Source organism: Corallococcus sp. AB030 (assembly GCF_003668965.1).
GTDB classification, from domain to species: Bacteria; Myxococcota; Myxococcia; order Myxococcales; family Myxococcaceae; genus Corallococcus; species Corallococcus exiguus.
Genome location: NZ_RAWQ01000068.1, coordinates 1 through 41,901 on the forward strand (window position 1 = coordinate 1; position 41,901 = coordinate 41,901).

Below are 41,901 nucleotides of genomic sequence, written 5' to 3' on the forward strand. Positions count from 1 at the left end.
GGTGGAGGGAAGCCCGGGATGCGCCGATTGTTCGGCTTCCATCCGCCCGGAGTACGTCCGCGCGGATCCCTGGCCTTTCTGGAGCCCCCTTGATTCCCTATTGGCACGCCCCCTCGTTCAAGCTGGGGCCCCTGGAACTGAACCCCTTCAACGTCTTCGTGGCGGCGGGCATCCTCCTGGCTGCCCGGCTGCTGACGAAGCAGGCGGAGCGCGAGGGGCTGGACCCGAACCCGCTGGCGGACTTCGCGATGTGGGGGGTGGCGGCCGGCATGCTCTTCGGCCACTGGGTGCACCTGTTCTTCTACCACCCGGAGGAGATGTCCAAGAGCCCGTTCCAGATCTTCCGGTTCTGGGATGGCCTGTCGTCCTTCGGCGGCCTGTTGGGCGGCATCCTGGCGGCGGTGGTGTTCTTCCGGGTGAAGAAGCTGCGCTTCAACGACTACGCGGACAGCTTCGCGCTGGGCGTGGCGCCGGGCTGGGCGGTGGCGCGGCTGGGGTGCTTCGCGGTGCACGACCACCCGGGCAAGCTGACGGACTTCTTCCTGGCGGTGCAGTTCCCCAACGGCAACCGGCACGACCTGGGCTTCTACGACGCCATCGTGCTCTTCGCGATCACCGGCCTGCTGTACGCGCTGCGCGACATGCCGAAGATGAAGGGGCGGCTGTTGCCGCTGCTGGCGCTCCTGTACGCGGCGTCCCGCTTCAGCCTGGACTTCCTGCGGGCCACGGACCTGTCGTACGTGGACGCACGCTACTTCGGCCTGACGCCGGCGCAGTACGGCAGCCTGCTGCTGGTGGCGTACGGACTGTGGGGCCTGTTGCGCAAGCAGGCGCCGAGCGCATCCTCGCAGAAGCCGCCCGCGCCGCAGGGCCGGGTGGAGACAGCGCGGTAGCGCGTCCACGTTTCGCATCGTCTCGCAGCAGGGGGGGTACCGCGTGAAGGCACTGGCGTACGACGCGTTGATGGCGCCGCTGGGCTGGGTGGGCTTGAACGCCGCCCGGCGGCAGCTGGTGGAAGGGCTGTCCGGCAAGGTGCTGGAGGTGGGCGCGGGCACGGGACTGGCGCTGCCGGGCTACCCGGACTCGGTGACGTCGGTGACCGCGGTGGACGTGGACCTGGGCGCGCTGGTGCGCGCGCGGGCACGGCGCAGCGGCGTGGCGCTGCTCCAGGCGGATGCGCAGGCGCTGCCGTTCACGGACGGCTCGTTCGACGCGGTGGTGTCCAGCCTGGTGTTCTGCTGCGTGGACGCGCCGGGCACGGCGCTCTCGGAGGTGATGCGGGTGCTCAAGCCGGGCGGCGAGCTGCGCCTGCTGGAGCACGTGCGGGCGCCGAATCTGGCCGTGGCCACCGCGCAGGACCTGCTGACGCCCGCGTGGCGCAAGCTGACCGGCGGCTGCCGCCTCAACCGCGACACCTTCCGCCTGGTGGAGACCACGGGCTTCCACATCCTCCGGCGCGAGCAGCGCCTGGGCGGTGTGGGCGAGTTCATCTTCGCACGGCGGCCCTGAGCAGGGTTTGACGCGGCTGGAACCGCCAGCCCAGACTTTCATGGAAACCTATCCAGCGCCCCGTGGGCGAGGAGTGTCTCCATGAAGTGGATGGCATGGGTGTCGTGCGTGGTCGTGGCCCTGGGCGTGCTGGTTCCCGTGGTGGCCTGGGCCACGGGGTGGGAACCGGGCCCTTGCGATGTGGAGATCGTCTGCGGTGACGGCAGCACGCTCGCCTGTCATGGAGAGGTCGCCTGCATCTATCGCGGCGGAGTCAACGGCTTCGTGGACTGCGACGGCTTCCGGGGCGACTGTCCGTAGCTCGGGACAAGGGGCTCTTGCGACCCTCCCTGGCAGGTCACTTCCGACCTGCCAGGATGGATTCACACAAGGGATGTCAGAGGTCACTTTAGGATGGCGTGAATCCTCGCGGCGGACCTACCCGCCGCGTCCCATCCCGTGAGGCCCTGACGCATGTTGCGCGCCCTTCGCCCCCTCCTCGCAGTGCTGCTGTTCGCTGGCTGTGGACCCGATGTCGCGTCGGATTCCGCACCCGACCTCGTGAGTGCTCCGGCCGCCCTGGAGGACTCCAGCCGCCATTCGCGTGAGGGTTCCGTGCGGCTGTCCACCGGCGTCACGCTCCGCTACGTGGAGCAGGGCCGCCAGGACGGGCCCGTCGTCGTCCTGCTGCACGGCTATACGGACTCGCATCACACCTGGGACCTGGACCTGCCGCGCTTCTCGCGCGACCTCCACATCTACGCGCTGGACCAGCGCGGTCATGGCGACTCGTCCCGCCCGGCGTGTTGCTACACGCAGCAGGCCTTCGCGAAGGACGTGGTGGCGTTCCTGGACGCGAAGCGCGTGTCGCGCGCCGTGCTCGTGGGCCACTCCATGGGCAGCTTCATCGCGCAGCAGGTGGCGCTGGACTTCCCCAACCGCGTGAAGGGGCTGGTGCTCGTGGGCTCCGCGCCCACCGTGGCGGGCAATGAAGTGGCCCTGGGCCTCAAGGAGATCGTGGACACGCTGACCGACCCCGTGGATCCCGCCTTCATCCATGAGTTCCAGGCCAGCACCTTCTACGCGCCCATTCCGGCGTCGTACCTGAACACGCTCGTCTCGGAGAGCTCCAAGCTGCCCGCGCGCGTGTGGCAGGACGCGCTGGATGGGCTCATCGCGGAGGACCACTCCTCGCGCCTGGACCGCATCCGCGTGCCCACGCTGATCATCGGCGGGGACCACGACGGCTTCTTCTCCGTGGCGGAGCAGCGCGCCCTGGCCCGCGCCATCCGCGGCGCCAAGTACCTGCTCTACCCGGAGACCGGCCACGCGCCGCACGCCGAGCGCCCGCAGCGCTTCGTGAACGACGTGCAGCAGTTCCTCGAGTGCCTGTAGCCGCTCGCGCGACTCAGGCTCCGGCCGTCCCGGGTTCCGCCGGGCGGCTGGAGTCGCTCCGGGCCAGCACCACCACCGCCACCAGGATGAGCAGGCCTCCCAGGCCCTGCCGCACGGACAGGCGCTCGCCCAGGAAGATGGCGCCCAGCACCACCGCCATCACCGGCTCCAGCGTGGACAGGAGCGACGTGTTCACCGGGCCAATGCGCTTGAGGCCCGCGAAGAACGTCAGCATGGCCACCACCGTGGACAGCAGCGCCAGTCCCGCCACCGCGGCCCAGCCTCCCGGCGTCTGGGGAAAGGACGGGCCCTTCACCAGCATCAGCGCCCCGAAGGCAGCCCCCGCCGACAGCGGGACGACGGTGCTCGCCGCGAGCGGCCCCGCCGGCCCCGCGATCCGCGCGCTGGACAAGACGTAGAGCGCGTAGATGACCGCCGACAGCACGCCCAGCCCGATGCCCAACGGCTTCGCGTCCGGGCCGGGGTCCACCGTGAGCGCCGTCCCGCACAGGGCCAGCCCCACCGCCAACCAGCGGCGGCGGCTCAGGTGCTCGCGTCCCAGGGCCACCTGGATGAGGGCCACCAGCGCGGGGAAGAGGTAGAGCAGCAGCGCCACCAGCCCGGCGGACGCGTGCTGGAGCGCGATGAAGTAGACGCTGCCTTCCGTGAAGTAGCCCACCGCGCCCAGCGCCACCAGGCCCCACAGGAGGCGGCCCCGGGGCCACCTTCCGCCCTTCGCGACCATCACGCCCGCGAGCACCAGGCCCGCCAGCGTGAAGCGCAGGAAGAGCAGCGTGGGCATGTCCGTGCCCGCCGCGTAGGCCAGGCGCGCGAACAGGCCCAACGCGCCAAAGGAGGCGCCGGACAGGGCGACGAGGAGGAAGCCGACGGTGCGGGTCTGCATGGCGCTTTGAGCGCGCACGCTGACTGAAGACCCGGCCTGCTGTCACGCGGGCCGGGGACTTGGGCCTACCCGTTCGGCCTACCAGTTCTTCACGGAGCCCAGGTCGAACACGTCCGGGAAGCCACCCTTGCGCAGGAGCTCCGCGGCCACCGCGCTGCGGCCTCCCGCCGCGCAGTACACCACCACGGGCGTGCCCACCGGGCCGACCTCGGAGAGGCGCTGGGCCAGCACCTGCACGGGGATGTTGCGGGCGGCGTCCGGGTGTCCCTGCTGGAACTCCTCCGGGGTGCGCACATCCAGCAGCACCGCGCCCTGGGCGACGAGTTCGTGGGCCTTCTGAGAACGTTCCTGAGGCGTCATGCGCCCCATTCAACCAAAGCCCGGGGCCCCGTCGGGCTGAAAACTGGAGGCCGCCGCACCGGGCGCTACAGTCCTGTATCGATACCCATGCGACTCGACAAGCTCACCCTGCTCCAGCAACTGTCCGAGCGACTCCAACAGAGCGACCGGCTGGCCCACCGCGCGGAGGCCGATGCCCGCGAGGCCGCCCGCAGCCTCGCCACGGAGTCCGAGAAGAAGGAGGACGGCCGCGCCGCCATCGAGTACGGCAGCCTCGCCACCGGCCAGGCCCAGCGCGCCCGCCGCCTCCAAGAAGAGCTCCAGGCCCTCACCGCCTTCGGCCAGAAGGAGCTGCCCCGCTTCTCGCGCCAGGGGCCCGTGGGCCTGGGCGCCCTGGTGGACTGCAGCACCGAGGACGAGGACGGCTTCGCCGAGCGCACCTTCTTCGTGCTCCCCGCTGGCGCGGGCACCGAGCTCACCGGCCCTGGCGGCGACGGCTTCCTCTCCGTCATCACGCCCAGCTCCCCCGTGGGCCGCGCGCTCCTGGGCAAGAAGGCTGGCGACACCGTGGAGGTGACGCTCGCGGGCGAGGTGCGCGAGTGGACGGTGCTGGAGGTCGCCTGAGCTGAAAGTGACGCGGGCCTACCCGGCGCCTACCCGCCTTGGGTGGGCCCCGGCGCCGCGTGCGCGACGAGCCACTCCTCCGGGATGTCGCCCCGGGGCAGCTCCAGGAGGAACGTGGCCCCCTCCCCCGGCGTGCTCACGGCGCTCACCTTGCCGCCGAACGCTTCGACAATCTGGCGCGTGATGTAGAGCCCCAGGCCCAGACCGCCGTAGTGCCGGTCGCTCACCGCGCGCTCGAAGCGCTCGAAGATGCGCGCCAGGTCGTCCGGCGCGATGCCGATGCCGTGGTCCTTCACGGCGAGCCGCGCCAGCGTGCCTTGCGCCTCCACGCTCACGATGACGGGCTGGCCCGCTCCGTACTTGAGCGCGTTGGACACCAGGTTCGTCACCACCTGCTCCAGGCGCAGCCGGTCCCACCGGCCCACCACCGGCACCGGCGCCTCCAGGCCCAGCTCCGTGCCGGCCTGCGCCGCCGCGGCGGAGAAGCGGTAGAGGATTTCGGCGGCCACGCTCGCCAGGTCCATTTCCTCCAGCTCCAGCCGCAGCCGGCCCGCGGTGATGCGCGACACGTCCAGCAGGTTGTCCACCAGGCCCGACAGCCGGCGCACCTGGCGCTGCACCACGTCCAGCGCGTCCGCGACGCGGTCGGTGGGCACGTCCTTGCCCTCGCGCGCCAGCACCACCACCTGCTTCTGCAGCAGCTGCACCTTGAGACTCAGCGGCGTGAGCGGCGTCTTCAGCTCGTGGCTCGCGATGCCCAGGAACTCGTCGCGCTGGCGCACCGCTTCGCGCGCCTCGCGGTACAGCCGCGCGTTCTCCAGATGGAGCGCGGTGCGGTGGGCCAGCTCCGTGAGGAAGTGCTCCTCCTCCGCGCCAAAGGACCGCAGCACGTTGGAGCGCAGCACCATCAACGCGCCCAGCACGTTGCCGCGCGCGCCCAGCGGCACGCTCAGGCAGCCGTGCGGCCCCACCTCGCGCAGGAGCCGCGCGTGCTCCGCGTCCCGCGCGATGGCCACCACGTGCTCCTCGGACAGGATGGGCAGACGCCCCACCGCCCCGGACGTGAACACCTGGGGCAGCCCGCCCGGCACGGAGGGGTCCGGCGGATAGCGCGTGAGCAGGTCTCGCAACAGCGCGTGCCTTCCTGAGTCCGCGTGCAGTGACGCCGCCACGCGCAGGACTTCATCGCCCACGGCGCCCGGCGTCCGGAGGACGAGCAGGGCCCCCTCTCCCAGCGCGGGCACCAGCAGCTTGAGCAGCGGCTCCAGCTGCGCCTCCGCGGCCACCGACGTACCCAGGAGCGCCCCGGCCTCCGCCAGCAGGCGCGACACATCCAACAGGGACTCGGGCACCGCCTCCACGGCATGCGTGCGCAGGAGCGCCGCGGCCACCTGCCCGTCCCCGCCCCGCACCGGCACCGCGTTGCAGCGCAGCACGGCGCGCGTCCCATCCGGACGGAGCACGTGCCACAAGGACGCGTCCACCGGCTCGCCCGCCAGCGCTCGCGCCAGCGGTGAGTCGCCCGGCGGCAGCGGTGTGCCGTCGTCCCGCACCCATTCGCACCCAGGCAGGCGGGCGTGCTCGATGTGGAGGGGGACCGGAATGCCGAAGTGCGCCGCGGCTTGTGAGTTGAAAACAGTCACACGGCCCGTGCATTCAACGAGCACAACGCCTTCGGCGTCCATGACGCGCGTTGACAGGGGCGAGCCATCCCCATCCGTCACGCGGGCCTCCGAGGCTGGAGTGGTGATGCCGGACATGCCAAGGCTTTCCGCACGCATCATGGTGTCATCTCCGCCTCCCGGGAAGAAAGGAAGACAGGACCCGCAGCCCACTCCATCCTCAAGGACAGGGAATGCTTCCCATCCTCACGCTCTTCCCGCGGGCCCCCTTGCCTGCATGACGGCGATCCTCAATCGTTCGACTGTCTACGTGCGCGTCGCGGATGTTCCGCCCGCACGGCCAAGTTCTTCCACCGTGAGTCCTCCGCATGCAGATGCCGTTCACCCGGCCTGACGGCACCACCCCCACCGAGCGCCGCTTCCGTCAGGTCATCGACACGCTCCAGGAGGTCGTGTTCCAGACGGACACGGCGCGCACGTGGGTCTTCCTCAATCCCGCGTGGACCGAGGTGACAGGCTTTCCCGTGGAGGAGAGCCTGGGCCGCTCCGCGCTGGACTTCGTGCACCCGGACGACCGGGAGCGCACGCTGGAGGTGTGCAAGACCCTGCTCACGCGCGAGCGCGAGTTCGTCCAGCACGAGGTGCGCTACCTCACGCGCGACGGCGGCTTCCGCTGGGTGGACGTCTTCGCGCGGGTGACGGTCGACGAGGACGGCACGCTGCTGGGCATGGCGGGCACGCTCAACGACATCACCGAGCGCAAGCGCACGAGCGACGCGCTCGCCCGGCGCGAGCGCTACCTCACCGCCCTGGTGGACATGCAGCAGCGCCTGCTGTCGGTGCCGGAGGGCGGCGACCTGTACAGCCCGGCGCTCGCACCGCTGGGACAGGCCTCCGGCGCCAGCCGCGTCTACGTCTTCGAGACGTACACCAACGCGCAGGGCACCCTCATGTGCAGTCAGCGCGCCGAGTGGTGCGCGCCCGGTGTCACGGCGGAGATCGACAACCCGATGCTCCAGGACCTGCCCATGCGGCCCATCCTGGGGCGCTGGGCGACCGTGCTGGAGCGCGGCGAGGTCGTCACCGGCCGCGTGGCCACCTTCCCCTCCGTCGAGCGGGACCTCCTGGAGCCGCAGGGCATCCTCACGCTGCTGGTGCTGCCCCTGCGCGTGCAGGGCCGGTTGGTGGGCTTCGTGGGCTTCGACAACTGCTTCGAGGCGCGCGAGTGGGACCGCCTGGAGGTGGACCTGCTGTCCGCGGCCAGCGGCGCCATCTCCGTGTCGCTGGAGCGCCGCGCGTCCGAACGGGCGCTGCGCGAGCACGAGCACCGCTTCCGCCAACTCGCGGAGAACGCGTCCGACGTGCTGTACCTGTACCGGAGGGAAGCGCCGCGCGGCTTCGCGTACGTCAGCCGCGTGGCGCACGCCAAGCTGGGCCTGGGGCCGGAGGCGCACTACACGGATCCGGAGCTGTGGTACCGGCAGGTGCACCCGGATGACCGGGCCGCGCTGGAGCGCGTGCTGGAGTCGCCCCAGTCCCTGGACGGCGGGACGGTGGAGCTGCGCTTCCTGCGCCCTGACGGCAGCCTCCTGTGGCTGGAGCACGTGGTGGCGCCGGTGACGGACACCGCGGGCCGCGTGGTGGCGGTGGAGGGCCTGGCGCGCGACATCACGGAGCGGCGGGAGGTGGAGGAGGCGCTGAAGCGCTCCGAGGCCAGCCTGCGCGCGCTGATGGAGGGCTTCCCCGACCCGGCGGCCATCGAGCGCGACGGCCACATCGTCTACGCCAACGCGGTGCTCGTCACCACGCTGGGCTTCGCGCGCGCGGAGGAGCTGGTGGGCCGCCGGCTGTCGGAGTTCCTGGCGGACGTGCCGGGCACCGGCGTGGCGTCCGTGGACAGCACGCCGCTCACCAGCGAGCGGCGCCTGGTGCTGCGCGACGGGCGCACGCGCGTGGTGGAGCTGGCCTCGCTGCCCCTGCGCTTCGACGGTCAGCCCGCGGTGGTGTCCATCGCGCGCGACGTGACGGAGCAGCGCCAGTTGAAGGCGCGGCTGACGCTGGCGGACCGGCTGGCGTCGGTGGGCACGCTCGCGGCGGGCATCGCGCACGAAATCAACAACCCGCTGGCCTTCGTGGTCTCCAACCTGGGCTTCCTGTCGGACGAGTTCCGCCACCACCTGTCCCCCGGACCCGGCGTGCGCGGCGTGCGCCCGCCGGACGTGGCGGAGTGGCAGGAGGTGCTGGGCGAGGCGTGCGAGGGCGCCGAGCGCGTGCGCCAGATTGTCCGCCAGCTGAAGACGTTCTCGCGGCCGGATGAAGAGCGCATGACTCCGGTGGACGTGCACGCGGTGCTGGACTCGGTGGTGATGATGGCCGCCAATGAAATCCGGCACCGCGCGCGGCTGCGCCGGGAGTACGGCACCGTGCCGGAGGTGATGGGCAACGAGGGCCGCCTCTGCCAGGTGTTCCTCAACCTGGTGGTGAACGCGGCGCAGGCGATTCCGGAGGGCTCCGCGCATGAACACGAGGTGGTGCTCGCCACGCGCGTGTCCGGCGGGCAGGTGGTGGTGGAGGTGCGCGACACGGGCATCGGCATCCCGCCGGAGGTAATGGGGCGCATCTTCGATCCGTTCTTCACCACCAAGCCCGTGGGCGTGGGCACCGGCCTGGGGCTGTCCATCTGCCACGGCATCATCACGGGGCTGGGCGGCGACATCCAGGTGGACTCCACCGTGGGCAAGGGCAGCACGTTCCGCGTGGTGCTGCCCGCGCCCCGGCCCGAACCGGTCGTCCGTCCGCCGGAAGCCCCGCTGCCCGCCGCGCCCGTGGTGCCGCGAGGCCGCGTGCTGGTGGTGGACGACGAGCCCGCGGTGGGCCGCGTGCTGCAGCGGCTGTTGCGCGGCCATGACGTGGAGGTGGCCACGAGCGGCCGCCAGGCGCTGGAGCGCATGTCGCAGGCGCCGGGCTTCGACGCGGTGCTGTGCGACGTGATGATGCCGGACCTCGCCGGCCGCGACGTGTACGAAGCCGTGCGGCGCGACCACCCGGGCCTGGAGCGCCGCTTCGTCTTCGTGTCCGGCGGCGCCTTCACCGCGGGCGCGCGCGATTTCCTGGAGCACATCCCCAACCCGCTCCTGGAGAAGCCCTTCGACGAGGCGCGCGTGCGAGGCGCCGTTGAGGAGCTGGTGCGCCACGGGCCGCCTGACGCGGCCTGACGCCGGGGAACGCCGACACGGGGCCCCATCGGTCATCGGGAGGAGGGTCCTCCCACTGACCGATGCGCCCGCGTGACGGGTCTGCGAGCGTGTGCTCGTCCGCTCGCACCCCTTGGGGGAAGGTCCGCCGCGCATGAACCGCACCAAACTGTTGCTGACTCTCGCTGGCCTGCTGTTCGTGGGCGCGCTCGCGCTCGACGCGCGCTCGTTCTTCGCGAAGACCTCCTCGCACCCGCCGGTCGTCGAAGAGCGGCTCCCCAACGGACACCTGCGCCGGACCCCGCTCCGCTCCCCGACCGTGGCCACCAGCCCCGTGGACCAGACCCACACCGTGATTCAGCCGGATGAGGCGCCCATCCAGGGCGTGCTGCCCGTCGTCCTGGGCCAGCCCGCGTCCGGCAAGGCCGGTCCGGTGGAGCTCACGGGCAAGCTGTCCGGCGCGTACGTGAAGACGGGCCCGGGTGAGGCCTTCGCCGTGTTCGAGCTGTCGGCGCGCATGCCGGAGAAGGTCCAGCGCGTGCCGGTGAACCTGTCGCTGGTGGTGGACCGCTCCGGCTCCATGGATGGCGCCAAGCTGACGGACGCGAAGCGCGCCGCGCAGGAGCTGGTGCGGCAGCTGCGCGACGGGGACCGGTTGGCGCTGGTGCACTACGGCTCCGACGTGAAGGTGGTGCCCAGCGTGGAGATCAACAACACCACGCGCCGCGAGCTGTTGAGCACCATCGACGCCATCCAGGTGAATGGCGGCACGCACATGAGCGGCGGACTGGTGGCGGGCGCGGAAGCGGTGCGTGCGTACGCCAGGCAGTACCGGGTGACGCGCACCATCCTGCTGAGCGACGGCGAGCCCACCGAGGGCGTGACGTCCAACGCGGGCCTCTTCTCCGAGGTGGGCAAGCTGCGCGATACGGGCATCACCGTGAGCGCGCTGGGCGTGGGCAGCGGCTTCAACGACACGCTGATGCGCGGCATGGCCGAGCGCGGCGGCGGCTTCTCCGGCTTCGTCAGCGACTCCTCGGAGCTGGCCGCCATCTTCACCCGTGAGCTGGAGCAGGCCGCCAGCACCGTCGCGCGCAACGTGAGCATGACGCTGACCCTGCCGCCCGGCGTGAGCGGCGTGGAGGTGATGGGCCTGCCGTCCACCCGCGAAGGAAACCTCGTGCGCATCCCCCTCTACGATTTGACGGGCGGCCAGTCCGCGCGCGTGGTGGTGAAGCTGACGCTGGACGCGCCGTCGAACGCGGCGGACATGAACGTGCTGGACGCCTCCGTGTCGTACGTGGACGTGGCGGCGGACCTGCCGTCGCAGGTGACGGTGGCCCTGGGCGCGAAGGTGACGAACGACGTCCAGGTGGTGCACGCGAACCTGGACCGCGATGTGCGCGTCCATGCCATCCGTGCGTTGGGTACCCAGCAGCTCCAGGCGGCCGCGGAGCAGATGCAGAGCGGCAACCGGGAGAGCGCGCTCAGCTTCCTGACCAACGCGCGTAAACTGTTCGGCGCTTCGGCGTCCGCGCTCGCAGGAGAGCTTGCGGACGTGGACAAGACCCAGGCAGCCTATGGCAGTGCCCAGAGTGACTCCGACGTCCGCCGCGAGGCGCTCGACCTCAAGAAGAAGACGATGAAGAACTTCGGGCAGAGCAACAGCTACTAGTCCCCCCGTCGTACGGAGCCCGGTGCGCCATGTCCCTCTCCATCCAACTCATCCGGCGGGAGGACTTCGAGTCGCGCTGCCTCTACGCGCTCGTGGGCGCCGGGGCCATGGCGCTGGTGGCCGGCGTGGCGCGGCAGGTGCTGCGCGTGCCGGTGGAGCCGGGCTACTTCGCGCTGATGGCGGCGGCCATCACCGCGGTGAAGCCGAAGGCGGCGGAGAACCTCCTGGTGCGCGCGGGGATGGTTCTGCTGCCCGCCGTGCCCTATGTGCTGGGGCTCGGGTCGCCCTGGACACACGCGGTGGCGGGAGCCATCGCCGCGGGGCTGCTGGCGTGGCGAGGCAACGGGCGCGACAGCCTGGGCACGCCGCTCCAGGTCGCGCTGTGCGCCGGGGCCGCGGCCGTCACCACCGCGCTGGGCCTGTACGTGCACCAGGTGCTCGACGCGCGCTTCCTCCCGGCGTGGGGCTACTTCCCGCTGATGGTGGACTACGCCGTGGTGGCGCTGTTCTGGAGCATCGGCACGCTGCCGGCGAACCTGGCCATGGACCTGGACGCGGTGGCCACCCGGGGCATGCGCCTGGAGGCCACGCTCTCCGGTGAGGTGCGCGGACTGGTGGCCCGGGCGCTCACGCTCTACCGTCAGTGCCAGGACGAGGCGCACAAGCTGGCCCGGGGCCCGGGGCTGGAGAAGCTCCAGGCCGTGCTCGGAAAGCTGGCCCGGGACGTCTTCACCCTGGCCGAGTCCCACACCGAATTGGAGACGCAGCTGTCCTCCGCGTCCCAGGGGAGCGTGGACTCGCAGGTGCAGGAGTTGAAGAAGCGCGCCCAGGACGCGCAGGACGGCGTGGCCCGGCGCCAGTTGGAGCGCGCCGCCGCGTCGCTGGGTGAGGAGCTCAACCACCTGGACGCGCTGTCGCGCAGACAGGAGCGCCTCTTCGCGCAGCTGCACGCACAGGTGGCCCTGCTGGAGCGGGCCCGCGTGTGCTTCATCGGTGCGCGCGCCGCGTCCCCCCTGGACGGCGGCGGCGACCGGGTCCAGGCGCTGGCGGAGAAGCTCTCCGCGCTGGACCTGGAGTCCTCCGGCCCGGAGGGAGCGGCGCAGCCCGCGCGGGCTCCGGCGCTCCGCTCCTGAAGACCGGGCCTTGGGGGCCTGTGGGGCCGCGCCCTACTTCGCCGACGCGCGCGTGGAGGCGCGGGTGCGCTTGCGAGCCGGTGCGGCGGCCTTCTTCGCGGCGACGCGGGGCGCGTGCAGCTCGCTGGCGATGCGCTCCTCAATCTCCTCGCGCGTGCGGCGGCTGACCTCCAGCGCGGCGTTGATGCGCTCGCGCACGATTTCGGCCTGAGCCTCCGCGGCGGCCCGGTACTCCGCGACGTCGCGGCGCAGCTCCAGGCGGCCCTCGCTGGGGGCGCCGCCCGCCGTCTTCCGGGTGGCCGTCTTCCGCCGCGCGGGGCGTTCCCCCGCCTGGGTCCCACTGCCCTGTTGTCCCTGTGCCTTGCGCGCCATCTGTCTGCCCCCTCGCGCGATCGCTCGCGCCTGTGGGCGGAAAGGTGGGGTGTGGACTTCCCGCACGGAAGTCCGCCTCCGGGTCGGATGAGGGGCGGGCAGCCAGACATTGTGCGGGCGCGGCAACAGTGGAACTTCTCAACGCCTCCAGGAAGGCGCTAAGAGAGCCCTCACCGTTCCTGGGCCAAGGGGTCTCTTGACTGATAGCTCAGGAACCACCGCATCACTCCCAAGGGCCGGGATGCGAGCAAGCCTTCGCGCCACGCGCACCCGGCAACCCGGGACTCGCGGCGGAGCGGATAGTGAGGGAATCCCCGTGGCGGTCTCTTTCCTGAACCGGAAGCACAACCTGGACCGGATGTCGCTGCGCGACCTGGTCTACTCGTTCTTCACCTACTACGCCGTCGTCGCCTACATCCTCATCGGCATCACCTGCATCGTGCTGTCGGTGAAGTGGTTCGACGCGCCGGTGCGCATGGGCGCGGCGGTGTTGCTGGCCACGGTGGCGTACCCGTTCGGCTGGTACCTCATCCACCGGTACATCCTGCACGGCCGCTTTCTCTACAAGTCCGCGGCGACGGCGGTGACCTGGAAGCGCATCCACTTCGACCACCACCAGGACCCGCACGACCTGCGCGTGCTCTTCGGCGCGCTGCACACCACGCTGCCCACCATCGCGCTGGTGCTCACGCCCATCGGCTACCTCATCGGCGGCCGGTCCGGCGCGGCGGCGGCGCTGGGCTGGGGCATGGTGACCACGTGCTTCTACGAGTTCTGCCACTGCATCCAGCACCTCAACTACGCCCCGCAGCAGAAGTGGCTGAAGGACATCAAGCGCCTGCACATGTCCCACCACTTCCACAATGAGCAGGGCAACTACGGCATCACGAACTACTTCTGGGACCGCGTGTTCGGCACGCTGTACGAGAAGGCCTCCGACAAGCCCAAGAGCGCCACCGTCTTCAACCTGGGCTACACGGCCGAAGAGGCTGTGAAGTACCCCTGGGTGGACAAGCTCTCCGGCGGCACCCGTGGCGACGGTCACCCGCGCCGCTTCCAGCAGGCCGAAGGGCTGAGCGCGCCGGAAGTCACCAGCGAACAGTCCTGAGGCTTCCTCCCCGCTTCACCCCGGACCTCCCCGCGCGCTTCGTCGCCCGGGGAGGTCTTCGTTTTGGCGCAGGTCACGCGGAGAGCTGCTGGGCCAGGTCCTGCTCCTGCTCCTCGCGAAAGCGCCGGGCGGACAGGGGCGGCAGGGTGTGCACGCGCGCCACGAGGCACGCCGCGCTGCCGCCGGCCAGGTGGAACTGATCCAACCGCACGCTGACGGGCCGGCGCCCCAGGCCGCGCAGCACCGCCTCCACGCGAGGCACGCGCGCGCCGACGATGACGGTGTTGCCCACCTCCACCAGATTGAGCCCGAACGCGAGCGCGTCCTCCCGCGCGATGGGAATCACCTGCTGGATGCCCTCCGCGCGCTCCAGCATGCGCAGCGACTCCGGCGTGAAGGCCTCCGGACACACCAGCGCGGTGCCATCGGACAGGACGGTGAGCGCGGTGTCCAGGTGGTAGAGGTACGGGTCGCACAGCTCCAGCGGCGTGACGGGCGCGGAGAGGAACGCCTCCAGCACGCCCGCGGCGCGCTGCGTGGAGCGCATGCCCCAGCCCAGGAGGGCACCCCGGCCCACGGGCAGCATGGCCACATCACCCCCTTCGATGTGCACGCGCGGCGGCTCGATGACGTCGAAGCCGCGCGCGGACAGCCACCGGGCCCGTGCGAGTTGTTCACCACGGCGCTGACCGTGGCGCATGGTGGCCAGGAGGGCCCGCAGCTCGCCTTCCTGGGAGACGAGCACCGCGTTGTCCTTGGCGAACACGGAGTCGAACGCGCCGTGGACGAAGGGCAGTTCGAAGAAGCCCGCGCCTGCTTCACGCAGGGCACGCAGGAACTCGCGGTGCTGCGTGCACGCGCGCCGCAATGCGACGGCGCCGGGCTTCATATGCGGATTGATGTTCCATGCGACCTGATACGCGCAGTCGCGCGAGCGGACGTGGTCTTTCTCGCAACGCACCTGACTGACGGCGAAGGTGGCGGGAGCGATGTGGCCGGTGTGCAAGGTCATCCCCATACATGTGACCGGAAGGCACTCCCGCCTTCCGGTATGTGTAGAGAGGGTGCGCACCATGAGCGGGCTTGGCGAGGTGGCTGGGGAAGCGGGGACGGAGGACGCACGCCTGTCCGAACGGCTTCACCGGACCCTCTTGCGCTTCAACCACGCGCGACTGGCTCCAGGGTTTCCCACCGAGGGCTGGCGGGCAGCCGTGCAGGAGGAGACGCAGTTGCGGTTGCTCGAAGGTGAGTACGTAGAGGCGGAGCGACAGCGCGTGGCGGCATGGGCCGCCGAGGCACCGGAGGACGCGAACGGGTTCATCGCGTGGTTCGAGGATCTGAAGGAGTCCGGTCCCGGACAGCATGATCCGCTGTTCCCGTGGCTCGCCACGCAGGCGACGCGTGAACAGATGGACTGGTTCCTCACGCAGGAGGTCGCGGGCGAGGCGGGCTTCGACGACCTGGTGGCGCTGACGCAGCTGCAGCTGCCCACTCGGGCGAAGCTGGAGCTGGCGCGCAACTACTGGGACGAGATGGGCCGCGGGCGCGAGGACGCGATGCACGGACCGATGCTCGCGGAGATGGCGCGGAAGCTGGGGTTGAAGCCCACGGACGAGGACACGGTGTGGGAAGCGCACGCGCTGGCGAACCTGCTCTGCGCGTTCGCGTTCAACCGCCGCTACACGTACCACGCGGTGGGCGCGCTGGGCATCGTGGAGGAGACGGCGCCGGGCCGCACCGCGTGCGTCAACGAGGGCCTCAAGCGGCTGGGGTTCGACATGCGCGTGCGGCGCTATTACGCGCTGCACTCCACGCTGGATGTGAAGCACTCCGAGACCTGGAACAAGGAAGTGCTGCGTCCGCTGGTGGAGGCGAACCCCGCGTGCGCGAGACCCCTGGCGGAAGGGGCGCTCTTGCGGCTGACGGCGGGCGCGCGATGCTTCGAGCGCTACCGCCACGAGCTGGGCCTGGACCTGAAGTCGCTGAGCTGAAGAAGCGCAGCCTGGCCGTCCTTCCCCCCCGGACCTTGCGCGTGTGCGCTGGGCTCGGGGGTGCGTTTCCCGGAGGACGGTCCGTGCGGGGGATGGGGATGCGCGGCAACCGGGGCGGACGCCAGCTTGGGGCGTTTCCCAGGCCGAGCTGGAGGTCCCGATGTCCCTGTTCCGATGCATCCCCGCCGCGGTGTTGCTCCTGACGGCGTGCGCTTCCCCGGGCACGTCCATGCAGGAGGTGATGCACCGCACCGCGCCCCTGCTGCCGAAGCGGCCGGATCCGCTGACCTACGGCACCCGGCCGGAGAACCCGGTGCGGGTGGGCTGGGGCGACAAGGGCGTGATGGCGTACTTCAAGCTCTTGCGCGGGCCGGAAGGCCAGCCGGTGGCGTGGCGCCGCATGGGCGACTGCTGCGAGTTCACCCAGGTGGATGGACAGGGCCAGGGGAAGGGCCAGCTGTCCATCTTCGAGGTCACGTACGACGGGCTGGACACGCCGGTGGTGCTCTACGTGGACGCGTTCACCGGCGGGAACGTGTACGCGCCCTGGGGCTTCCTGCTGGAGGGCCAGGGCGACACGCCGCCCGCGTCCGGGATGGAGCCGGAGGTCATCGACCTTTAGGCGCCGCCCGACCTACCCCATGATTCCTTGAAAGCTCCGAACTCTTGCGTCCTCAAAGCATGAGGCCCCCTTCCTGGGGGGGCCGTCGTGCCTAGATGCAAGGGTCGACAGGAGTATGACTTTCCCCCGGCTGTTGATCGTCACGCTGGCAACCTCCTTTCGTGCATGGGAGGTGCGGCGCTCTTGGCGCTGCGCTAAGCGTTCGACCGCTCTCCCGACGGAGGAGGAACCGTGGCGGCTGTGAAGAAGAAGCGTTGGCCGTATGTGCTGGGAGGCATCCTCGTCCTCCTGATCGCCATCGTGGCGGTGGTGCTGTGGCGCCTGGACGCCATCCTGCTGAAGACGGCGCGCGACCAGGCCGCGACGTACTCGCAGAAGCTGGGGCGCCCCATCGAGATTGGCGACGTCTCCACGAAACTCTTTCCCTACGTGGGCGCTCACATCCAGAACGTCAGCGTGGGCGCCGCCGAGGGCGAGGACCTGCCGCTCGCGGAGGTGAAGGACGTGACGGTGAGCGTGGCGGCGATGCCGCTGCTCACCTCGAAGGGCAAGGACATCCGCGTGCAGGACGCGGAGGTGTCCGGGCTCACCGTGAACGTCCTCCGCCTGGCGGACGGCACCACCAACGTGCAGCGCCTCCAGGAGAAGCTGGCCGCGCAGCAGCCGAAGGAGGAGACGCCCGAGGAGGAGACGCAGCCCACGGACCTGTCGGGCGTGCACGTGGAGCGCGCGGCGCTCACCGACGGCACCATCCGCTTCGTGGACCGCGCGGGCGGCGCGCAGGCGCGCGAGCTGGCGGTGAAGGACCTGGACATCGAGGTGAAGGACCTGCGCGTGGGCCAGCCGCTGAAGGTGGACCTGGCGGCCGCGGTGCTCGCGGACAAGCAGAACTTGAAGATGACGCTCGCCGCGGCCCCGCTGCCGGCGACGCTCATCCCCACGCCAGAGCAGGTGACGCTGAAGGCGGAGCACATCGACCTGTCGCCGCTGGGGCCGTTCCTGCCCCCGGACGTGGGGCTGCAGGCGGGCACGCTGGACGCGGACTGGAAGGCGGACCTGGGCGGCGCGGTGCCCGGCGGCAAGGGCCCCACGAAGCTGGTGGGCGTCATCAAGGCGCTGGGCTTGAAGTTCGCGGGCTCGGAGGGCGGCAAGGCGCTGGACGTGGTGCTCGACACGGACGTGACGGGCGACATGGCCACCGGTGACCTGGCGCTGGACAAGCTGAACCTGAACCTGGGCCCCGCGGCCATCACGGGCAAGGGCAAGGTGAAGGGGCTGCTCACGGACAAGCCCGCGGTGGAGGGCCTTGAGCTGGTGGGCCGCAACCTGGACCCGGCCGTGCTCGCCGAGTACTACCCGCCGCTGCGCAAGCAGCTCAACGGCATGATCGCCGGCCCCATTGGCCTGGACGTGCGCGGCAGCGGCACGCAGGAGGCGCAGGCCATCAACATCGCGGTGGACCTGACGCCGGTGCGGCTGCGGGTGCCGGATCAGCTGACGAAGGACGCCGGCGGCGCGATGAAGCTGAACGCGAAGGTGACGGGCGCGGCGGCGAGCGGCGGCGCGCTGCGCTTCGACGCGAAGGCGGACCTCAACGGCGTGGACATGCGGCCGGGCCTGCTGGTGAACAAGGCGCCGGGGCAGCGGCTGGAGGTCGCGGCGGCGGGCACGTACGCGCCGGCGAAGACGGGCAGCGGGATGACGGTGAACGTCACCAGCATGAGCCTGGGCGCGCTGGAGGACACGGTGACGGGCACCGCCACGGTGGCGCTCGCGGGCACGGGCAAGAAGGCGACGACGACGTTCAAGGCGGACGTGAAGGCCGCGCGGCTGGATGCGGAGAAGTTGTTGATGAGCGAGGAGCAGGTGCTGGCGCGCACGGGCGGAAAGCCTCCGCCGGAGCCGCCGCCGGGAGAGGCCAGTCGCTTCAACGGCTACCGGGGTGACATCCAGTTCGCCATCGCGTCGCTGCGCTACACGGCGATGGACCTGTCCAACGTGACGGGCGTGGTGAAGATGGTGGACGACCTCATCACCGTGGAGAAGTTCTCGACGGGCATCTACGGCGGCAAGGTGGTGGCGGACGGGACGACCATCCGCCTGGGGCCCGCGCCGGAGGCCCGGCCCTTCACCGCGAAGGTGCAGGTGCAGGGCCTGGAGGTCGCGCAGGCGCTGGCGGCGCGCACGCCGAAGCAGGTGCTGACGGGCAAGTTCAACGGCAACGTGGACGTGCAGGGCGTGGGCTACACGCCGGACAAGCTGCAGCAGACGCTGCTGGGCGGCATCAACGGCAACCTGCTGGAGGGCACGTTCCTGGGCAAGGACCTGGTGTCGTCCGTCACGGGGCCGCTGGCCAAGGCGCTGCCCTTCGCGAAGGCGCTCAAGAGCGGCGATGTGACGTCGCTGGGCGGGGACCTGCCCTTCAGCGTGACCATCAAGAACGGCGTGGCGCAGCTGAGCAAGCCCATCACCTGGACGCGGCCGGAGGCGGCGATGAGCTTCGACGGCGGCATCGGGCTGGACGGCACGCTGGACCTGACGGGCGGCGTGTCGCTGACGCCCGCGACCATCAAGACGCTGACGGTGGGCAAGGTGACGCCGACGGAAGCCATCCCGGTGGGGCTGAAGATTTCAGGCAAGGCGTGGAGCCCGGAGGTGACGGGCATCGACGTGAAGCCGGCGGCGACGACCATCCTGAAGCTGGCCGGAGGGGCCGCGCTGGGCGGCCTGCTGGGTGAGAAGGGCAAGGCCGTGGAGGACATCCTCACGGGAGGCCAGGACAAGGCGAAGGCCGAAGCGGAGGCGAAGCGTCAGGAGCTGGAGGCGCGCGCCAACGAGGAGAAGAAGAAGCTGGAGGAGCAGGCCCGCATCGAGCAGGAGAAGGCCAGGCAGCGCGCCGAGGAAGAGGCGAAGAAGCGCCTCAAGGGCATCTTCGGCGGGAAGTAGGCGCCGCTCGGGCCTGGGCATCACTCGCGCCGCGAGGTTCCTCCGGGAGCTTCGCGGCGTTCGTGTTTCCGGTGTCTGGCGTAGGCTCGCGGCCATGTCCAACCGGCTCACGCGCATCCAGGCCGAGGGACTGCGCTCGCTTCGCGACGTCGTGCCGCGTCCCCGGCGGCTGACCGTGATTGTGGATCCGGAGGGCTCGGCCACGCGCGACCTGGTGGCCTTCTTCACGCTACTGCGCGAACTGGCTCACGGCCGGCTTCAACAGACGCAGGTGCTGGACGCGGTGGACGGCCCCGTGACGCTGGTGCTGGGCATGGATGACGACGACTACACCGTGACGCTGCGGCGCTTCCCGGATGGCCGGTGGCACGTCGTCCAGGAGGAACTGTCCCTGCTCGCGGGGATATCGATCCCCTTCGTGGAGCCTGGCTCGCCTCGCGACGAGGCCGTGCTCTCCACGTTTCCTCCCGGGCCCACAACTTCCCTGGGTGAAGGGGAAGCGGCGTGGCTGGGAGAGATTGCCGACCGGGCGTCGCGGACGATGAACGGCTTCCTGCGCGGCTTCCGTGTCCAGCCCGCGGAGTCCTTTGACGCGGACGTCCCGTTCCTCTTCCTGGAGGAACGGGACGTGGACCTGCCCGCGAATGCCGTCTGGGACCGGGTCCAGGCCGCTCGCGCGGCGTCCGCTCGGGTCCCCGTGCTGCTGTGCACCCCGTCGGTGGCCCTGGCGGACGCCTTCGACCTGGAAGACGTCCTGCGGGCCTGAGCGACTACCGCCCGCCGGCGCCGTTCCCCTCCCAGCCACCGCCGATGGGACCGCCCCGGGGGCCGCCAGCGCCGCGCGGATTCATGTCGTCGCGGCGCATCTGCTGGTACTGCGTCATCTGCTCCGCGCTGAGCACCTTCTGCATCTCCGCGTCGGTCTGCGTGCGCAGGTCGCGCATCTGCTGACGCATGTCACGGCCCGGCCGGCCTCCCGACATCGCCGACGCCAGCTCCTGGCGCTTCGTGTCCTCGGCCTGCATCGCCTTCGTCAGCGCCTGCTCCTGGCTGTAGTTGAGCCGCGCGTTGCTGATGAAGGTCTTGATGCGGTCGGAGCGCTCGGTCTCCGCCTGCACGCGCATCTGGTCCACCTGCTGCTGCCACTGCTGGCGCTGCTCGGTGCGCTGCTCGTCCTGCACCGTGCGCATCAGCTCCTTCAGCGACTGCTTCGCGCTGTCGTTGGTCAGCGCCTCGCCCACCATCACGCCGCGCATCTGCTCGCGCAGCTTCGCGACCTCCGCCTCCAGGCCCGCGGGCGGAGGACCGCCCGTGCCGGCCGAGGCCGTGCCGCCGCCCTGCTCGAAGGCCAGCATCCGCCGGGACAGCAACTGCACCGTCTCCTCCAGCGCCTTCACGCGGTTCTGGAGCGCCCGGACGTCCGCCGTCGAGTCCTGCACGCGGGGCGCCTCCTGGACGACAGGGGCCTCCGACTTCCCGGGCCCCCACAGGGCCACTCCGAGTGCCAGCGAAGCCATCCCCACCGATGCGATGCCGAGAATGCGGTTCATGATGCTCTCCCTGACGGAACTCCCGGCCGCGTATTCCATCGCGCCCCCGGGCTCCGCCCTGCTCCTGCATCCTCCCACCCCGCCTGCCTCCCGGGGAACCGTCCTGCGATGCGCGCCTGCCTGCCCCCGTGTCGCGAGCGTTGACCTCCTCCGGCGGGACGCGGAGAGTCCCCCGCCATGACGCTCCGTCCCATCACTGAAGTCGGCGCCGAGCTGGGTCTCGCGCCGGAAGACGTCCTCCCCTGGGGCCGAGACCGCGCCAAGGTGTCGCTGGACGCCCTGGGCCGCGGCTCGCGCCAGGGCCGAATGGTGCTGGTGTCGGCCATCAATCCCACGCCCCCGGGCGAGGGCAAGACGACCATGTCGGTGGCGCTGGCCATGGGCCTGCGCAAGCGGGGCCGCAAGGCGGTGGCGGCGCTGCGCGAGCCGTCCCTGGGGCCTGTCTTCGGCGTGAAGGGCGGCGGCACCGGCGGTGGGCAGGCGAGCCTGGAGCCGGCGGCGGACATCAACCTGCACTTCACCGGCGACCTGCACGCCATCACCAGCGCGCACAACCTGCTGTCCGCGCTGGTGGACAACGCCGTGTACTACGGCCACCCGGTGGTGATGGAGGGCACGCGGGTGCGCTGGCGCCGCGCGATGGACATGAACGACCGGTTCCTGCGCAACGTCATCGTGGGGCTGGGCGGCAAGGCGCACGGCGTGCCGCGCGAGACGTCCTTCGACATCACGGCCGCCAGCGAGGTGATGGCCATCCTGGCGCTGGCGGAGAACCTGAAGGACCTGGAGGCGCGGCTGGGGCGCATCGTGGTGGGTCAGGCGCCGGACGGCTCGCCGGTGCGCGCGAACGACGTGAACGCGGCGGCGTCCATGGTGGCGCTGCTGAAGGACGCGCTGATGCCGAACCTGGCCCAGACGCGCGAGGGCGGGCCGGCCATCGTGCACGCGGGGCCGTTCGGCAACATCGCGCACGGGTGTTCGTCGGTGGTGGGCACGCGGCTGGCGCTCGCGTACGCGGACGAGGTGGTGACGGAGGCGGGCTTCGGCTTCGACCTGGGCGCGGAGAAGTTCCTGGACATCAAGTGCCGGAGCGCGGGCGTGTGGCCCCGGGGCGTGATGCTGGTGGTGACGCTGCGGGCGCTGAAGCACCACGGCGGCGCGGCGGCCGCGCAGGTGGCGGAGCCGGACCGCGAGGCGCTCTTGAAGGGCTTCGGACACCTGGAGAAGCACCTGGAGTCGGTGGCGGCGTTCGGCCTGCCGGCGGTGTTGTGCGTGAACCGGTTCCCGCAGGACACGGAAGCCGAGCTGGACGAAGTGCGCGCGTTCGCGAAGGCGAGGGGCGTGGGCATTGCCGTATGCGACGGGTTCGGCAAGGGCGGCGAGGGTTCGCTGGAGCTGGCGGACACGGTGCTGGCGATGCTGGACGCGACGGACGCGGCGCCGCCGAAGCCGCGCTTCCTCTACGAGTTGGAGCAGACGCCGGAGGAGAAGATTCGCGCCATCGCGCGCACGGTGTACGGCGCGGACGACGTGGCCTTCACGCCAGGGGCGCGCAAGGACCTGGAGACGGCGCGGGCACTGGGAGGCGCGGGGCTGCCGGTGTGCATGGCGAAGACGCACCTGTCCCTGTCGGACGACCCGGCGAAGACAGGCCGGCCCCGGGGCTTCACGTTGACGGTGCGCGAGGTGCGCCTGTCCGCGGGAGCAGGCTTCCTGGTGGCGCTGACTGGAGAGCTGCTCACCATGCCGGGCCTGCCGCGTGAGCCCGCCGCCCGACGTGTCACGGTCCATCCGGACGGCAGCATCACGGGCCTGATGCAGGGCGAGTGACGTCAGAGGTAGGGCCTAGCGTCTCCCGTCTTCTCTCGACGGGAGCACGCGACCCTGCCCCATTCGAAGCACGTCCAGCCCTGGCGCATCCACTTCTTCCAGCGCCATACGGAGGACGACCCGGTGCGCACCGTTCCGGCCCGCGACTTCCTCGACGCGTGTCCGGATGCGGTCAGCGCGAAGCTGCTCGCCGTCGTGAAGGCCGTGGCGGACGCGCCGCCGCCCGCGTTCAGCGGCGGGGGAAAGTGGGAGGCCATGCATGGCGCCATGGCGGGGCTCCAGGAAGTCCGCGCGGATGGCAGAGGCCGGCGTCACTACCGGCTCTTCTGTCTCCTGGAGCGGGACGGAGAAGCACTGGGACTGGGCGGCCCGAGCCTCGTCCTCCTGACCGGGAAGACGAAGGCGTTCCGCACCGTGATTTCAGAGTCCGACTACGCGAAGGTCCGAGCGCTCCGGGACGAGTACCAGCGCCGCCGACCCCGGAGCGTATGGGCTGGCTGAGGCGCGTCCTACTTGCGGCGGACGCGGGCGGCAGGTGCTCGTGACCGCACTGCCTTCCGGCGGGCGGGGACCGGCACCAGCTGAAGGCGGCACCCCAGCGCGGCGGCCAACTTCGTGACCGTCGACAGCGTGGGGTTCGCCAAAGGGGCCGTAAACAGGCGGCGCACGACCTCCGGCGGGGTCTCCGCCTTCCGGGCCAGGTCCGCCTTGCTCAGGCCTGCCTCCTCGCGCCGCGCATCCAGGGCGCGAATCAGCCTGTCCGCCGCATCCACTTCGGCGCGCGCCTTCGCATACGCCTCCGCGAAGGCCGGGCGCTTGAGCTTCTTCTCGAAGTAACGGTCGAATCCCGTGGGGGGCATGGCAGGGCTCCAGGCTTCAATCCGGGGCGTAGCATACAAGTTACGCCTGACGTGACGCCCTGGCAGCCCTCCTCATCTACCCGAGCGACCGCAGCAAGGGCCTGATGCAGGGCGAGTGACGTCAGAGGTAGGGCCTAGGGTCTCCCGTCTTCTCTCGACGGGAGCACGCGACCCTGCCCCATTCCAAGCGCACAAAGCCGTCCCCCCATCATCTTGACGGAATATCATCCAGGAATGATATTCTGTCTCATGGGATTGAAGTCTTCGGAACCGATGAGTTCCGGGACTGGTTCCTTGCTCTCGACGAAGAGACGGCGCGGTCCGTGGACCACGGGGTGGAGCTTCTGGCCGCGAAGGGGGTCACACTTGGGTTCCCATACAGCAGCCAGATCAAGGGCACTTCCCAACCGCTCCGGGAGCTCCGCATCCAGTCCGGAGGACATCCCCTCCGGGTCTTCTACGCCTTCGATCCTGCGCGCAACGGGGTCCTGCTACTGGGGGGCGACAAGACCGGAGACAAGCGCTTCTACGAGAGAATGATCCCCCAGGCGGAGAAGATCTGGCTGCGCTACCTCTGGGAGAGGGCCGCCGGACTTCATGACGATTCGAAGAACGAGCGCGAGGAGACGGAGTCATGAAGCTCCACAGCTGGAAGGGGATGCGCCGGGAGAAGTTCACGCCAGCGCAACTCAAGGAACAGGATGAGCGCGTCCGGAAGGAACTCCTGGAGATGAGTCTGCGGGAGGTGCGCGAGTTCGCGGGGATGACGCAGACGCAGCTCGCCGAACGGATGGGCATCTCCCAGGGTCAGCTCTCCCAGACCGAAGCCCGGGACGATCACCGGCTCTCCACACTCCGGCGCGCCGTGGAGGCCATGGGCGGAGAAATCGAAGTCTCCGCCGTCTTCGGCGACAAGCGGATCATCCTCAAGGGCGTCTGACGCACAACAGGCCGCCCCGGTGTTTCCGGAGCGGCCCGTGGGCCCTGCTTGACGCTGTCTTGGACGGCTAGACGCGGAAGGTGGTGGACAGCTCCTGGAGCTTGCCCAGGGAGGTGTTGATCTGCCCCACCGCCTGCTCGGCGTTGCTCGTGGCCATCACCACGTCGCTCATCATCTCCGACAGCTGCGTCACCACTTCCGTCATCTGCGTGATGCCCGCGTTCTGCTGCGTCACCGAGGCGACGATCTGCCGCGCCGCCTGGCTGCTCTCCTGCACCACCTGGGTGATGTCCTTCAGCGTCGTGGCGGACGAGAGCACCTGCTCGATGCCCTCCTCCATCTTCTGGCTGTCCTCCTCCGCGATGCCCACCGTCTCGCGGATGGCCTGGTTGATCTCCAGGAGGATCTTCCCGATGCGCTGCGTGCTCTGCAGCGACTGGCTGCTCAGCGCCCGCATCTCCTTGGCCACCACCGCGAAGCCACGGCCTTCCTCGCCGGCCCGCGCCGCCTCGATGGCCGCGTTCAACGCGAGCACGTTCGACTGGTCCGCCAGGTCCTTCACGCTGCCGATGATTTCACCCGCGTGCACCGCCTGCTCGGACAGCACGCCAATGCTCCCCACCAGCGCGCCCACCCGCGCGCGGATCTGCTGCAACCCTTCCGCGCTGCGCTCGATGGACACCTGCCCGGAGGCGCTGTACGCGTCCGCCTGCGCCGCCACCTTCAACACCATCTCCGCGCGGCTGGCCGCCATGCCGGACGTCTGGGCGATCTCCGCGATGGTGGAGCTGGCCTCCGTCAGGCTGCGCGACTGACTGGTCAGGAAGTTGAGCTGCTCGTGGCTCGCCGCGTTCAGCCGCGACGCCGCCGCCGTCAGCTCCGTCACCACCGCGCGCAGCGTGTTGGGCACCGAAACCAGCCGCGTCATCAGCGTCTGGATGCTGCGCGCCAGCTCACCCACTTCATCCTGCGCGCTCGTGTCGATGGCCAGCGACAGGTCGCCTTCCCGCACGATGCGTGTCGCCGTCGCCGTCAGCCGCGCCAGGGGCGTCGTCACCTCGCGCAGCAGCCACACCGTGGCCACCGCGAGCGCCACGATGCACGTCACAGCCAACACCAGCACCCACGTCAGCGTCATGCCGTGCAGCGACGACACCTCCATGAAGGTCTCTCGCTGCGACGCCTCCTGCTGCGCCGTCACGGACTCCAGGCCGGTGTGCATCGTCCGGTACGCGGGCTCCAGCTTCGCGAGCGCGGCTTCCGCGGCCGCGTCATTGCGCGCCGCCAGCGCCACCACCTGCGACGCCTCCTGCCAGTAGCGCGTGAAGGCCCCCTGCAGCGCCTCCACCTTCGGGCCATCCACGTCCGGAAACGCTCGCAGCGCAGTGAGCCCCTTCTGGAGCTCCGTCACCTGCGCGTCCAGCGTCTCCTGCTTCACCGCGTGCAGCGCCACCGCGTCGCCCACGTCCTGGTGCAACGCGGCGAACCCGGCGCGGGACGTCTGCGCCTGGCTCACCGACGGCGCCAGGCTGGAACCGATGCGCTCCGAGGCACTCCGCGTGCGCGCGCCCAGCACCACCGTCACCGCCACGATGGCCACCAGGAACACCGCCGCCACCGTCGGCAGCACCATCATCTTCTGCTTGAGCCTCATCGCCATCACGCACCCCCTCGCGGGCCCATGTCACCCATCCCGATGAAGCGCGGCCGTACTCCCGCGCCGGGCCTGCTGCGCCAGCTCATTGTCGCTCATCCTTCCGCGGCCCCAATGGGCTCCCCCGAGGACCGGGGCTCCGTCAGGACTCGTAGGATAGACAACACCTCTCCCCCCGACTCAAGCCCGCGTCCCTTGAAATATCCTGCAAACGGGTCTGCATTGCCCCGCAGGGTCATACGGGACACTTCATCCTGTCAGGTGGGACACTCGGTGGAGGACGCCTCACGTCCACAAAGGGGGCCCGGAAGGCACCCTGGCGCGATCATTCCAGCCGTCCGGCATGGGCTTCACTGCCGGTGACGGTGGCCTGGGTGCGTCCACACAGGCCCTGGCCCGGCTGCTCGGCGGCGCTCAGCGGGTGGGATGTGGGAGGAAGGGCTCCACCTCGCGGCGGCAGGTGTCGTCGCACTCGGAGAAGCGGACGAGGAACGCCGCGTGATTCGCGCACTTCTTGGGCCAGCGCGAGGCGCCGCCATCCGCCAGGCAGAGCAGGCGGAACTCGTCGCGGGTGTCCGAGAAGAGGGCCTCGCGCTGCGAGGGGGACATGGCGTCCAGCGCGCGGTCCTCCCCGCCCTGGAGCCAGATGAAGACGCCCACCATCGATATGAAGACGAGGGCCAGCCAGGTGCCCTTGCGCAGCCAGATGCTGGGCGGTGGGACCAGCTCCTTCGCGAAGATGTTCTTCTCCTCGCCCCCCTCGTCCGGAGGCGTCCCTTCGTTGCTCATGGGCTCCCTTCCATCCATGGCGCGTGCCAGCCGCACGGCCACGCCGCAGCAGACACCAGCCCGTTCCGCGTTGCACCTTGCAACCGCCACCCGGGGCACATCGTGCCGGATGCAGTGCGCCCCCAGGGCTTGCGCCGCCCGGCATCCGACAGACGGGCCCGGCACACGGCGTGCTCTTAGACTGTGCCCATGGAAGTGCGTGCCAGTACCGAGGCGACGGAGCGCCCCATGCGGGTGCTCGTGGTGGACGACGAGCGAAACATCCGCCACACCCTGCGGGTGTGCCTGGAAGGCCTGGGCTGCGAGGTGCGCGAGGCCGCCACGCCAGAGGCCGCGCTCGCGGCGCTCGCTCAAGGCCCGGCGGACCTGGCGTTCGTGGACCTGCGGCTGGGCAACGCGTCCGGACTGGAGCTGCTGCCCCGCCTGCTCGCCGAATCCCCCGCGCTGGACGTCATCCTCATCACCGCCTACGCGACGTTCGACACGGCCGTGGAGGCGGTGAAGCGCGGCGCGCGCGACTACCTGCCCAAGCCGTTCACCCCCGCGCAGATCCGCCACGTCCTGGAGCGCGCGAAGGCGCAGCGTGAGCTGACTTCTCAGCTGGGGGACCTGGAGGGACAGCTGGCGCAGGCGGTGCCGGAGGCCACGCTGGAGACGGCGTCGCCGGCCATGCACGCGGCCATTGGCTTCATCCAGCGCGCGGCCACGTCCGACGCATCCGTGCTGCTGCGCGGGGAGAGCGGCACGGGCAAGGGGGTGCTCGCGCGGGCGCTGCATTCGATGAGCGCCCGGCGCAAGCGGCCCTTCGTCACCATCAACTGCCCCACCCTGTCCGAACAACTGCTGGCGAGCGAGCTGTTCGGCCACGCGCGCGGCGCCTTCACGGGCGCGGTGAAGGACCAGCCGGGGCGCGTGGAGCAGGCGGAAGGGGGCACGCTCTTCCTGGATGAAGTGGCGGAGATGAGCCCCTCGCTCCAGGCGCAGCTGTTGCGCTTCCTGCAGGAGAAGCAGTTCGAACGGCTGGGCGAGGGACGCACGCGCAAGGCGGACGTGCGCGTGGTGGCGGCCACGCACCGCGACCTGGAGAAGGACGTGGCGGAGGGACGCTTCCGCGAGGACCTGATGTACCGGTTGAACGTCCTGGAGGTGAAGCTCCCGTCCCTGCGTGAGCGGCCGGAGGACCTGCTCCCGCTGGCCCGCCGCTTCATCGCCTTCTTCGCGAAGGCCGCGCAGCGTCCGGCCCCGGAGCTGTCGCCCGCCACGGAGGCGATGCTGCGGGCCTACCCCTGGCCGGGCAACGTGCGTGAGCTGCGCAACGCGCTGGAGCGGGCGCTCATCGTGGGCGCGTCAGGCGTCGTGGAGCCGCAGGCGTTCCCGGAGCGCATCGCGTCCGCGGTGGGGCCTGGGGTGACGCTGGGCGGGCCGCACACGCTGGAAGCGGTGGAGCGCGAACACATCCTGCGGGTGATGGCGTCCGTGCCGACGCTGGATGAAGCAGCCCGGCTGCTCGGCATCGACGCGTCCACGCTGTGGCGCAAGCGCAAGAAGTACGAATCGGAGACGTGACGCAGGCGGCCTGTGCGCCAGTGCATGCAGTCCGGCACTGGCGGCCGGGGCGTACAGGGGCGCTCATCCTGGAGAGTGGATTGCGCCCTTGCGCGCTCATGCGAACCCTGGCCCGTCATGAACCTCATCGACGTGCTCATCCAGCAGCACCGCGACGCAGAGGCCCTCTTCGAGGCCTGGCACCATGCGCCGGACGAAGAGAAGCCGGAGCTGAGCCTGCGCCTGGCCGAAACGCTCACCCTGCACAGCACCCTCGAGGAGCGCTGGGTGTATCCCGTCGCGCGGACCGTCGTCGAAGGGCCGCGCATCGACTTCGCGGTGGAGGAGCACGGGGAGATGACCCAGCTGATCTCCGAACTGTTGCGCGTCCGCCACGACCCGCGCCGCCGCGAGGCCACGGTGCGGCAACTGGAGGCAGTGGCCGCGCAACACATGGCGGAGGAGGAGCGCGAGGTGGTGCCCCGACTGCGCAAGATGGACGCGGACGCGTTCGGCCAGTCGAGCGCTGAAATCGTCCGCTCCGCGTCCGACGCGCGGAAGGAAGCGATGCGCCAGCTGGAGACGTCCGCGCCGATGTGACCGCGGGCTTCAGCCCTGTTCAGGCTGTGGCAGCGTGAACCAGAAGGTGCTGCCCTGGCCCGGGGTGCTCACCACGCCCAGCTCGCCGCCGTGGGCCTGGACGATGTCGCGTGCGATGGACAGCCCCAGGCCCGCGCCTCCCGCCGGTGCGCCCGGGGCGCGGTAGAACTTCTCGAAGATGCGCGCCTGCTCCTGGGCGGGGATGCCCTCGCCGGTGTCCTCAACCTCGAAGCGCACGAGGGTGCCTTCGCGCGACACGTGCACGGATACCTCGCCGTCGTGCGGCGTGTGCTTCACGCCGTTGCCCACCAGGTTTCCCAGCACCAGGTGCAGCCGGTCTGGATCCACCCGCACCGTCTCCACGTCCGGTGACAGGGATTGCGACAGGCGCACGCCCCGGTCCTCCGCCAGCGTGCGCTGTGCGGCCAGCGCCTGCTCCACCAACTCCTCCGTGCGCACCTCCCGCACGTCCAGTTGGAGCTGCCCGGACTGGATGCGCGACAGGTCCAGCAGGTCGTCCACGATGCCCTGCAACCGCTCGCAGTCCTCGCGCGCCGCGAAGAGCAGGTCCGCCTGCTTCTCGGTCACCTGCCCCACGACACCTTCGGCCACCAGGTGGATGGCCATGCGCAGCGACGTGAGCGGCGTGCGGAACTCGTGCGCCACCGTGGCCACCAGGTCGTTCTTCAATTCGTCGAAGCGCCGCAGCCGCGTCACGTCCTGGAGGATGAGCGTGGCGCCCACCACTTCCCCGGTCTCTCCGTGCACCGGGCTGCCTCTCGGCAGGAGCCACCGGACGCCCTCTGGAGACGACTCCACTCGCACCGCCTCCTCGTAGCCCCGGGGCTGGTACGCGCCCCTTCCTCCCACGACGTGCGCTCGCACCCGCTCCAGCACGGCGCGCACCTCGGGTTCCACCCGGCCCAGCGCGTCCCCGCCCTCGTCCAGCCGCAGGCGCAGCACGTCCTCCGCCGCGGCGTTCACGTTGAGCAGCCCGCCTTCCGCGCCCAGCACCAGCACGGGGTCGGGCAGACTGTCGATGGCCGCCTGCGACACCGCCTGCGCCTGGAGCAGTTCGCCCAGGCTGCTCTTGCGGTACTGCGCCAGCCGCTCCGCCATGGTGTTGAAGTCCCGCGCGAGCCCGGCGATTTCGTCGCGCCCCTCCACCACCGCTCGCGCCTCCACGTCGCCCTGCCCCAGGCGGCGCACCGCTTGCGACAGCACGGACACCGGACGGAGCGCTCGCTGCACCAGCGACGTGGTGAAGAACAGGCCGAAGCCCAGCGCCGCCACCACCGCCAGCGCCATCAACGTGTTCACCTGCTCGCTCTGCTGGCGCAGCCGGTCGTTCTTGCGCACCATCGCGTCCTGGTTCAGCGCGAGGACGGACGCCGCCGCGGCCTTCGCCTCCTGGAAGGCCGGTGAGAGCGATTCGAAGTAGCTCGTGCGCGCGGCCTCCGGGCCACGTGCCTGGAGGAAGACGTCGAACTCCTCGCGGTACTTCGTCCACGCGGTGCGCAGCCGCTGCGTGGCCTCCGCTTCGCCGGGTTCGGTGATGTTGCCCTGCTGGATGCCCAGCTCCAGCTCCAGCGGTGGGCGCTGCGAGGCCTGCTGGGTCATGCCCCGCTCGCGCTCGCCCGCGATGATGAACAGCGCCGCGCTGTCCATGCGCTCCAGCTGCTCCGTGATGCGCTGGGTGGCGAGCACGCTGCGGTAGTTGTCCTCCAGCACCTCCTGACCGGAGCGGCCCACTCGCGCCAGGGTGATGACGGCCGTGGCGCCCAGGAAGAGCAACGCCAGCACCAGTGGCACCTGGGCCAGCAGCAGCCGCGAGCGCAGCGTCATGGGCGCTTCTCCTCGTGGGATTCGAAGGACACGACGTGGATGTCGAAGCCCTCCCCTTCCCGCAAGAGGCGCGCGTCCGCGGTCATCCCCAACCGCTGGCGCCACTTCGCCTGGTTCGAACGGCCGATGATGATGTGCCCCACGCCGTGCGAGCGGGCGAAGTCCAGCAACGCCGCCACCGGGTCACTGGAGCGCAGGCGCACCACCTCCGCGCCCAGCTCCTTCGCCTTCTCGATGTTCGTCAGCAGGTGCCGCTGCGCCTCCGCGTCGATGAGGTTCGGCGCCTCGCGCGGCGTCTCCACGTACACCACGAACCAGTCCGTGTTGAGCCGGCCCGCCATGCGTGAACCCCGTCGCAACAGCGTCGCCGCGCGCGGCGGATGGCTGGAGAGGGCCACCAGCACCCGGCCCCACGCGCCGCCCTTCTGGGACGGGTCCTCGCCTGCCAGGGCCTGCCTGCCCGTGGTGGCCCGGTCCAGGCTCTCCGCCACTTCGCGCAGGGCCAGCTCGCGCAGCGTGGAGAGGTTGTCTCCGGTGAAGAAGCGCTCCAGCGCGTGCGGCACCTTGTCCGGCGCGTAGATCTTCCCCGCCTTGAGCCGTTCGTGCAGGTCCTCCACCGCGAGGTCCAGGTTCACCACCTGGTCCGCCGTCTTGAGGAAGCTGTCCGGCAGCGTCTCCCGCACGGTGACTCCGGTGTTGCGCTCCACCAGGTCGTTGAGGCTCTCCAGGTGCTGCACGTTGAAGGCACCAATCACGTTGATGCCCGCGGCCAGCAGCTCCTGCACGTCCTGGTAGCGCTTGCGGTGACGGCACACGGGCGCGTTGGTGTGGGCCAGCTCGTCCACGATGGCCACCTGCGGCTTGCGCGCGAGGATGGCGTCCAGGTCCAGCTCCTCCACAGTGACGTCCCGGTACGTGATGCGCTGGCGCGGCACGACCTCCAGGCCCTCGACCAACGCCTCCGTCTCGGGACGACCGTGGGTCTCGACAAAGCCCAGCACCACGTCCACGCCGCGCGCCTTCAGCGCGTGCGCTTCCTCCAGCATGCGGAACGTCTTGCCCACGCCCGCCGCGAAGCCGATGTAGAGCTTCAGCCGGCCGCGCCGGCCGCGCTCCACCAGCTCCAGGAAGTCCTCCGCGCGAGGACGCCGCGTCGTCATGACTGCCTTCTCCTCACCGGGAGGCCGTGGGCGCGGGTCCGCCGAACTGACGGTCCATCGCGAGGTTCAACGTGAGCACGTTCACCCGGGGTTCTCCCAGCACGCCGAACGTTCGTCCTTCCACCCGGGACATCACCAACGCCCGCACGCGCGCCGGGTCCACGCCTCGCGCTCGCGCCACGCGGGGAACCTGCCACAGCGCCGCCTCCGGCGACACCTGCGGATCCAACCCGGACGCGGACGCTGTCACCAGCTCGCCGGGCACCGGGCCTTCGGCCTCGGGGTTCTCTCGGCGCAGCCGGTCCGCCTCCGCCACTGCTCGGTCGCGGAGCTTCTGGGACGTGGGGCCCAGGTTGCTTCCGCTGGAGGCCGTCGCGTCCCAGCCCGTGCCGGCGGCGGAGGGACGCGGCTGGAAGTAGCCCGGTTGCGTGAAGCCCTGGGCGATGAGCGCGCTGCCCACCACCCGGCCGTGGTCGTCCTTCACCAACGACCCGTTGGCTTCACTCGGGAACAGCACCTGCGCCACGCCAGTGACGGTCAGGGGGTACAGCACGCCCGTGAGGGCCAGCGTGACGGCGCTGACGCGCAGGGCGGTGAGGAGCGCGGAGACCATGGATGTTCCTTTCTTGTGTGCTCAGGCCAGGCCCACGGTGGTGAGCACCACGTCGATGACCTTGATGCCCACGAACGGGACGATGACGCCGCCCACGCCGTAGAGGAGCAGGCTGCGGCGCAGGAGGGCCGCCGCGCCCAGCGGGCGGTAGCGCACGCCCTTCAGCGCCAGCGGGATGAGCGCCACGATGATGAGCGCGTTGAAGATGACGGCGGACAGGATGGCGCTGAACGGCGACGTCAGCCCCATCACGTTGAGCGGGGCAATCTGCGGGAAGACGCCCATGAACAGCGCCGGGAGGATGGCGAAGTACTTCGCGACGTCGTTGGCGATGGAGAACGTGGTCAGCGTGCCTCGCGTCATCAGCAACTGCTTGCCTACCTCCACCACCTCCAGGAGCTTGGTGGGGTTGGAGTCCAGGTCCACCATGTTGCCGGCCTCCTTTGCGGCCTGGGTGCCGGTGTTCATCGCCACGCCCACGTCCGCCTGGGCCAGCGCGGGCGCGTCGTTGGTGCCGTCACCCGTCATCGCCACGAGCTTGCCCTTGCCCTGCTCCGCTCGAATGAGCGCGAGCTTCGCCTCCGGGGTGGCCTCCGCCAGGAAGTCGTCCACGCCGGCCTCTCTCGCGATGGCCGCCGCGGTGCGCGGGTTGTCGCCGGTGATCATCACCGTGCGGATGCCCATGGCGCGGAAGCGGTCGAAGCGCTCCTTGATGCCGCCCTTCACCACGTCCTTCAGATGGATGATGCCCAGCACCCGAGCGCCGTCCGCCACCGCGAGCGGCGTGCCTCCTGCGTCACCGATGCGACCCGAGACCTGGGTCAGCTCCTCCGGCACGGTGCCACCCTGCGCCTGCGTGTAGCGGACGATGGCGTCCACCGCGCCCTTGCGGATGCTGCGCGGGTGCGGGTCCACCAGGTCGCAGCCGCTCATGCGCGTCTGCGCGGTGAAGGGGACGAAGGTGGCCTGATGCGCTCGCAGCTCGCGCGGACGCATCTTGTACGTGTCCTTGACCAGCGTGACGACGGAGCGCCCCTCTGGCGTTTCGTCCGCGAGGCTCGCGAGCTGCGCGGCCTCCGCCAGTTCCTCCGCGCGCACGCCCGGCATGGGCAGCAGCTCCGTGGCCATGCGGTTGCCCAGGGTGATGGTGCCCGTCTTGTCGAGCAGCAGCGTGTCCACGTCCCCCGCCGCCTCCACCGCTCGCCCGCTGAGCGCGAGCACGTTCTTGCGCAGGAGCCGGTCCATGCCGGCGATGCCGATGGCGCTCAGGAGGCCGCCGATGGTCGTGGGGATGAGGCACACCAGCAGCGCCACCACCGCCGTGCCGGACAGCGGCACGCCCGAGTAGAGCGCCAGCGGCACCAGCGTCACGCACGCCATCAGGAACACCAGCGTGAGGCCCACCAGCAGGATGTGCAGCGCGATTTCATTGGGCGTCTTCTTGCGGGCCGCGCCTTCCACCAGGCCGATCATCCGGTCGAGGAACGACTCTCCCGGATCCACGCTGATGCGGATGACGATGCGGTCGGACAGCACCTTCGTGCCTCCGGTGACGGCGGAACGGTCGCCTCCGGACTCGCGGATGACGGGGGCGGACTCGCCGGTGACCGCGGACTCGTCCACGCTGGCGATGCCCTCCAGCACCTCGCCATCGCCGGGGATGACGTCTCCGGCTTCGCACACCACGCGGTCGCCCTTGCGCAGGGCGGGGGCTCCGACGCGTTCCTCCCGGCCATCGTGGGTGAGGCGGCGGGCCTGGGTGTCCTGACGCATGCGGCGCAGGGCGCTCGCCTGGGCCTTGCCTCGGCCCTCCGCCACGGCTTCGGCGAAGTTGGCGAAGAGGACCGTGAACCACAGCCACAGCATCACGGACACGGTGAACCACATGGGCGCGGTGGGTTCCCCAGAGACCGTCAGGTCCTTGAGGACGAACACCGTGGTGAGCAGGCTTCCGGCCCACACCACGAACATCACCGGGTTCCGGGCCACGTCGCGCGGGTGGAGCTTCTTGAGGCTCTCCCACACCGCGGGCTTGAGCAGCGCGGGGTCCAACAGCGAGGCCTGCTTGCTTGCGGGGGCCATGGTCAGAACACCTTTCCGGCCGCGCCGAGGAAGTGCTCGACGATGGGGCCCAGGGACAGCGCGGGGAAGAACGTCAGCGCGCCCACGACGACGACGACGCTCACGAGCAGGCCGGTGAAGAGGACGCCGTCCGTGGGGAAGGTGCCGGGCCCCGGGGCCACGGCCTTCTTGGCCACGAGCGAGCCCGCCAGTGCCAGCACCGGCACCATCATCAGGAAGCGGCCCGCGAGCATCGACACGCCCAGGCTGATGTTCCAGAACGGCGTGTTGGCGTTGAGGCCGGCGAAGGCGCTGCCGTTGTTCGCCACGCCACTGGTGAACGCGTAGAGGATTTCGGACAGGCCGTGCGGCCCCGCGTTGTTGAGGGACGACGTGCCCTGCGGGAGCACCGCCCCCACGGCGGACAGGCCCAGGATGACCAGCGGGAAGACGAGCACGTACAGCATCGCGAGCGTCATCTCGCGCGCTTCGATCTTCTTGCCGAGGAACTCCGGCGTGCGGCCCACCATCAGGCCCGCGATGAAGACCGCGAGCACGGCCATCACGAGGATGCCGTAGAGGCCCGCGCCGACACCGCCAAAGATGACCTCGCCCAGTTGCATGTTGACCATGGGCACCAGCCCGCCCAGCGGCGTGAAGCTGTCATGCATGGAATTGACCGCGCCGCATGACGCGTCGGTGGTGACGGTGGCGAACAGCGTGGAGGCCGCGACGCCGAAGCGCGTCTCCTTGCCCTCCTGGTTCCCGGACTGGAGGACGTTCGCGGAGGCGAGCGCGGGGTTGGGTTGGGACTCGGCGGCGTAGCTGGCGGCGGCGCCCACGAGGAAGAGGACGGACATGGCCGCGAAGAGGACCCAGCCCTGCTTCGTGTCGCCGGTCATCTTGCCGTAGGTGTACGTGAGGCCCGCGGGCAGCACGAAGATGAGCAGCAATTGGATGAGGTTGGTGAGCGGCGTGGGGTTTTCGAAGGGGTGGGCGCTGTTGGCGTTGAAGAAGCCGCCGCCGTTGGTGCCCAGCATCTTGATGGCCTCCTGCGAGGCCACGGGCCCGAAGGCGAGCGTCTGCTTCACGCCCTCCACGGTGGTGTGCTCGGGGTATGGCGCGAGGCTCTGGAGCACGCCCTGTGACACGAAGAACAGGGCCGCGAGGAAGCTCAGGGGCAGGAGCACGTAGAGCGTGCCTCGCACCAGGTCCACCCAGAAGTTGCCCAGGGTCTTGCGGCCTTCGGGGCCAGGGCGGCGGGTGAGGCCTCGCGCGAGGGCGAGCGCGACGCCCAGGCCCGTGGCGGCGGAGACGAAGTTCTGCCACGTCAGCCCCAGCATCTGGGTGGCGTAGCTCATCGTGGATTCACCGGCGTACGACTGCCAGTTGGTGTTGGCCACGAAGCTGGCGGCGGTGTTGAAGGCGAGCGCCGGACCCACGGCGGGCAGGCCCTGGGGGTTGAGCGGGAGCACGTGCTGGAGCCGCTGGAGCGCGTAGAGGACGACGAGGCCCACGGCGCTGAAGGCGAGCAGGGCGGCGGCGTACTGGACCCACGTCTGCTCCTGGTCGCGCTTCACGCCGCACAGGCGCAGCAGGGCGCGCTCGATGGGACCGAGCACGCGAGGCAGGGGTTGGGTGTCGGCCTCGAAGACACGGAAGAGGTAGAGGCCCACGGGCTTCGTGAGCGCGAGGACGAGCGCGAAGAACAGCAGGGTCTGGAGCCAGCCTATGAGGGTCATGGCGGGCTCCTAGAAGCGCTCGGGCCGGAGCAGGGCGTAGACGAGGTAGACGGAGAGGAGGACCGCGAGCGCGGTCCCTGCGGCGTATTCGAAGCTCATGGCCCCAGGAGCATGAGCATCCGCCGTACCGGAGCGGGCCCCCGTCAGGCCCAGGCGTTCCGAGGGGTTGTGGGAGCTGTCCTCCTGGCCGGGTTGCAATGTGCACGAACCGGCTCCGTGCACCCCTGCGAGGTGAAATGGGGCGACGGAGCCGCCGTGCGCCTACGGTGAATTGGACACAGACGAGTCGCAGTCCGAGGTGCACTTGCCCGAGCAGGCGACCTGGCCGGGATATGAGTCCAGGATGGCGCACTGGGTGCCTCCCGTGCAGGACACGAGCTCGGTGCAGACCTTTGAATCATCCACGCAGCGCGCCTTGGACACGCCGTCCAGCTTGAGCACGAGGCAGGACAGGCCCTGGGGACACTGGGGCAGGTCCACGCCGCACTCCTGCGCCAGGTCCAGCGACTGCCCCTCCCGCAGCTTCAGCCTCCCCTGCCCTCCCTCGCCGTCCGACCCACAGGCCGCGAGGGCCATCACCGTCAGACAACCGCCCAGCATCCGCATCCAGCGCATCGTGGCTCCTTGGAGTCGTTCAGCCTCCTGCCCGCAGCAAGGCATGGACCAGGAGGGCCGCTCAGGGATTCCGCGCGGTTGGCGGCGGGCGGAGGCCTCGGAATTCTGATGCGACCTCGAATCCCTGTCGGCCTACGCCTCAGCGGAACTCGTCCACGATGTATACGCCCGCGCGCGGGGAGTTGAGGATCGCGGTTCCTGGCTTGGACTCGGGTCGCTTGCGCAGTTGCCCGAAGCCGAGCCTCGCCACCGCGCAGATGGGCACGCGGTCCTTTCCCTTCAGGAACTGGGCTTCGTAGTACCGGATGACCGGCTGTTCTCCGCCCGTCCAGACACGTCCGTAGAGGCGCATGGGCGCCTCCAGCGTTCCGATGTCCTCGTCCAACACGCTCTCGATGGGCCCGTCGTGCAGCGTGATGTGCTCTGCCCGGCTCTGGTTCGCATCCAGTTGGACCCATGCGGCTTCACCCACGTAGAGCTGCAGGTACCGCATCACCTCCAGCGACTTCTCAGGGCACTTCTCCGACATGGGCGTTCCATCCGCACGAAGGCGGACGTCGCCCAGAGTCGTCGCACAACCCGGATGCAGGGCCAACAGGCCCATCCAGGCCACGAGCACGTATCGACGCGAGGTCATGCGGCTGTTCCTACTTCCCGAGCAAGCTCGGGCTCAACTCAACAACCGCCTGCCGCAGCCCATCGTGCCGGTACAATTCCAGGAACAGGGACGTCAGCGTCCCACTGTCCACGAACGCGCTCCCGTCCACCACGAGCCCGATGACACCCGAGGTCCCAGGTTCAATCACCGCTGAGGATGACCGGACCGCCAGCGGCCGCTCGCGAGTGTCCGACCTGCCCACGAGCCGTACGGAGCTCATGCTCCACGGGCGGCGAGCAGACAGGTTCTTCACCTTGAACACGACCGCGGCCTTGCCCGTGCCCCGGTAGACCGTGCCATCCAGTGTCGTGTCGCCATCCGTGCCGGAGAAATGATCCGCGACGCCGAAAGGCGTCTGTGCCACCGCGCCCGTGGTCAGCAGGGCCGCCAACGCGTGGTCCTCGGAAACCTCCTCCTTGTGGAGCCGCTCGTTCTCCGCGCGAAGGGTCTTGTTCTCCTTCTCCGAGTCCACCAGCGCCGAAGCCATGGCCTCGTAGCCATCCCGGTCCTTGTAGACGTTGAGCTGCTGGTCCGCGCTTCCATGCTCGCGCCGTCCCGGAGGACGGAGGAGGAAGGGGACCTCTCGCGCATCCGACAACGTGACGAGCAGGGAGAAGCCTTCCTCCGGTGCCAGGTCGCGCCGGGGCTCCAGCACCACCTTCCGGCCCACGACGCCCACCGGTTCGAACCGCCCCTCTCCGCCCACCAACCGTGCCCGGAGCGGCGAGAGGTCCTGCTCGAAGCGGAGGACCGTCACGACCTGCCCCTTCACGTAGATGCGCTGGGGCGCGGCCTCGGGCTGCTCAGGGAGGACGAGCGTCCGGATGACGGCGTGCTCGTGCTCCTCCGCCACGGCCGCGCCGGCGAGCAGCGTCCCGAGCAACGCCCACGTCCCAGGTAGAGCGATTCGCATACAACCTGGGACATAGCATCGGCCTCTCGGGGGTCCAAGCCGCGCTCAGGGCTCGAAGCGCGCCAGGAAGACCTTGTACTGGAGCGAGACGAAGAGCGGCTTCGGCGCCACCAGTCCCGCCTGCGCGAACATCGCGAACAGCGCCGCATCGGACTCGATGGGCTGCATCTTCGCCATGGCCTGACGCCGGGCCTCCAGCTTCTCCAGCGGCACTCCGTACGTCCGCAGCCGCCGGAACTCGACGTTCGTCAGCTCGGGGTCCTGGCCGATGCGGCAGCCCAACACCAGCGGCGCTCCCGGCTTGAGCCTCCGCGTCACCTCTCGCAGCAATTCGACGCGGGCCTCTTCTCCCTCCACGTGGTGCAGCACGCCCATCAACTGCGCGCCGTCGAACGGGGGACCTTGCGGCAACGTCCGCAGCTCGCCTTCGTGCAGGTGCGTGCGCGACAGCAGCCCCTCCGCCTCCAGGCGCTTGCGTGCGACTTCCAGCATCGGGCCGGAGGGCTCCACGCCCGTGAAGTGCCAGCCCGGCACGTTGAAGCGGAGATAGGGCACCAGTTCCGCGCCCGTGCCCAGGCCCACGTGGAGCAGTGACGCCGTTTCCTGGCCGTCCAACCGGGCAGCCAGGGCGCTGACACCCAGCTCATATGCCGCCTGGTAGCCAGCGAGGCTCACCGCCGCCTGGGCGTCGTAATGGGCCGCGCGGTCGGCTCCAAAGCCATGGACCGGCGCATGTGCGGAATGTTCGTGGGTCATGACCGCAAGATGCGCCCGCCCCGCTCGGAATGGCAGAGCGGGGATTCAGACGGAATCAGCGGATCTTTCGATGGCGGCTCACTCCTCCGGAACGAACCCGTTCCCCTCGCGCCGGAACACCGCGCCGACCGGCGCGTCCAGGATGGCGTCCAATTCCTTGTCCCGGCCCAGCAACGAGCGCAGCGGGACGATGACCGCGTTGCCGCTCTCCTCCATGTACTCCTCGGTCTCCAGGCCCGAGGTGAAGAGCCAGCCGCTGTCCTCCTCCGCCGCGGGCTTCGAGCGCTCCGCGAAGCGGATGGGTTCCCCGTTCTCCGTGATGAAGCGCGTGACCAGCGCCTTGCGCTGACGCAGCCGGATGCCTCGCAGCAACTTCTGCCGCTCCTCCGTGCCCAGCTCCACCCGGACGCGCACCGTCCGCCCCTTCGCGTCCAGGTGCCGGCTCACCGTGAAGATGCCGTCCCCCCAGCGGTTCCCACATCCCACCACGCGCGCGCCGTCCAACACCAGCGAGGCCGTGTCCTCCTCGCTCTCACGCAGCCCGGCGTTCAACTTCTCCAGGTTGCAGTGCGGCCGGTAGTCCACCCCCACCGCGAGCCCGTCCTTCTCGAGGCGCTCCTGCAGCGGCGTGGCCTTCTCCCCCACCCGGTCCATGGGCAGGTCCTTCCACCCATACAGCCCGTCGCCCAGGTCGCTCGCGCCCAGCTCCTTCGCGAGCTTCGGCGCGTCCCTGCCGTGAAACACATAGTCCGCCAGCCCGTCCTCCGGCTCCCACATGCGGAACCGTCCCATCGGGCCCAACCCGGCGAACAGCAATTGACCGTGGTCCACCATCACCCCGGACACCTGCTCCGACCGGGCCGCCTCCGCCTCCCCGTCCACGACGATGTCGATGGACCGCCAACGCCCGCCGAACTCTCCCGGCGGCATGGGCATTCCAATCACTTTCAACCCACGACTTGAGGGCAGGCCTCCCACGACCACAGCCCACAGGCCGTTGTACTTCACAACCCCCAATCCCTTTCCATGCTCCAACGCCAGCCGGGCCCGCTCCGTGTGGGGAATCCGCGCTGACAACACCTCCGCGCGCGCATCAAAGCCTTGCTCCCGGGCGAACCCCTCGAAGTGCGCCGCGGCGTCCGCCGGGTCCTTCCTGTCGAAGAGGAAGCGCGGGTCGAATTCACGGTCGTAGGCCTGGCCCGCTGCTTCCGCGTCCGGCCCGGTGATGCGCAGGTCGTGCTCCGCCGGGGCCTTCTTCCGAGGCGACGCCGGCTCCGAGTCATGCCGCCAGAAGCGCCCCAGGCCTGGAGCCAGGATGAGCAGCACCCCCTCTGGCAGGTCGATGTCTCCCAGCTCCACGGGCTTCGGTGTCTTCGCGGGTCGCGCCATGGCTCCGGACCCTACGCCACGCAGTCAAATGCACCCCAGACAAACGGAATGGCTTTCATCCCCCACGCCCATACGCGCGGTGCGATCCAGAAAAACCCCTCCGGGACACAAGCGTTGTCAGCCAACTCCCCCCATCCGTAAGGCTTTAACAAGGTTTTAAAGGAATCAAACCTATCACGTTTTCTTTTAAGTACCGGCACTGGGGGCTTCACGTGAGAGAAGAACTCGACACTTCAGACATGGAGTACGCCGATTTCGCGGTCCGTCATCAGCCCATCCTGATGGCGGTCGCCCGGAACATCTGCGGGGGGAATGCCACTGTTTGCGACGACCTGCTCCAGGACGTCCTGCTGCGGGCCCTGCTGAAGTGGGACACCTTGCGCGGCTGGGCGGAGCCGGCGCGCCGCGCGTGGCTGGTACGGGTGCTGCACAACCGCTTCCTCGACCAGTGCCGCCGCTCGCGCACGGAAGCCACCACCGCCATCAACCTGGGCAACGTGCACAAGCTCTTCGAGGAGCCGGAGTCACGGGACCAGGAGCTGTGGGAGTTCATCACCGAGCCGGAGCTGCTCAAGGCCGTCTCGGCGCTGCCCTTCAACCTGCGCCGCACCTTCGAGCTGCACTCGGAGGGGCTGCGCCACGCGGAGATCGGCCGCCGGCTCGGGGCGCCCGTGGGCACGGTGGGCACGTGGCTCTACCACGCGCGGCTGAAGCTGCGTGACCAGCTTCGCGACATGGCCGAGGCCCGTCGGAAGCTGGGGAGCTGATGAACGTCCACTGCCCCCACCTCCCCGCCTTCGTGGACGGGGAGCTGCCCCTCGAACACCACGAGGACTTCCGCGCGCACCTGGCCTCCTGCGAGCCGTGCGGCGTGCGGCTCCATGACCTGCTGCAGGCGGACATCCTCGGACGGCTGGCGCACACGAAGGCGCCGCCGACTCCCGAGGCCACGGGGATTCCCCCAGCCC

Annotated in this window: 41 protein-coding genes; 21 read left to right on the plus strand and 20 right to left on the minus strand. The window is 70.2% G+C overall.

Features of this window, described 5'->3' with window-relative positions:
* Positions 1 to 89: 89 nt before the first annotated feature.
* From D7Y15_RS17980 to D7Y15_RS17995, 4 genes are all read left to right on the plus strand, one after another.
* The gene (locus D7Y15_RS17980; protein WP_120576348.1) at positions 90 to 893 is read left to right on the plus strand and encodes a prolipoprotein diacylglyceryl transferase; all 804 of its coding nucleotides are present in this window, start codon (positions 90 to 92) and stop codon (positions 891 to 893) included.
* Between the two features lie 43 nt (positions 894 to 936).
* Positions 937 to 1,509, plus strand: coding sequence for a class I SAM-dependent methyltransferase (locus D7Y15_RS17985; RefSeq protein ID WP_120576347.1), 573 nt, complete (start codon positions 937 to 939; stop codon positions 1,507 to 1,509).
* Positions 1,510 to 1,590: 81 nt separating this feature from the next.
* Positions 1,591 to 1,809 carry a hypothetical protein gene (locus D7Y15_RS17990; protein ID WP_120576346.1) on the plus strand — a complete coding sequence of 73 codons (219 nt, stop codon included), beginning with the start codon at positions 1,591 to 1,593 and terminating at the stop codon, positions 1,807 to 1,809.
* 240 nt (positions 1,810 to 2,049) lie between these two features.
* Entirely contained in the window at positions 2,050 to 2,883 is an 834-nt protein-coding gene (locus D7Y15_RS17995) for an alpha/beta fold hydrolase (protein WP_233604997.1), read from the plus strand.
* 13 nt (positions 2,884 to 2,896) lie between these two features.
* Here D7Y15_RS17995 and D7Y15_RS18000 read toward each other — a convergent pair whose 3' ends face one another.
* Both D7Y15_RS18000 and D7Y15_RS18005 read right to left on the minus strand, forming a co-directional pair.
* Positions 2,897 to 3,787 carry a DMT family transporter gene (locus D7Y15_RS18000; RefSeq protein ID WP_121753358.1) on the minus strand — a complete coding sequence of 297 codons (891 nt, stop codon included), beginning with the start codon at positions 3,785 to 3,787 and terminating at the stop codon, positions 2,897 to 2,899.
* A gap of 78 nt (positions 3,788 to 3,865) precedes the next feature.
* Positions 3,866 to 4,147: a rhodanese-like domain-containing protein gene (locus D7Y15_RS18005; protein WP_014400616.1), complete on the minus strand. Its 282-nt coding sequence runs from the start codon at positions 4,145 to 4,147 to the stop codon at positions 3,866 to 3,868.
* Between the two features lie 87 nt (positions 4,148 to 4,234).
* On the opposite strand from D7Y15_RS18005, the gene D7Y15_RS18010 reads away from it, so the two are divergent.
* The gene (locus D7Y15_RS18010) at positions 4,235 to 4,750 is read left to right on the plus strand and encodes a GreA/GreB family elongation factor (protein ID WP_120595009.1); all 516 of its coding nucleotides are present in this window, start codon (positions 4,235 to 4,237) and stop codon (positions 4,748 to 4,750) included.
* Between the two features lie 29 nt (positions 4,751 to 4,779).
* Here D7Y15_RS18010 and D7Y15_RS18015 read toward each other — a convergent pair whose 3' ends face one another.
* Positions 4,780 to 6,534, minus strand: a complete 1,755-nt coding sequence (locus D7Y15_RS18015) for a HAMP domain-containing sensor histidine kinase (RefSeq protein ID WP_121753359.1) — start codon at positions 6,532 to 6,534, stop codon at positions 4,780 to 4,782.
* A gap of 206 nt (positions 6,535 to 6,740) precedes the next feature.
* Between D7Y15_RS18015 and D7Y15_RS18020 the strand changes: the two genes are divergently transcribed.
* The 3 genes from D7Y15_RS18020 to D7Y15_RS18030 all read left to right on the plus strand — a co-directional run bounded on the left by D7Y15_RS18020 (position 6,741) and on the right by D7Y15_RS18030 (position 12,374).
* The gene (locus tag D7Y15_RS18020; RefSeq protein WP_121753360.1) at positions 6,741 to 9,587 is read left to right on the plus strand and encodes a PAS domain S-box protein; all 2,847 of its coding nucleotides are present in this window, start codon (positions 6,741 to 6,743) and stop codon (positions 9,585 to 9,587) included.
* A 133-nt stretch (positions 9,588 to 9,720) separates the two neighbouring features.
* A complete protein-coding gene (locus D7Y15_RS18025) occupies positions 9,721 to 11,241 on the plus strand; it encodes a VWA domain-containing protein (RefSeq protein ID WP_121753361.1) in 1,521 nt (506 codons plus the stop codon).
* A 29-nt stretch (positions 11,242 to 11,270) separates the two neighbouring features.
* Entirely contained in the window at positions 11,271 to 12,374 is a 1,104-nt protein-coding gene (locus tag D7Y15_RS18030) for a hypothetical protein (RefSeq protein WP_120576339.1), read from the plus strand.
* A 33-nt stretch (positions 12,375 to 12,407) separates the two neighbouring features.
* Here D7Y15_RS18030 and D7Y15_RS18035 read toward each other — a convergent pair whose 3' ends face one another.
* Positions 12,408 to 12,746, minus strand: coding sequence for a hypothetical protein (locus tag D7Y15_RS18035; RefSeq protein WP_233596824.1), 339 nt, complete (start codon positions 12,744 to 12,746; stop codon positions 12,408 to 12,410).
* Between the two features lie 358 nt (positions 12,747 to 13,104).
* On the opposite strand from D7Y15_RS18035, the gene D7Y15_RS18040 reads away from it, so the two are divergent.
* Positions 13,105 to 13,854: a sterol desaturase family protein gene (locus D7Y15_RS18040; RefSeq protein ID WP_120576350.1), complete on the plus strand. Its 750-nt coding sequence runs from the start codon at positions 13,105 to 13,107 to the stop codon at positions 13,852 to 13,854.
* Between the two features lie 73 nt (positions 13,855 to 13,927).
* Here D7Y15_RS18040 and D7Y15_RS18045 read toward each other — a convergent pair whose 3' ends face one another.
* The gene (locus tag D7Y15_RS18045) at positions 13,928 to 14,866 is read right to left on the minus strand and encodes a dimethylarginine dimethylaminohydrolase family protein (RefSeq protein ID WP_120576338.1); all 939 of its coding nucleotides are present in this window, start codon (positions 14,864 to 14,866) and stop codon (positions 13,928 to 13,930) included.
* A gap of 61 nt (positions 14,867 to 14,927) precedes the next feature.
* Between D7Y15_RS18045 and D7Y15_RS18050 the strand changes: the two genes are divergently transcribed.
* The 4 genes from D7Y15_RS18050 (at position 14,928) to D7Y15_RS18065 (ending at position 20,179) form a co-directional block, all read left to right on the plus strand.
* Complete coding sequence (locus tag D7Y15_RS18050; RefSeq protein WP_121753369.1) at positions 14,928 to 15,845, plus strand: iron-containing redox enzyme family protein; 918 nt, start codon at positions 14,928 to 14,930, stop codon at positions 15,843 to 15,845.
* Positions 15,846 to 16,005: 160 nt separating this feature from the next.
* Positions 16,006 to 16,467 carry a fibril protein gene (locus D7Y15_RS18055; protein WP_120576337.1) on the plus strand — a complete coding sequence of 154 codons (462 nt, stop codon included), beginning with the start codon at positions 16,006 to 16,008 and terminating at the stop codon, positions 16,465 to 16,467.
* 231 nt (positions 16,468 to 16,698) lie between these two features.
* Positions 16,699 to 19,413: an AsmA family protein gene (locus tag D7Y15_RS18060; protein WP_120576336.1), complete on the plus strand. Its 2,715-nt coding sequence runs from the start codon at positions 16,699 to 16,701 to the stop codon at positions 19,411 to 19,413.
* Between the two features lie 94 nt (positions 19,414 to 19,507).
* Positions 19,508 to 20,179 carry a hypothetical protein gene (locus D7Y15_RS18065; RefSeq protein ID WP_121753362.1) on the plus strand — a complete coding sequence of 224 codons (672 nt, stop codon included), beginning with the start codon at positions 19,508 to 19,510 and terminating at the stop codon, positions 20,177 to 20,179.
* Positions 20,180 to 20,183: 4 nt separating this feature from the next.
* Here the strand turns inward: D7Y15_RS18065 and D7Y15_RS18070 are convergent, their stop codons facing one another.
* A complete protein-coding gene (locus tag D7Y15_RS18070) occupies positions 20,184 to 20,963 on the minus strand; it encodes a hypothetical protein (protein WP_126934234.1) in 780 nt (259 codons plus the stop codon).
* Positions 20,964 to 21,140: 177 nt separating this feature from the next.
* Between D7Y15_RS18070 and D7Y15_RS18075 the strand changes: the two genes are divergently transcribed.
* Together D7Y15_RS18075 and D7Y15_RS45830 are read left to right on the plus strand one after the other, a co-directional pair.
* Complete coding sequence (locus D7Y15_RS18075) at positions 21,141 to 22,793, plus strand: formate--tetrahydrofolate ligase (RefSeq protein ID WP_120576333.1); 1,653 nt, start codon at positions 21,141 to 21,143, stop codon at positions 22,791 to 22,793.
* A gap of 123 nt (positions 22,794 to 22,916) precedes the next feature.
* Positions 22,917 to 23,294, plus strand: a complete 378-nt coding sequence (locus D7Y15_RS45830; protein WP_233604998.1) for a hypothetical protein — start codon at positions 22,917 to 22,919, stop codon at positions 23,292 to 23,294.
* A gap of 8 nt (positions 23,295 to 23,302) precedes the next feature.
* Here the strand turns inward: D7Y15_RS45830 and D7Y15_RS18085 are convergent, their stop codons facing one another.
* Entirely contained in the window at positions 23,303 to 23,653 is a 351-nt protein-coding gene (locus D7Y15_RS18085; RefSeq protein WP_121753364.1) for a DNA-binding protein, read from the minus strand.
* 254 nt (positions 23,654 to 23,907) lie between these two features.
* On the opposite strand from D7Y15_RS18085, the gene D7Y15_RS18090 reads away from it, so the two are divergent.
* Both D7Y15_RS18090 and D7Y15_RS18095 read left to right on the plus strand, forming a co-directional pair.
* Positions 23,908 to 24,291, plus strand: a complete 384-nt coding sequence (locus tag D7Y15_RS18090; protein WP_199745943.1) for a type II toxin-antitoxin system RelE/ParE family toxin — start codon at positions 23,908 to 23,910, stop codon at positions 24,289 to 24,291.
* Positions 24,288 to 24,593 carry a helix-turn-helix domain-containing protein gene (locus tag D7Y15_RS18095; RefSeq protein ID WP_233591760.1) on the plus strand — a complete coding sequence of 102 codons (306 nt, stop codon included), beginning with the start codon at positions 24,288 to 24,290 and terminating at the stop codon, positions 24,591 to 24,593. Before D7Y15_RS18090 ends, D7Y15_RS18095 begins: the two co-directional genes overlap by 4 nt.
* A 67-nt stretch (positions 24,594 to 24,660) precedes the next feature.
* On the opposite strand, the gene D7Y15_RS18100 is transcribed toward D7Y15_RS18095, so the two are convergent.
* Positions 24,661 to 26,253: a methyl-accepting chemotaxis protein gene (locus D7Y15_RS18100; protein ID WP_120576331.1), complete on the minus strand. Its 1,593-nt coding sequence runs from the start codon at positions 26,251 to 26,253 to the stop codon at positions 24,661 to 24,663.
* 408 nt (positions 26,254 to 26,661) lie between these two features.
* A complete protein-coding gene (locus D7Y15_RS18105; RefSeq protein WP_120576330.1) occupies positions 26,662 to 27,036 on the minus strand; it encodes a hypothetical protein in 375 nt (124 codons plus the stop codon).
* Between the two features lie 228 nt (positions 27,037 to 27,264).
* Here D7Y15_RS18105 and D7Y15_RS18110 point away from each other — a divergent pair, with 228 nt between their 5' ends.
* Both D7Y15_RS18110 and D7Y15_RS18115 read left to right on the plus strand, forming a co-directional pair.
* Positions 27,265 to 28,602 carry a sigma-54 dependent transcriptional regulator gene (locus D7Y15_RS18110; RefSeq protein ID WP_120576329.1) on the plus strand — a complete coding sequence of 446 codons (1,338 nt, stop codon included), beginning with the start codon at positions 27,265 to 27,267 and terminating at the stop codon, positions 28,600 to 28,602.
* A gap of 117 nt (positions 28,603 to 28,719) precedes the next feature.
* The gene (locus tag D7Y15_RS18115) at positions 28,720 to 29,181 is read left to right on the plus strand and encodes a hemerythrin domain-containing protein (RefSeq protein ID WP_120576328.1); all 462 of its coding nucleotides are present in this window, start codon (positions 28,720 to 28,722) and stop codon (positions 29,179 to 29,181) included.
* A gap of 9 nt (positions 29,182 to 29,190) precedes the next feature.
* Here the strand turns inward: D7Y15_RS18115 and D7Y15_RS18120 are convergent, their stop codons facing one another.
* The 11 genes from D7Y15_RS18120 to D7Y15_RS18170 form a co-directional block, all read right to left on the minus strand.
* Positions 29,191 to 31,026, minus strand: coding sequence for an ATP-binding protein (locus D7Y15_RS18120; protein ID WP_120576327.1), 1,836 nt, complete (start codon positions 31,024 to 31,026; stop codon positions 29,191 to 29,193).
* Positions 31,023 to 32,186: a sensor protein KdpD gene (locus tag D7Y15_RS18125; protein ID WP_120576326.1), complete on the minus strand. Its 1,164-nt coding sequence runs from the start codon at positions 32,184 to 32,186 to the stop codon at positions 31,023 to 31,025. The genes D7Y15_RS18120 and D7Y15_RS18125 overlap by 4 nt, the downstream gene beginning before the upstream one ends.
* A 13-nt stretch (positions 32,187 to 32,199) precedes the next feature.
* Positions 32,200 to 32,799 carry a potassium-transporting ATPase subunit KdpC gene (gene kdpC / locus D7Y15_RS18130; RefSeq protein ID WP_120576325.1) on the minus strand — a complete coding sequence of 200 codons (600 nt, stop codon included), beginning with the start codon at positions 32,797 to 32,799 and terminating at the stop codon, positions 32,200 to 32,202.
* Between the two features lie 21 nt (positions 32,800 to 32,820).
* Positions 32,821 to 34,881, minus strand: coding sequence for a potassium-transporting ATPase subunit KdpB (gene kdpB, locus D7Y15_RS18135; protein ID WP_120576324.1), 2,061 nt, complete (start codon positions 34,879 to 34,881; stop codon positions 32,821 to 32,823).
* A gap of 2 nt (positions 34,882 to 34,883) precedes the next feature.
* Positions 34,884 to 36,602 (minus strand): potassium-transporting ATPase subunit KdpA, encoded by a 1,719-nt coding sequence (gene kdpA / locus D7Y15_RS18140; protein ID WP_121753366.1) that lies wholly within the window; start codon positions 36,600 to 36,602, stop codon positions 34,884 to 34,886.
* Between the two features lie 9 nt (positions 36,603 to 36,611).
* Positions 36,612 to 36,701: a K(+)-transporting ATPase subunit F gene (gene kdpF, locus D7Y15_RS18145; RefSeq protein ID WP_120576322.1), complete on the minus strand. Its 90-nt coding sequence runs from the start codon at positions 36,699 to 36,701 to the stop codon at positions 36,612 to 36,614.
* 162 nt (positions 36,702 to 36,863) lie between these two features.
* A complete protein-coding gene (locus tag D7Y15_RS18150; protein WP_121753367.1) occupies positions 36,864 to 37,217 on the minus strand; it encodes a hypothetical protein in 354 nt (117 codons plus the stop codon).
* Between the two features lie 139 nt (positions 37,218 to 37,356).
* Positions 37,357 to 37,854 (minus strand): hypothetical protein, encoded by a 498-nt coding sequence (locus tag D7Y15_RS18155; RefSeq protein ID WP_120576319.1) that lies wholly within the window; start codon positions 37,852 to 37,854, stop codon positions 37,357 to 37,359.
* 10 nt (positions 37,855 to 37,864) lie between these two features.
* The gene (locus D7Y15_RS18160; protein ID WP_120576318.1) at positions 37,865 to 38,788 is read right to left on the minus strand and encodes a DUF2381 family protein; all 924 of its coding nucleotides are present in this window, start codon (positions 38,786 to 38,788) and stop codon (positions 37,865 to 37,867) included.
* A 45-nt stretch (positions 38,789 to 38,833) separates the two neighbouring features.
* Complete coding sequence (locus tag D7Y15_RS18165) at positions 38,834 to 39,544, minus strand: methyltransferase (protein ID WP_120576317.1); 711 nt, start codon at positions 39,542 to 39,544, stop codon at positions 38,834 to 38,836.
* A gap of 78 nt (positions 39,545 to 39,622) precedes the next feature.
* Positions 39,623 to 40,933, minus strand: coding sequence for a DUF2185 domain-containing protein (locus D7Y15_RS18170; protein ID WP_121753368.1), 1,311 nt, complete (start codon positions 40,931 to 40,933; stop codon positions 39,623 to 39,625).
* 239 nt (positions 40,934 to 41,172) lie between these two features.
* Between D7Y15_RS18170 and D7Y15_RS18175 the strand changes: the two genes are divergently transcribed.
* Both D7Y15_RS18175 and D7Y15_RS18180 read left to right on the plus strand, forming a co-directional pair.
* Positions 41,173 to 41,700: an RNA polymerase sigma factor gene (locus tag D7Y15_RS18175; protein WP_211487125.1), complete on the plus strand. Its 528-nt coding sequence runs from the start codon at positions 41,173 to 41,175 to the stop codon at positions 41,698 to 41,700.
* On the plus strand, positions 41,700 to 41,901 hold a 202-nt coding region (locus tag D7Y15_RS18180), incomplete at its 3' end, for an anti-sigma factor (RefSeq protein WP_147452044.1). The genes D7Y15_RS18175 and D7Y15_RS18180, both read left to right, overlap by 1 nt.

Coding starts and splice junctions, on each gene's coding strand:
- D7Y15_RS17990 (WP_120576346.1), top strand. CDS start 1,591: ATGAAGTGGATGGCATGGGTGTCGTGCGTGGTCGTGGCCCTGGGCGTG.
- D7Y15_RS18000 (WP_121753358.1), bottom strand. CDS start 3,787: ATGCAGACCCGCACCGTCGGCTTCCTCCTCGTCGCCCTGTCCGGCGCC.
- D7Y15_RS18005 (WP_014400616.1), bottom strand. CDS start 4,147: ATGACGCCTCAGGAACGTTCTCAGAAGGCCCACGAACTCGTCGCCCAG.
- D7Y15_RS18010 (WP_120595009.1), top strand. CDS start 4,235: ATGCGACTCGACAAGCTCACCCTGCTCCAGCAACTGTCCGAGCGACTC.
- D7Y15_RS18015 (WP_121753359.1), bottom strand. CDS start 6,534: ATGATGCGTGCGGAAAGCCTTGGCATGTCCGGCATCACCACTCCAGCC.
- D7Y15_RS18020 (WP_121753360.1), top strand. CDS start 6,741: ATGCAGATGCCGTTCACCCGGCCTGACGGCACCACCCCCACCGAGCGC.
- D7Y15_RS18025 (WP_121753361.1), top strand. CDS start 9,721: ATGAACCGCACCAAACTGTTGCTGACTCTCGCTGGCCTGCTGTTCGTG.
- D7Y15_RS18030 (WP_120576339.1), top strand. CDS start 11,271: ATGTCCCTCTCCATCCAACTCATCCGGCGGGAGGACTTCGAGTCGCGC.
- D7Y15_RS18035 (WP_233596824.1), bottom strand. CDS start 12,746: ATGGCGCGCAAGGCACAGGGACAACAGGGCAGTGGGACCCAGGCGGGG.
- D7Y15_RS18040 (WP_120576350.1), top strand. CDS start 13,105: ATGTCGCTGCGCGACCTGGTCTACTCGTTCTTCACCTACTACGCCGTC.
- D7Y15_RS18045 (WP_120576338.1), bottom strand. CDS start 14,866: ATGACCTTGCACACCGGCCACATCGCTCCCGCCACCTTCGCCGTCAGT.
- D7Y15_RS18050 (WP_121753369.1), top strand. CDS start 14,928: ATGAGCGGGCTTGGCGAGGTGGCTGGGGAAGCGGGGACGGAGGACGCA.
- D7Y15_RS18055 (WP_120576337.1), top strand. CDS start 16,006: ATGTCCCTGTTCCGATGCATCCCCGCCGCGGTGTTGCTCCTGACGGCG.
- D7Y15_RS18065 (WP_121753362.1), top strand. CDS start 19,508: ATGTCCAACCGGCTCACGCGCATCCAGGCCGAGGGACTGCGCTCGCTT.
- D7Y15_RS18070 (WP_126934234.1), bottom strand. CDS start 20,963: ATGAACCGCATTCTCGGCATCGCATCGGTGGGGATGGCTTCGCTGGCA.
- D7Y15_RS18075 (WP_120576333.1), top strand. CDS start 21,141: ATGACGCTCCGTCCCATCACTGAAGTCGGCGCCGAGCTGGGTCTCGCG.
- D7Y15_RS18085 (WP_121753364.1), bottom strand. CDS start 23,653: ATGCCCCCCACGGGATTCGACCGTTACTTCGAGAAGAAGCTCAAGCGC.
- D7Y15_RS18095 (WP_233591760.1), top strand. CDS start 24,288: ATGAAGCTCCACAGCTGGAAGGGGATGCGCCGGGAGAAGTTCACGCCA.
- D7Y15_RS18100 (WP_120576331.1), bottom strand. CDS start 26,253: ATGGCGATGAGGCTCAAGCAGAAGATGATGGTGCTGCCGACGGTGGCG.
- D7Y15_RS18105 (WP_120576330.1), bottom strand. CDS start 27,036: ATGAGCAACGAAGGGACGCCTCCGGACGAGGGGGGCGAGGAGAAGAAC.
- D7Y15_RS18110 (WP_120576329.1), top strand. CDS start 27,265: ATGCGGGTGCTCGTGGTGGACGACGAGCGAAACATCCGCCACACCCTG.
- D7Y15_RS18115 (WP_120576328.1), top strand. CDS start 28,720: ATGAACCTCATCGACGTGCTCATCCAGCAGCACCGCGACGCAGAGGCC.
- D7Y15_RS18120 (WP_120576327.1), bottom strand. CDS start 31,026: ATGACGCTGCGCTCGCGGCTGCTGCTGGCCCAGGTGCCACTGGTGCTG.
- D7Y15_RS18125 (WP_120576326.1), bottom strand. CDS start 32,186: ATGACGACGCGGCGTCCTCGCGCGGAGGACTTCCTGGAGCTGGTGGAG.
- kdpC (WP_120576325.1), bottom strand. CDS start 32,799: ATGGTCTCCGCGCTCCTCACCGCCCTGCGCGTCAGCGCCGTCACGCTG.
- kdpB (WP_120576324.1), bottom strand. CDS start 34,881: ATGGCCCCCGCAAGCAAGCAGGCCTCGCTGTTGGACCCCGCGCTGCTC.
- kdpA (WP_121753366.1), bottom strand. CDS start 36,602: ATGACCCTCATAGGCTGGCTCCAGACCCTGCTGTTCTTCGCGCTCGTC.
- kdpF (WP_120576322.1), bottom strand. CDS start 36,701: ATGAGCTTCGAATACGCCGCAGGGACCGCGCTCGCGGTCCTCCTCTCC.
- D7Y15_RS18150 (WP_121753367.1), bottom strand. CDS start 37,217: ATGCGCTGGATGCGGATGCTGGGCGGTTGTCTGACGGTGATGGCCCTC.
- D7Y15_RS18155 (WP_120576319.1), bottom strand. CDS start 37,854: ATGACCTCGCGTCGATACGTGCTCGTGGCCTGGATGGGCCTGTTGGCC.
- D7Y15_RS18160 (WP_120576318.1), bottom strand. CDS start 38,788: ATGCGAATCGCTCTACCTGGGACGTGGGCGTTGCTCGGGACGCTGCTC.
- D7Y15_RS18165 (WP_120576317.1), bottom strand. CDS start 39,544: ATGACCCACGAACATTCCGCACATGCGCCGGTCCATGGCTTTGGAGCC.
- D7Y15_RS18170 (WP_121753368.1), bottom strand. CDS start 40,933: ATGGCGCGACCCGCGAAGACACCGAAGCCCGTGGAGCTGGGAGACATC.
- D7Y15_RS18175 (WP_211487125.1), top strand. CDS start 41,173: ATGGAGTACGCCGATTTCGCGGTCCGTCATCAGCCCATCCTGATGGCG.